General features: G+C 41.5%; 51 protein-coding genes, 2 tRNA genes and 2 pseudogenes (1 of these 55 running past the window's edge). 24 read left to right on the top strand and 31 right to left on the bottom strand.

All coding sequences use genetic code 11. The annotated features are described in order from the left end of the window. The 6 genes from nudC to C2M25_RS02825 all read right to left on the bottom strand — a co-directional run. Positions 1–602, bottom strand: partial view of an NAD(+) diphosphatase gene (nudC, locus tag C2M25_RS02850; protein ID WP_063705944.1) — the 5' portion only. 316 nt of this gene lie to the left of the window's left edge; the window shows 602 of its 918 coding nt (coding positions 1–602); the start codon lies at positions 600–602; its stop codon lies beyond the left edge, outside the window. Positions 603–716: 114 nt separating this feature from the next. Further along, on the bottom strand, positions 717–1,511 hold the full coding sequence (nagB, locus tag C2M25_RS02845; RefSeq protein ID WP_063705946.1) for a glucosamine-6-phosphate deaminase: 795 nt from the start codon (positions 1,509–1,511) through the stop codon (positions 717–719). Positions 1,512–1,721: 210 nt separating this feature from the next. After that, positions 1,722–2,852, bottom strand: coding sequence for a transmembrane glucosamine N-acetyltransferase NagX (gene nagX, locus C2M25_RS02840; protein ID WP_105180357.1), 1,131 nt, complete (start codon positions 2,850–2,852; stop codon positions 1,722–1,724). Between the two features lie 63 nt (positions 2,853–2,915). Beyond that, positions 2,916–4,028: an N-acetylglucosamine-6-phosphate deacetylase gene (gene nagA, locus C2M25_RS02835; RefSeq protein ID WP_105180356.1), complete on the bottom strand. Its 1,113-nt coding sequence runs from the start codon at positions 4,026–4,028 to the stop codon at positions 2,916–2,918. Further along, the gene (gene nagK / locus C2M25_RS02830) at positions 4,028–4,942 is read right to left on the bottom strand and encodes an N-acetylglucosamine kinase (protein WP_105180355.1); all 915 of its coding nucleotides are present in this window, start codon (positions 4,940–4,942) and stop codon (positions 4,028–4,030) included. Before nagK ends, nagA begins: the two co-directional genes overlap by 1 nt. 370 nt (positions 4,943–5,312) lie before the next feature. Next, the gene (locus C2M25_RS02825) at positions 5,313–5,807 is read right to left on the bottom strand and encodes a LabA-like NYN domain-containing protein (RefSeq protein ID WP_105180354.1); all 495 of its coding nucleotides are present in this window, start codon (positions 5,805–5,807) and stop codon (positions 5,313–5,315) included. A 155-nt stretch (positions 5,808–5,962) separates the two neighbouring features. On the opposite strand from C2M25_RS02825, the gene C2M25_RS02820 reads away from it, so the two are divergent. After that, the gene (locus C2M25_RS02820; protein WP_199775142.1) at positions 5,963–6,577 is read left to right on the top strand and encodes a hypothetical protein; all 615 of its coding nucleotides are present in this window, start codon (positions 5,963–5,965) and stop codon (positions 6,575–6,577) included. Further along, positions 6,574–7,326 carry a DUF3307 domain-containing protein gene (locus tag C2M25_RS02815; protein ID WP_063705957.1) on the top strand — a complete coding sequence of 251 codons (753 nt, stop codon included), beginning with the start codon at positions 6,574–6,576 and terminating at the stop codon, positions 7,324–7,326. Before C2M25_RS02820 ends, C2M25_RS02815 begins: the two co-directional genes overlap by 4 nt. Positions 7,327–7,368: 42 nt before the next feature. Here C2M25_RS02815 and C2M25_RS02810 read toward each other — a convergent pair whose 3' ends face one another. After that, entirely contained in the window at positions 7,369–8,817 is a 1,449-nt protein-coding gene (locus C2M25_RS02810) for a DEAD/DEAH box helicase (RefSeq protein WP_105180353.1), read from the bottom strand. 172 nt (positions 8,818–8,989) lie between these two features. Beyond that, positions 8,990–9,832, bottom strand: a complete 843-nt coding sequence (locus C2M25_RS02805; protein ID WP_105180352.1) for an isopenicillin N synthase family dioxygenase — start codon at positions 9,830–9,832, stop codon at positions 8,990–8,992. 238 nt (positions 9,833–10,070) lie between these two features. On the opposite strand from C2M25_RS02805, the gene C2M25_RS02800 reads away from it, so the two are divergent. Next, positions 10,071–10,958 carry an MBL fold metallo-hydrolase gene (locus C2M25_RS02800; protein WP_158679662.1) on the top strand — a complete coding sequence of 296 codons (888 nt, stop codon included), beginning with the start codon at positions 10,071–10,073 and terminating at the stop codon, positions 10,956–10,958. Positions 10,959–10,965: 7 nt separating this feature from the next. Here C2M25_RS02800 and C2M25_RS02795 read toward each other — a convergent pair whose 3' ends face one another. The 5 genes from C2M25_RS02795 to aspS all read right to left on the bottom strand — a co-directional run bounded on the left by C2M25_RS02795 (position 10,966) and on the right by aspS (position 14,990). Further along, the gene (locus C2M25_RS02795; protein WP_442792905.1) at positions 10,966–11,670 is read right to left on the bottom strand and encodes an alpha/beta fold hydrolase; all 705 of its coding nucleotides are present in this window, start codon (positions 11,668–11,670) and stop codon (positions 10,966–10,968) included. A gap of 28 nt (positions 11,671–11,698) precedes the next feature. Then, entirely contained in the window at positions 11,699–12,286 is a 588-nt protein-coding gene (locus C2M25_RS02790) for a GNAT family N-acetyltransferase (protein WP_105180350.1), read from the bottom strand. A gap of 31 nt (positions 12,287–12,317) precedes the next feature. Beyond that, a complete protein-coding gene (locus C2M25_RS02785; protein ID WP_234003521.1) occupies positions 12,318–12,908 on the bottom strand; it encodes a pentapeptide repeat-containing protein in 591 nt (196 codons plus the stop codon). Further along, positions 12,905–13,111: a hypothetical protein gene (locus tag C2M25_RS02780; protein ID WP_105180349.1), complete on the bottom strand. Its 207-nt coding sequence runs from the start codon at positions 13,109–13,111 to the stop codon at positions 12,905–12,907. Before C2M25_RS02780 ends, C2M25_RS02785 begins: the two co-directional genes overlap by 4 nt. Positions 13,112–13,220: 109 nt before the next feature. Further along, positions 13,221–14,990 (bottom strand): aspartate--tRNA ligase, encoded by a 1,770-nt coding sequence (gene aspS / locus C2M25_RS02775; RefSeq protein WP_105180348.1) that lies wholly within the window; start codon positions 14,988–14,990, stop codon positions 13,221–13,223. A gap of 227 nt (positions 14,991–15,217) precedes the next feature. On the opposite strand from aspS, the gene C2M25_RS02770 reads away from it, so the two are divergent. Together C2M25_RS02770 and C2M25_RS02765 are read left to right on the top strand one after the other, a co-directional pair. Then, positions 15,218–16,066: a DUF72 domain-containing protein gene (locus C2M25_RS02770; RefSeq protein WP_105180347.1), complete on the top strand. Its 849-nt coding sequence runs from the start codon at positions 15,218–15,220 to the stop codon at positions 16,064–16,066. Positions 16,067–16,088: 22 nt separating this feature from the next. Beyond that, positions 16,089–16,583, top strand: coding sequence for a M48 metallopeptidase family protein (locus C2M25_RS02765; RefSeq protein ID WP_062564226.1), 495 nt, complete (start codon positions 16,089–16,091; stop codon positions 16,581–16,583). A gap of 9 nt (positions 16,584–16,592) precedes the next feature. Here the strand turns inward: C2M25_RS02765 and C2M25_RS02760 are convergent, their stop codons facing one another. Beyond that, positions 16,593–17,609, bottom strand: a complete 1,017-nt coding sequence (locus C2M25_RS02760) for a DUF5924 family protein (protein ID WP_199775141.1) — start codon at positions 17,607–17,609, stop codon at positions 16,593–16,595. A 304-nt stretch (positions 17,610–17,913) separates the two neighbouring features. Between C2M25_RS02760 and C2M25_RS02755 the strand changes: the two genes are divergently transcribed. Continuing rightward, positions 17,914–19,443 (top strand): hypothetical protein, encoded by a 1,530-nt coding sequence (locus C2M25_RS02755; protein WP_105180345.1) that lies wholly within the window; start codon positions 17,914–17,916, stop codon positions 19,441–19,443. 201 nt (positions 19,444–19,644) lie between these two features. Here C2M25_RS02755 and C2M25_RS02750 read toward each other — a convergent pair whose 3' ends face one another. Then, positions 19,645–20,325, bottom strand: coding sequence for a DUF3334 family protein (locus tag C2M25_RS02750; protein WP_054561772.1), 681 nt, complete (start codon positions 20,323–20,325; stop codon positions 19,645–19,647). 118 nt (positions 20,326–20,443) lie between these two features. Here C2M25_RS02750 and cmoA point away from each other — a divergent pair, with 118 nt between their 5' ends. The 5 genes from cmoA (at position 20,444) to C2M25_RS02725 (ending at position 24,812) form a co-directional block, all read left to right on the top strand. Beyond that, a complete protein-coding gene (cmoA, locus tag C2M25_RS02745; protein WP_063706202.1) occupies positions 20,444–21,169 on the top strand; it encodes a carboxy-S-adenosyl-L-methionine synthase CmoA in 726 nt (241 codons plus the stop codon). A 27-nt stretch (positions 21,170–21,196) separates the two neighbouring features. Further along, complete coding sequence (gene cmoB / locus C2M25_RS02740) at positions 21,197–22,165, top strand: tRNA 5-methoxyuridine(34)/uridine 5-oxyacetic acid(34) synthase CmoB (RefSeq protein ID WP_105180344.1); 969 nt, start codon at positions 21,197–21,199, stop codon at positions 22,163–22,165. Positions 22,166–22,367: 202 nt separating this feature from the next. Then, complete coding sequence (gene purM, locus C2M25_RS02735) at positions 22,368–23,420, top strand: phosphoribosylformylglycinamidine cyclo-ligase (RefSeq protein WP_063705981.1); 1,053 nt, start codon at positions 22,368–22,370, stop codon at positions 23,418–23,420. After that, positions 23,420–24,067: a phosphoribosylglycinamide formyltransferase gene (purN, locus tag C2M25_RS02730; protein ID WP_054551594.1), complete on the top strand. Its 648-nt coding sequence runs from the start codon at positions 23,420–23,422 to the stop codon at positions 24,065–24,067. Before purM ends, purN begins: the two co-directional genes overlap by 1 nt. Further along, positions 24,012–24,812 (top strand): DUF3108 domain-containing protein, encoded by an 801-nt coding sequence (locus C2M25_RS02725; protein WP_082874091.1) that lies wholly within the window; start codon positions 24,012–24,014, stop codon positions 24,810–24,812. Before purN ends, C2M25_RS02725 begins: the two co-directional genes overlap by 56 nt. A gap of 18 nt (positions 24,813–24,830) precedes the next feature. Here the strand turns inward: C2M25_RS02725 and C2M25_RS02720 are convergent. Continuing rightward, a pseudogene (locus tag C2M25_RS02720) lies at positions 24,831–25,594 on the bottom strand (class II glutamine amidotransferase). 336 nt (positions 25,595–25,930) lie between these two features. Between C2M25_RS02720 and fadE the strand changes: the two are divergent. The 4 genes from fadE to C2M25_RS02700 all read left to right on the top strand — a co-directional run bounded on the left by fadE (position 25,931) and on the right by C2M25_RS02700 (position 31,773). Then, positions 25,931–28,387: an acyl-CoA dehydrogenase FadE gene (gene fadE / locus C2M25_RS02715; protein WP_105180343.1), complete on the top strand. Its 2,457-nt coding sequence runs from the start codon at positions 25,931–25,933 to the stop codon at positions 28,385–28,387. A gap of 199 nt (positions 28,388–28,586) precedes the next feature. After that, positions 28,587–30,512 carry a S9 family peptidase gene (locus tag C2M25_RS02710; protein ID WP_105180342.1) on the top strand — a complete coding sequence of 642 codons (1,926 nt, stop codon included), beginning with the start codon at positions 28,587–28,589 and terminating at the stop codon, positions 30,510–30,512. 303 nt (positions 30,513–30,815) lie between these two features. Next, complete coding sequence (locus C2M25_RS02705; RefSeq protein WP_063706205.1) at positions 30,816–31,253, top strand: SulA-like leucine-rich domain-containing protein; 438 nt, start codon at positions 30,816–30,818, stop codon at positions 31,251–31,253. A gap of 40 nt (positions 31,254–31,293) precedes the next feature. Next, positions 31,294–31,773, top strand: a complete 480-nt coding sequence (locus tag C2M25_RS02700; RefSeq protein WP_062564233.1) for a YchJ family protein — start codon at positions 31,294–31,296, stop codon at positions 31,771–31,773. A gap of 31 nt (positions 31,774–31,804) precedes the next feature. Here the strand turns inward: C2M25_RS02700 and C2M25_RS02695 are convergent, their stop codons facing one another. Then, entirely contained in the window at positions 31,805–32,635 is an 831-nt protein-coding gene (locus C2M25_RS02695) for an alpha/beta hydrolase (RefSeq protein ID WP_105180341.1), read from the bottom strand. A gap of 2 nt (positions 32,636–32,637) precedes the next feature. Next, on the bottom strand, positions 32,638–33,282 hold the full coding sequence (locus C2M25_RS02690; RefSeq protein ID WP_234003520.1) for an alpha/beta hydrolase: 645 nt from the start codon (positions 33,280–33,282) through the stop codon (positions 32,638–32,640). Positions 33,283–33,644: 362 nt separating this feature from the next. Between C2M25_RS02690 and C2M25_RS02685 the strand changes: the two genes are divergently transcribed. Together C2M25_RS02685 and C2M25_RS02680 are read left to right on the top strand one after the other, a co-directional pair. Further along, a complete protein-coding gene (locus C2M25_RS02685; protein ID WP_054551603.1) occupies positions 33,645–34,532 on the top strand; it encodes a LysR substrate-binding domain-containing protein in 888 nt (295 codons plus the stop codon). Positions 34,533–34,587: 55 nt separating this feature from the next. Continuing rightward, positions 34,588–35,352: a YdcF family protein gene (locus C2M25_RS02680; protein WP_063705997.1), complete on the top strand. Its 765-nt coding sequence runs from the start codon at positions 34,588–34,590 to the stop codon at positions 35,350–35,352. A gap of 6 nt (positions 35,353–35,358) precedes the next feature. Here the strand turns inward: C2M25_RS02680 and C2M25_RS02675 are convergent, their stop codons facing one another. Continuing rightward, positions 35,359–36,111 carry a Nif3-like dinuclear metal center hexameric protein gene (locus C2M25_RS02675; protein WP_063705999.1) on the bottom strand — a complete coding sequence of 251 codons (753 nt, stop codon included), beginning with the start codon at positions 36,109–36,111 and terminating at the stop codon, positions 35,359–35,361. Positions 36,112–36,261: 150 nt separating this feature from the next. On the opposite strand from C2M25_RS02675, the gene C2M25_RS02670 reads away from it, so the two are divergent. After that, complete coding sequence (locus C2M25_RS02670; RefSeq protein ID WP_063706001.1) at positions 36,262–36,639, top strand: hypothetical protein; 378 nt, start codon at positions 36,262–36,264, stop codon at positions 36,637–36,639. Between the two features lie 31 nt (positions 36,640–36,670). Here C2M25_RS02670 and C2M25_RS02665 read toward each other — a convergent pair whose 3' ends face one another. Next, complete coding sequence (locus C2M25_RS02665; RefSeq protein ID WP_105173945.1) at positions 36,671–37,147, bottom strand: HPP family protein; 477 nt, start codon at positions 37,145–37,147, stop codon at positions 36,671–36,673. 99 nt (positions 37,148–37,246) lie between these two features. Here C2M25_RS02665 and C2M25_RS02660 point away from each other — a divergent pair, with 99 nt between their 5' ends. Further along, positions 37,247–37,789: a TetR/AcrR family transcriptional regulator gene (locus tag C2M25_RS02660; protein WP_105180340.1), complete on the top strand. Its 543-nt coding sequence runs from the start codon at positions 37,247–37,249 to the stop codon at positions 37,787–37,789. A gap of 55 nt (positions 37,790–37,844) precedes the next feature. Here C2M25_RS02660 and C2M25_RS02655 read toward each other — a convergent pair whose 3' ends face one another. The 6 genes and pseudogenes from C2M25_RS02655 to C2M25_RS02630 form a co-directional block, all read right to left on the bottom strand. Beyond that, positions 37,845–41,027, bottom strand: coding sequence for an amidohydrolase family protein (locus tag C2M25_RS02655; protein ID WP_105180339.1), 3,183 nt, complete (start codon positions 41,025–41,027; stop codon positions 37,845–37,847). 106 nt (positions 41,028–41,133) lie between these two features. After that, positions 41,134–41,958 (bottom strand): M90 family metallopeptidase, encoded by an 825-nt coding sequence (locus C2M25_RS02650; protein ID WP_105180338.1) that lies wholly within the window; start codon positions 41,956–41,958, stop codon positions 41,134–41,136. An 88-nt stretch (positions 41,959–42,046) separates the two neighbouring features. Next, positions 42,047–44,947 carry a ligand-binding sensor domain-containing diguanylate cyclase gene (locus C2M25_RS02645; protein ID WP_105180337.1) on the bottom strand — a complete coding sequence of 967 codons (2,901 nt, stop codon included), beginning with the start codon at positions 44,945–44,947 and terminating at the stop codon, positions 42,047–42,049. A gap of 163 nt (positions 44,948–45,110) precedes the next feature. Further along, positions 45,111–45,747, bottom strand: a pseudogene (locus C2M25_RS02640) (CatA-like O-acetyltransferase). A gap of 148 nt (positions 45,748–45,895) precedes the next feature. Continuing rightward, a complete protein-coding gene (locus C2M25_RS02635; protein ID WP_063706017.1) occupies positions 45,896–46,936 on the bottom strand; it encodes a Leu/Phe/Val dehydrogenase in 1,041 nt (346 codons plus the stop codon). A gap of 404 nt (positions 46,937–47,340) precedes the next feature. Next, the gene (locus C2M25_RS02630) at positions 47,341–48,867 is read right to left on the bottom strand and encodes a fumarate hydratase (protein ID WP_063706019.1); all 1,527 of its coding nucleotides are present in this window, start codon (positions 48,865–48,867) and stop codon (positions 47,341–47,343) included. Between the two features lie 181 nt (positions 48,868–49,048). Here C2M25_RS02630 and pabB point away from each other — a divergent pair, with 181 nt between their 5' ends. From pabB to C2M25_RS02615, 3 genes are all read left to right on the top strand, one after another. Further along, positions 49,049–50,392 (top strand): aminodeoxychorismate synthase component I, encoded by a 1,344-nt coding sequence (gene pabB / locus C2M25_RS02625; RefSeq protein ID WP_105180336.1) that lies wholly within the window; start codon positions 49,049–49,051, stop codon positions 50,390–50,392. Between the two features lie 17 nt (positions 50,393–50,409). After that, complete coding sequence (locus tag C2M25_RS02620; protein ID WP_063706023.1) at positions 50,410–50,988, top strand: NUDIX hydrolase; 579 nt, start codon at positions 50,410–50,412, stop codon at positions 50,986–50,988. 100 nt (positions 50,989–51,088) lie between these two features. Further along, entirely contained in the window at positions 51,089–52,465 is a 1,377-nt protein-coding gene (locus C2M25_RS02615; protein ID WP_105180335.1) for an L-serine ammonia-lyase, read from the top strand. Between the two features lie 47 nt (positions 52,466–52,512). Here the strand turns inward: C2M25_RS02615 and cysB are convergent, their stop codons facing one another. Continuing rightward, on the bottom strand, positions 52,513–53,490 hold the full coding sequence (cysB, locus tag C2M25_RS02610; protein ID WP_063706027.1) for an HTH-type transcriptional regulator CysB: 978 nt from the start codon (positions 53,488–53,490) through the stop codon (positions 52,513–52,515). Between the two features lie 298 nt (positions 53,491–53,788). On the opposite strand from cysB, the gene C2M25_RS02605 reads away from it, so the two are divergent. Continuing rightward, positions 53,789–54,547: a hypothetical protein gene (locus C2M25_RS02605; protein WP_063706029.1), complete on the top strand. Its 759-nt coding sequence runs from the start codon at positions 53,789–53,791 to the stop codon at positions 54,545–54,547. Positions 54,548–54,573: 26 nt separating this feature from the next. Here C2M25_RS02605 and C2M25_RS02600 read toward each other — a convergent pair whose 3' ends face one another. After that, positions 54,574–55,866, bottom strand: a complete 1,293-nt coding sequence (locus C2M25_RS02600; RefSeq protein ID WP_063706031.1) for an NCS2 family permease — start codon at positions 55,864–55,866, stop codon at positions 54,574–54,576. Between the two features lie 121 nt (positions 55,867–55,987). On the opposite strand from C2M25_RS02600, the gene C2M25_RS02595 reads away from it, so the two are divergent. Beyond that, complete coding sequence (locus C2M25_RS02595) at positions 55,988–56,452, top strand: sel1 repeat family protein (protein ID WP_105180334.1); 465 nt, start codon at positions 55,988–55,990, stop codon at positions 56,450–56,452. A gap of 23 nt (positions 56,453–56,475) precedes the next feature. On the opposite strand, the gene C2M25_RS02590 is transcribed toward C2M25_RS02595, so the two are convergent. From C2M25_RS02590 to C2M25_RS02580, 3 genes are all read right to left on the bottom strand, one after another. Further along, on the bottom strand, positions 56,476–57,198 hold the full coding sequence (locus C2M25_RS02590; protein ID WP_105180333.1) for a helix-turn-helix domain-containing protein: 723 nt from the start codon (positions 57,196–57,198) through the stop codon (positions 56,476–56,478). 265 nt (positions 57,199–57,463) lie between these two features. Continuing rightward, positions 57,464–57,540, bottom strand: a tRNA-Asp gene (locus C2M25_RS02585). A 50-nt stretch (positions 57,541–57,590) separates the two neighbouring features. Further along, positions 57,591–57,667, bottom strand: a tRNA-Asp gene (locus C2M25_RS02580). Between the last annotated feature and the right edge of the window lie 4 nt (positions 57,668–57,671).

The raw sequence follows: 57,671 nt of genomic DNA, 5'->3' as shown, positions 1-57,671 counted from the left end.
CCAGCAAGAGTTGAAAAAACACCGTCAGGCCAGCTTGCTTGACGGCCTAGCAAGCAGCGCTCAACCCCATCTGAAAAGGTTTTAGTCACGATCATTATCACGGCAGGATCGGTTCGCGGAAAAGTTTGATGCTGGCAAGTTTGGTTCTCACATAAACGTGAATGCCCTGCTTCAACCATGTTATTTTCATGACCACAACGACCACAAAAACGGTGCGTTGCGTGCCAAAAACACAAGCCCCTTGCCAGTGCGGCAATCGAGCCTTGTTTTAGCTCAACTAGTGGGCCTAACTTGCGAATATCAACAAATTCAGCGCCATTAAGCATAGGCTCAATGAGTGAGTCTGGAACATGGCTGACATCTAAAGCAAAATGAGCCACATCATCGTCGTCTAAACCCAATAAAATGCCTTTTGATAAATCGAGATGATCCACTTGAGATAAGCGTAAATAACACACTTCAGGACTGTCTTTAACAAATAAACTTTGATTGTTATTGACCAATAACCAGCGACTCTGAGAATTCATTTGAGCCTTTAACCACTTTGGATCTTTACGGCGATTTGATGCACGATCCAATGGCATTTGAGAGTAATTCAGCATGGCATTCCTTGAAAATAGTTTACTCGCTAAAACTACCATAAGCAGATGATAAACCCAATTTATTACAGGCATAAAAAAAGCCCAAACTGGGCTTTTTTATTCTCTCTCACAATTTTACAAGGTCGCTAGGTGCGCTTGTAGTTTTTGGTTCTCAGCTTCAATATGCTGATAGAACTCTAAATCTTCTAATTTACTTGCGGCAGCTTTATCAATGATGATCACCGCATCTTTATGAAGTTGCAATGCTGAAGCTGGGCATTTAGCCATTAACGGGCCTTCTACCATGGCGTGAACGGCATCCGCTTTACTTGCACCCGTAGCTAAAAGCACTACTTTCTTGGCTTCTAAAATAGTACCAATACCCATAGTGATTGATAAATGCGGTTGATATTCGCCTTCTGCAAAAAATCTCGCATTGTCTTCAATCGTCGCTTTCGTCAGTGTTTTTACACGGGTGCGTGATGTCAAACCTGATGAAGGTTCGTTAAAACCGATGTGACCATTACGGCCAATACCAAGTAGTTGTACGTCAACACCACCAGCGGCTGTGATTTTTTGCTCATATTCAGTACAAGCAACAAGCGGATTTACTGCATCACCCGGCGGTACATGGGTGTTTTGTTTGTCGATATCAACATGGTTAAACAGCTGCTCATTCATAAAGTAACGGTAACTTTGTGGATGCTCGCCAGTTAAACCTAAGTATTCGTCTAAGTTAAATGTTGTCGCTTGGCTAAACGAAATATCGCCAGCTTTATTTTTTTCGATCAGTTGTTGGTACAAAGCAACAGGTGTTGAACCTGTGGCAAGACCAAGAACCGAGGCTGGTTTTTTTAGTAATTGTTTCGCAAAGATGTTGGCACCATACGCTGCAACTTGGGCTGCATCATCAAGAATCACTATTTGCATATCGATTAGCTCTAATTATAAGTTGGAAAAAAATGGGACCTAAAACCCAACCCCACGTGCAATCGAGCTGGGTTTTAGATCAAACCACTGCCAGGATACGATGCAGTAGCTATAACCATTATGACAACGCTGTCATTATCACTTCTAGTTTTATCTTTGTAAAGTAAAAGTGAATAAAAAATTACTCTTTCTGTTAGTGTTTAATAATTATCAAACACTAACAAAGAGCTTACGGCGATACATCCAATGTAATACCAGCATTTGTACTGCTAATAACGCAATGACCGCCATCAGGGGTTGCCACGCCTCTGGCACAGCTCGAATCACCCCACCAAATACGCTTTGGCTGACATAGCCCCAATTCACAAGACTTGACGCTAAATAAATAATAATCGAGTTTGCACCTATGATCACAAATGGATACGCAGCGCGTTGCCCCGGTAAAATATCAACCAGTGCATAAAAAACGGCGAGCAATATGGCACTCCAGCCAACGGTTACAAGCACAAATGAGCTGGTCCAAAGTTCTTTATTTACTGGGAACTGTAAATCCCATAACCAGCCTAAGCATACACTTACCACACCTGCGGCGAACAATAAGGCGGTCATTTTCCACTCGCCAATTTGCTGAGCTCGAGCCACTAATTGACCTGCAAACACACCCATTAATGCATTGACTATCGCAGGGATATTCGACAACACACCTTCTGGGTCTACTACACGGTTTTGATAACTAATACCCGGCAGTAAGTGTGCATCAAACCATGCATTCCAACTCCCTGCTGCTGAAAGGTCACCAGCACTGCCACCCGGCACTGGAACAAAACAAAGTAGTAACCAATAACCCACTAAAATAGCCGCAGCGGTAATAATTTGTGTTCGTAAACTAGTATGCCAAACCAACATTGCACAGAAGAACCAGGCAATAGCGATGCGGCCAAGCACACTGGCATAACGAATTTCATCCAACGCCATTGGCATCCCTGTGCCCCAGCCGTGGTTATACAAAATACCTAATAAACACAATAGTAAAAGACGTTTACCCGCCTTGCGGTAATACACTTTGCGCTCATCAAACGGTAAATGGTCAATGCGTTTTGGGGCTAGCCCCATCGCCACACCCGATAAAAATATAAACAATGGGAAAATCAGATCGTAAAATGTGAAGCCATGCCAAACGCTGTGCACGGTGTGTGCTTCAAAAACTTTCCAGCCAGTCCAGCCAGTTAAAACGAAGAGCGCTGCGAATAGTGACTGTCCGCCTAATATCCAAAACATATCCATGCCGCGCAGTGCATCCAGCGATGCCAAACGTTTTCTTGTTGGTTGTGTTGTTGTCATTGTATTACCTTAAATAGAAAAAGCCCCGCGATACAACGGCGGGGTTTTTACCAGGGAAGCTTGTTATAGCGCTTTTCCAGCAATAAAGGTGGCTTGTACATTTTGCTGTGCGTCTAACACCACAAAGTCAGCGTCAAACCCGCTCAGTAAGCGACCTTTTTTATGTAAACCTAAATATTGTGCAGGATAAAGTGATGCCATACGTAAGCTCTCAGCAAGGCTAACATCCAATGTGTTCACTGTGTTGCGCACCGCACTTGCCATATCAAGTACGCTGCCTGCTAATTCACCGGTCGTTGAATTTAATCGATCGCCAGTACGAATAACTTTACGACCATCAAAGAAATCAAACTCCATGTTATCAGTCCCCACAGGTGGCATTGCATCTGTGACTAACATAATTTTTCCGCGCTGTTTGGTGCGAATTGCTAATTTTGCTGATGATGGGTGTACATGGTGACCATCAACAATTAAGCCGCACCAACTGTTATCATCCCAAAGTGCAGCACCAACAACACCTGGCTCTCGTGATGTAAATGCTGACATGGCATTAAATAAGTGGGTAAAACCATCAGCCCCTGCAGCAAGTGCAGCATTGGTGGTCGCAAAGTCTGCATTGGTGTGGCCAATACACACTTTTACACCACTCTCCACTAAGCGTGCGATATCATCAGCACTGACATTTTCAGGTGCTAAGGTAACCATTTTAATGCCTAAGTCTTGGCGGGCGTAAATTGCAAATTCTTGCTCTGTAATAGGGCGAATAAATTGCTCGCTGTGGGTGCCTTTTTTCCCTAATGAAAGGTGCGGGCCTTCGAAGTGCACACCCATTATGCCCGGAACACCTTCAGCAATTGCTTGTGCAGTGGCATCGGCCGCTTTTGCCATGACTTCGACTTGGTCAGTGATCAGGGTTGGCATAATCGCAGTTGAACCAAATTGACCATGTGCTTTGGCTATTCTATCTAAGCAATCTGGCGTTTGTTCAGCGTTAAAAAACGCCCCGCCACCGCCATTCACTTGTACATCAATAAAACCGGGGGCCACTAAACCCGTTAATGCAACGGCATTAGCATCTGCTTCAACACGCTTAAACACACCATTATCGACGCTAAAATACACATCAGATAAAAATTCGTCACCGGTAAACAATGAACTTGCATGATAAATCGTCATTACAAACTTACCTCTTGGTTTTGTTCAAGCACAGATTGCTGAGCAAAATACACCGCGCCCATTTCTGGTGGTTGAATAGGAGATTCAACGCGTTTCGCAATATCTTCTGCAAGCCACTTATTTAATGGCTCGGCTAAACCGCCAATCATAGATAAACGTGGCGGGTTATTCTCTAATAAGCGCTGCGCTAATTTACTAACGTAATCAGCCCCTTCTTTCACAATGGAGATAGCAACTTTGTCATTATTATTGGCTGCTTCAAATACATAACGGGCTAATTTGGCAAAACTACTCGAAGGCTGACCAGACATTTGTTCAACAATTGCCATCGCATTGTCAGCTTCAAAATGCTCGGTGATCACGTTAGTTAGGTTTGTTGCTTCGCCTAGGCCATCAAGGTCTAACAAGGTCGCTTTTATTGCTTCAAGACCCATCCAGGCACCACTGCCTTTATCTCCTAGAGCAAAGCCATGACCGCCAAAGTTAGTTGTGCGACCATTTACACAAGAAAAACCACAAGAGCCAGTGCCTGTGATGATCACCGCACCATCACTCCCTTTATGGGCGCCGATACAGGCTGTGTGTAAGTCAGTGGTGAGGAACATTTGTTTGAATGGATGCTCCCATTCCATAATCTTGTCGTACAAACTTGGTAGGTTTACACCTGCTAAACCTAAGCCGGCATAAAGCTGATGAACGGTTTCAAGCGGTAAACCCGCATCACGAAGTGCTAATTGTGTTGAGACCATAATTGATTCGAGAGTACGTTCCAAACCATGTAATGGATTTGCAGGACCACCTAGGCCAGTTCCTAATACACCTTGTTTAACAGAGTAGATAGTTGCTCGACATTTCGTTCCGCCACCATCAATACCAATAAACAATTGGTCCTCATTCACACTCTTCGCCATCATTTAACGACCCCTAGCCTTCGTTTAGTTTTTGTCTAAATCGCATTATTTTTCTTATCAGAATGCGAAATCATCTCAACCTTTGTTGATTTAATGTTACACAACAAATGACAGCGTTGTCATTATATTTTTTATAAAAATTCGTATATCTTTCATATTTATTTTTAATTAATTGAATTAAAACGTTTTATTTAACAGACAAGAAAATTAGAAACCACATCAACAATGTCCTATTACACCTTTATTTATGCTTTTTTGCATAATTTAGTGCGTTGTGCGTGACTATTCCTTTATTTATCATAAAGTGTAGCTAATGTTAGCTTAGCTGAAATAATACTTTAGTTAAACATTTTATTTTTATAGGAATATTTTTTCACCTTGATAGTAGCAGTGAATCGTCAATACAATGAAATTCAGCGGCGGCTTGCTTTAAAATATCAGCGGTAAGCTGCTCTGCTCCATAGACATCACACGGTAGCTGATACTTATTCGCTAAGTGACCAAGTAATAAGGCAAAATCACCATCACCCGAAAGCAATACCATTTTATCGAGCTGCTTGGCATGCTCTAGCATATCAATGGTAATGCCAACATCCCAATCCCCTTTTGCACTGCCATCTTTGCGCTGAATAAAAGGTTTCAGTTTTACCTCAAAACCAATTGCGCGCAGAATATTTTGAAACTGCGATTGCTTTTCATCGCCACGATATATTGCATATGCAATGGCGCAATCAATTTGATAGCGTTCGCTCATTTGTGCCCAAAAGGCATTGTAGTCAAAGTTTTTCTTGTAGCTTTCTCTACAGGTGTAATAAATGTTTTGTACATCTACAAAAATACCGACTTTTGGCTTATCAACTGCTGACATAGTTTTCTGTTCTTTAGTGATTTGTGTTCACTGTAGCATATCTAGGTTGATATTTACGAAAAAGTAACCTAAATTGGTTACATAAAAAAAAGTAACCAAATTTGGTTACTTATCGCGATGTAACTAAATTAAGTTACTTAATCTAAGGGATCATAATGATTGCGGTGATCAGCGGTGATTTAATTAAATCACAAAAAATTCCACAACAAGAATACGACGCTATGCTTTATCAGCTTGATCAAAGCTTACGCTTTGTTGCCAAGCGTTTTAATGCAAGCTTTACCATTTACCGTGGCGATGCATTACAAGTACAGCTAACAGAGCCAGAACTGGTGTGTCATGCAGCAATCTTGTTGTATTTGCAAATGAAAGCAGCCAATTACGAACTGCGACAAAGCTTGGCCATTGGCTCACTCGACAACCCCCGCGCCGATATAAAAACAGCCACAGGCAGTGCTTATACCTTATCTGGTCGTGGTTTAGATAACATCGGCCAGCAACGCTTACTGTTAAATATTGAAAATAACGCCCTTGAAGAAGGCTTTGCGCTTAATATTGCGCTTGTCGAAGTCCTGCTTGAAAAAATGAGTCAAAAGCAGGCCAATGCCCTGTTTTATTATTTAACCGCCGAGAACAACAGCCATGCAGAGCTTGCTAAAGAGCTTAATACTAGCCGAGAGAATGTCACGAAGTTACTCAACCTGGCGCATTATCAACTTATCGAGCGCTTTATAAATTACAGCCAAACCACACTCAAAGGATTGTTATGACCAGTTTTGCTCTATTACTCACCGCATTAGTATTGGGCCACTTACTTGCAGACTTTTATTGGCAACCAATGAGCTGGGTACACGACAGAAACAACCGTCACTTTCGTGCCAGTAAACTCTATTTGCACGTATTAACACACGGCGTGACCTCTTTAGCTGTGCTCACACTATGGGAATACACTTATGGCTGGCAAGAGTTCTCTCGTGTATTGTTAGCAACGGTTGCGATTATGCTAAGCCACTATGTCATTGACTTGGCAAAGTCATATTCAAATAAAGGCGTGGTGCCGTTTTTACTCGACCAGTTGGCGCATCTTGTTGTGATTGTAATGCTAAGCATTTGGCTTAGTGATAAGAATGAATTTTATAGCTTAGCGTGGCAAAAGCTGATTGCCCTCGATACTTTGTTTGTTATTGCAGCTTATTTATTGGTGCTTAACCCAAGCTCTGTGTTTATTCGCATGATGCTAGAGAAAATCAATATTCAGATAAACAATGAAGGCAGCATTCCTGCCGCGGGGCATTTTATTGGCTTGCTCGAGCGAGTGTTAATGTTGAGCTTTATCTTGTTAGGTGAATACGGCGGCGTGGGCTTTCTACTGGCGGCCAAATCTATCTTTCGATTCGGTGATTTAAAAGAAAGTAGCGAAAAACAACTTACTGAGTATGTCATGCTGGGCACTTTGTTAAGTGTCACCGTGACACTCTTTATTGGTGTCGCCACCTTATATTGCATTAAACTCATTTAAAACAAAAAACGCGCAATTGCGCGTTTTTTGTTTTTACTGCTATTAACTATCCGCAGCGGGCTTACGTCTTGGGCGAGATGGCCCCGATACACGCTGACGATTACCCGCAGGTTTATTACCTGCTGGTTTAGTGTTATTTGATTTATTCCCGTTGTTAGCGCCTTTTGGGTTTTGGCCCTGCTCTTTACCCTTACCCTGCCACTTACCTTGTGAAGGTCGCTTTTGCGATTTAGGTTTTGGCTTTTGTGCAGGTTTTGCTGCACCTTGACCATCTTGAGCTGGTGCTTTTGGCTTTTTCGGTTTCTTTGGTTTTTTCGGCTTGATTGGACGCGTATCTAGTGGCTTTTCAGCAACTGGTTTGCTTGGCTCAAAACCTGCTTCGGTTGCACGCGGAATAAGCTCACCAATAAAGCGCTCAATACCATATAAATCGTCGGCATCATCTACTGTTACAAACGAAATAGCATGACCTGATGCACCCGCTCGGCCTGTACGGCCAATACGGTGTACGTAATCTTCATAAATATTCGGTAGATCGTAGTTAACAACGTGAGGTAGCTCAACAATATCAAGACCACGGGCAACGATATCGGTTGCAACTAGTACGCGCACTTCACCCGATTTAAAGCCTTCGAGTGCTTTAACACGAGCGCCTTGCGATTTATTCCCGTGAATGGCAGCGCCGACAATATCATCGCGTTCAAGCTGCTTAACTAAACGATTCGCACCATGCTTAGTACGGCAAAAGACTAAGACTTGCTGCCAATCGTTAGTACGGATCAGGTGGCTAAGCAATGCTGTTTTACGTGATTTATCTAGCGCATAAACAGATTGAGTAACCGTTTTAGCTGTGGTGTTTTTAGCCGCAACTGAAATTTCAACGGGGTCATTTATGAGCCCTTTTGCAAGTTCACGAATTTCATCAGAGAACGTCGCTGAGAACATCAGGTTCTGACGTTTAGCAGGCAATTTAGCAATGATACGTTTGATGTCATGAATAAAGCCCATATCAAGCATACGGTCTGCTTCATCAAGGATCAGCACTTCTAAATCATCAAACTTAACAGCATTTTGATTGTGTAGATCTAATAAACGACCAGGTGTGGCCACTAAAATATCAACACCTTTACGAAGGCGCATCATTTGCGGATTAATTTTAACGCCACCATAAACAACAAATGAGCTAACATTTGAATGCTTAGCATATTGCTCAACATTTTCGCTTACTTGTAGAGCCAGCTCACGGGTTGGTGCCAATACTAATGCGCGTACTTTATTGCCACCCGCTTTAGGGCCCTTTGACAAACGCTCAATTAACGGCAGTGTAAAACCTGCTGTTTTACCTGTACCAGTTTGCGCTGCGGCCATAACATCACGGCCTTCAATGATCGCAGGGATAGCTTGTGATTGAATAGGCGTAGGTGCTTCATAGCCCTTTTCTAAAACTGCATTTACTAAAGCTGGTGATAAACCTAACCCATCAAAACTCATACTATCTCTCTTTAAAAAATTCAGCCGATTCGGCGAAGTGCGCGCATTATACCTAGGATAGTCAATAATGCATGGAATTATTTGCAAACTAACACTTAATGCTGAACTTAGCAGACAAATTTCAGGCATAAAAAAAGCGGCTCTAATGCCGCTTTGTTCTCATACTCAATCTTTACTTAACACCAAGTTCGCGTAAACGCTCTTGTAAGTAGCTGTCTGCTGTGTAGCGCTCAGAAAGCACAACATCAGGACGCGGGCGTAAGAATAATGGTAACGAAATACGTGATTTCGTTGACGCTTTACCCGTTGGGTTGATCACACGGTGAATCGTTGATGGGAAGTAACCACCTGACGCTTCTTGTAGCATGTCACCAATATTGATGATCAGGTTACCAAAATCACATGGTACGTCTAACCAACCGCCATCTGTTTTTTGTACTTGTAAACCTGGCTCATTTGCCGCAGGTAATACAGTTAATAAGTTGATGTCGCCATGCGCTGCCGCACGGATTGCACCTGGCTCTTCATCACCTGTCATTGGTGGGTAGTGAAGAATACGCAGAAGTGTTTGCTCAGAGTTAGCAATCATATCTTTAAGGTCAATAGAGAACTTAGCACGCACCTCTTCTGGTGCTTCAGCTTGAACCCAACTTAATAATGTCGCTGCAAACTCATTTGCTAAACGGTAGTACTCACGAATTTCTTCTTCTAGCTGTGCTGGAACACGGCCTTTTGGATAAACGTGGTAGTACTCTTTAATATCTTTAACGGTAAAGCCTTTTGCAACTTCTGACACTGATGGTGGGAAGTAACCATCTTGTGTTTCTTTTGAAAATAAAAACTCGTGCTTTTGCTCAGAATTAAAGAATTCTTGCCAATTTTTGTAAATAGACTCAACTAATGACTGAGGAATTGGGTGATTTTTTAATACACCGAAACCTGTGTTTCTTAGTGACTCAACAAATTGAGCGGCCGCATCGCTCGCTTTATAATCAACGGTAGGTAAATGTTGCATTTGTCTTTTCCAGTGAATAAGGTTCTAGAAGTCTGTGCTAAGCATAGCATTTCTTCATTATAGCGCTTCGCGAGGATAGAGAAACACAGGCAAAAACATAAGGACTTATGTCCGCCCCACCTTGCTTAGCTCCTTAACTTTGATGCAGATCAACTAAGCCTTTAAGTAGTATAATATGTACTATTAGCTAAACTTTGATATGGTTAGTTAGACACATTTCAACGCAAAAGGATCGCTAATGTTCAAAAGTCTGCAAATCTTACTTTTCTGTGCGCTCATATTCGTTACCAATCAGGCCATCTGTGCAGAACCAGCAAACTATAAAGTCGAAAACATTAAAGACAATGTATATCGCTTTAGTGCTGGCCATTACCACAGCGCTTTTATGATTGTTGATAACCTTGCCTTGGTGACTGATCCTATTAATAGCGATGCCGCAAAATATTTAAAAAGCTATATCAAAAAAACCTTTAACGCCGATATCAAGTACATGTTGTACAGCCATAGCCATGTTGACCATGCAATGGGCGGTCATGAGCTAATCGATAACAACACAACGGTCGTCGCTCATCAATTTGCAGCTGAGGACCTTAAATTAAATAAAGTGCCTACTGCCCTGCCTGATCTTACATTTACCGATACACTCAAAGTCAATTTAGGTGATAGCTACGTGCAACTGAAATACTATGGGCCCAATAATGGCCGAGGTAATGTCAGTATGCGTTTTATGCCTGCCAATGTACTTTATGTTGTTGATTGGATTGTACTTGGCCGCATGCCATATAAAAATCTGATTGGTTACGATATTAACGGCATGCTGCATTCAACTAAAGCAGTGTTAAATGAACCGGCATTTGCTGCATTTATAGGTGGCCATGCAGATACTGGCAACCGCGATGATGTTGTCTCTTATTTACACTATATTCAAGACTTACACACTGCAGTGCGCGATGGCATGTTAAAAGGTAAGAACCTTGCGACCTTACAAAAAGAAATAAGCTTGCCTCAATACAGCCATTTAAAAATGTACCAGCAATGGCTACCACTAAATATTGAGGGTGTGTATAACAACCTTGTCGAGATGGGCTATTTTAATTTTCGCAGCGATATTAATGCTCAGTTTTAGCTGAGCATTAAAAGCGAGATAAAAACGCGTTAAGTTCTTTACTCATACGTGCTACAAGCGCTTTTGGGCCACCATCATACATGTCGTTATGGCGCGAATCTTTAAGCTTAATTTGCGTCACTGGGTATACTGCGAGCTCTTGCGGCGTTAGCAATACGTTGTCATCTGCTGGGTAATCGCTACCGCGTAGTGTCAGTACAGCAATATTTTTGTTTCGCGGGATCAGCATACGGCGATGATCAAGGGTGATCAGCTTAGCTACTTTAGAGGGATAAATAGCGGCATATAATGCTGCAATATCCCCCCCATTTGAGTGCCCAAATAAAGTGAGCTGATTAAAGTCATACGCAGGATAACGCTTTGCAAGTTCTACGGCTAAAAACTCAAGGGTTTGTACACCACGGTGCCAGTTTTCCATGCGTGTGGTCATGTAGGGTGGCTCAGGGTTTAAACTCGGATCGCCTTTTAATTCATGAGCCACTTCAACCGTTAAATAACCATGCTGATGAAAGGCCTGCTGGGCAAATTGATACTCTGTATGCGCCATACCATAGCCTGCCCCAATAAACGCCACGGGGCATTTTTTCTTTATCGTGCATTTGCTATCTGCTGCGGTAATGGTCAGCGGAATATGGCGGGTGCGCTGTGTATCAAACAGTGTCTCTGTTTGATTTGCATAGGCTGTTTGCCCGCTTAGAGTTAAAGCGAGCATTAGCGCAACCTTTTTAATATCTAACATTTTATGACTGCGCTAATTTGAATTCTAGGCTACGTTTAACCATCGGCCACTCACCATCAATAATTGAAAACACCACAGTATCGCGGACGCATCCATCGGCCATGATTTGATGATTACGAAGAACCCCATCTTGTTTCGCCCCTAAGCGAGCAATGGCATTGCGCGAAGCTTGATTATGCCAATGGGTACGAAACTCAACAGCAATCACATTAAGTGTTTCAAATGCATAACTCAGTAGCAGTTTTTTACTCTCAGTATTAACCCCAGTTCGCTGAAAGCGCTTGGCATACCAGGTGTAACCAATTTCTAAACGGCGGTTTTTACTGTCGATATTACAAAAGCGAGTTGAGCCTATCACCTCATCGGTGTGTTTATCGATAACAGCAAATGGTAATGCGCGACCAAGTGACTGTTGTTCAAACGCCATGTTTAAATAATCGTCAACACGTGCTTCATTGGGCACCGAGGTAAACCATAATTCCCAAAGCTTTCCATCCGTAGCGGCGTTTACTAAAGCATCGCGATGCTCAAGCGTTAACGGCACTAATTTAACAAATTGACCTTCCAAGGTGATGGGACTTAAATCCATAACTTTCCTTAACCTTAATTAGCAAAAATATTTAATCCACCAGCTCTATATCGAGCCCTGCGAGCAAGTCCAAAGCGGCATAACGTTCAAATTTGGCTTTACTGATATTGTTAGCAGTTATATCAATGGCAAAGTGACTAGCACCTATAAAATTAGCTTTGCTGAGATTAGTTTGTTGAAACAAGCTGTCACGAAAATCCGTATCAGTAAAATCAGCAGATGTTAAATCTGCATGTCTAAAATCAACATCTTTGGCAAAGCAGCTGCGCATTTTTAAAGCCTTTAAACTAAGCTCAAAAAAGCTGCTGTGGCTAAGTTCACAGCCAACAAAACTCACTGGGGCACGGCTGGCGAGTAGCGGCCAATCAACATCAGTAAAGCGTACACTGGTTAATTTACACTCTTTAAAGCTCACTTCTTCAAGTGAGGTGTATCTAAGACCAAGCGCAGCTAAATTACAGTTTTTAAACTCACATTCTATAAACCGGCAGTTTTCAAACTGGCTATTGCTAAAGTCACAGTCGACAAATTCACATTGCTCAAATTCGCAATGTGAAAATGTTTGCCCTGCAAGATTTGCTTCAAAGGTATGTTCAAAATAGAGGGAATGGCTTGCGATCACGCGGTGGTCTCAATATCTTGTTTAAATGCAAGTACTGCAATAAAAATAAGACCAAATAAGGGAACTAACGCAAGTAACCCACCAATAATGGCCATTCTGATAGGTGTGGAGGTTTTGCGCTTACCCAAGAAATAACTGATAACAGCAAACACAGGGATCAAAATAACAATTATTTGGCCCATTAAAGTTAGATTGACATTCATACTCTTTCCTTGAAGAACATACTAAAAATTCATTTAAACACAAAAAAACCCTAAGGCATACACCTTAGGGTTATTATTAATTAAGTCTTATAATTCAAGTTATTATGAATTATTCAGCGTCTTTCGCTACAACATTAATTGCAAGCTCAGTTAATGCATCTGCATTAGCTTTGCTTGGTGCATCTGTTAATAAACATGATGCTTGCGTTGTTTTAGGGAAAGCAATAACGTCACGAATGTTATCAGTACCACATAGCAACATAACTAAACGGTCAAGACCAAACGCAAGACCCGCATGCGGTGGTGTACCGTATTTAAGTGCGTCAAGTAAGAATCCAAACTTGTCTTGTTGCTCTTGCGCTTCGATACCTAAGATTCTGAATGCAGTTTCTTGCATGTCAGCATTGTGAATACGTACCGAACCACCACCAACTTCGTAGCCGTTTAATACCATGTCGTATGCATCTGATAATGCACCAGCTGGATTTGCTTCAAGCTCTTGAGCAGAAATAGCTTTCGGTGCAGTGAATGGGTGGTGAACCGCATGCAATGTACCTTCGTCGTCTTCTTCGAACATCGGGAAGTCAACAACCCATAAAGGTTTCCAGCTATCAAGATTAGTAATGCCTAAATCAACACCAATCTTAAGACGTAGTGCACCCATCGCTTCGTTTACAACGTTGCGCTTATCAGCACCAAATAAAATGATATCGCCAGATTGTGCGTTAGTACGCTCAAGTAACTGGTTGATCACCTCTTCGTTTAAGAACTTAGCGATTGGTGATTGTACACCTTCAACGCCCGCAGCACGGTCGTTCACTTTCATCCATGCTAGGCCTTTCGCGCCATAGATACCGATGAATTTAGTGTAATCGTCGATTTGTTTACGAGAAAGCTCAGCACCGCCTGGTACAGTTAATACAGCAACACGGCCTTTTTCGTCATTAGCAGGACCAGAGAATACTTTAAACTCAACGTCTTTTACTAAATCAGCAACGTCAACAAGCTGCATTGGGTTACGAAGGTCTGGTTTATCAGAACCATATAAACGCATTGCTTCGCTGTAAGGCATAACTGGGAAGTCGCCTAAGTCAACGTCTAATAATGATTGCCACATTTCACGGATCATTTTCTCAGTCATTGCACGCACTTGATCAGAGCTCATGAATGACGTCTCTAAATCGATTTGTGTGAATTCTGGCTGACGGTCAGCACGTAAGTCTTCGTCACGGAAACATTTAACAATTTGATAGTAACGGTCAAAACCCGACATCATTAATAATTGTTTAAATAACTGTGGTGACTGAGGTAAAGCGTAGAAGCTACCTTTGTGAACACGGCTAGGTACTAAGTAGTCACGCGCACCTTCTGGTGTTGCTTTTGTTAGTACCGGTGTTTCGATATCTAAGAAACCGTTGTCATCTAAGAAACGACGCACAAAGCTGCTCGCTTTTGCACGAAGTTTGATACGGTCGCTCATTTCAAGACGACGTAAATCTAGGTAACGGTATTTTAAGCGGCGCTCTTCAGAGTTTTGCTGATTAAAATCAAGTGGTAATGGCTCTGAACGGTTGATGATAGTTAAGCTTGTGCCTAAAATTTCAACTTCACCTGTTGCCATGTCTTTATTTACTTGGCTTTCAGGGCGTGCGCGAACAACACCTTTTAACTGCACACAAAACTCTTGACGTAGTTTATTCGCAGTATCCATTAATCCTTCTACTTCAGGATCAAAAACAACTTGTACTAAACCTTCTCTGTCACGTAAATCGACGAAGATAAGGCCACCAAGGTCACGGCGTTTGTTGATCCAACCACATAGTTCAACTTCTTGATCTACGTGAGATTTATTTAGCTGTCCGCAATATATAGAGCGCATAGTATTCCTGTCAGTTAAAGACTTATAGCCGCCTGCTCTTAAGAGTTCGCTATTTTGAGAGCAAAAGCCACTATACAAAGTAATCATTTAAGGCAGAGCATTATACCCAAACCATCTCAAAATGCGAGTGCCAGCAGTGCCTGTCGGGGGCTAAATATACACCCCGACTTCTGAGCAAACATTTCTTTTGTTACACTAAGCACAGTTTCAATTTATTGGTTGATTTAATGCTGTATTTAGGTTGTCCGCAGTGGTCTAGCACCGCATGGAAAGGAAATTTGCTCTCTAGCCACTGTAAAAGCGCAGACATGCTCAGTGAGTATGCGCAAAGCTTTAATTCAGTCGAGGGCAACACCAGTTTTTATGCTGACCCAAGTCATGAGTCATTATTGCGCTGGCATGATGCGGTACCCGAAGACTTTAAATTTACTTTTAAGTTTCATCGGCGTTTTAGTCACGAATTACAACTGACGAATATAACTAGTGAGCTTAATGCATGGCTAAACTTATTTGAGCCAATTTTTGCTAAAACGGGGCAAATCATGTTACAGCTACCCCGCGCCTTTGGACCAGATGCCCTACCCCTTCTTGCTAATTTTATTGCACAACTCCCCAAACAACTTAGTTACGGTGTAGAAGTACGTCACCCCGGCTTCTTTAATAAAGATGATGCTGAAATTCGCTTAAATCAGCTGTTAATTGAAAATAATATAGATCGTATCAGTATGGATACCCGCGCTTTATTTGCTGTACCCGCCGATACCGATGCACTCATTGATGCGCAAAAGAAAAAGCCTTATTTACCTGTGCATGCCATTGCAACAGGAAATCAGCCTATGCTGCGCTTTGTGATTGCCAGTCTTGAACATGAATACAAGTCGTATTACCAGCCATGGCTGAAAAAAGTAAAGCAATGGCTTGATGAAGGAAAATCACCCTATTTGTTTTTTCATACCGCAGATAATCGCCAATCACCACTTTTAGCAAGACAGTTTTGCCAAGATTTAGGTTACAATCACCCCGTGCTTGCACCTTTTATAGGTGAACGCGAAGCAAGCCAAAGCAGTTTATTTTAGCGCCCGATTTATCAGAGAAAACATGAAAGATTACAGCCGTTATTTTCAAGGTTACCCGCCTCACATCATTGAGCAAGTTTTACAGCTTTTTAATGGCGACAGGGCCGCAAAATACCTAAAGGGCAAATACCCTGATGCGCATAGCATTACCAGCGATAAAGCTTTATACAGTTACGCCACTGAGCTGAAAAAGCGCTACCTTAAAAATGCCCTGCCTTTTGGCCGTGCTGCATTCAAAAAACAAGGCGATATGGTCACAAATGCCTTAGGCACCCATACTTTTCGTATGCAAGGTAAAACCCGAAAACACGATCTTGCCATTAATAGCGACCTGCTTCGCGCACCTGAACCACTTCTCAAAGCACTCGTCGTACACGAGCTGGCTCATTTTAAAGAAAAAGACCACAACAAAGCCTTCTATCAACTTTGCTGCCACATGGAGCCGCAATACCATCAACTAGAACTGGATTTAAGAATATTCAGTGTGTTGGTAGGTGAAGGGAAAAATCCGTATTAAAGCTATCAGCTAGACTTCTGAAACCTCAAACCTTCTTTGCCCTATCAGCTGCCCAGACTCGGTAACCACTTTAACGACCCATTTCCCTGCTGCATTAGCAGGGAAATTCGTTTTATGGCTCCACGCTCGATAGCCCTCTTTACGACCACCAGAAATATCCAAGGCTATGCGGTCAACTTCTTTTCGATTATGCACCCAAACATGGAAGATTTTTTCATTTAACCCTCGCGGTGCTTTTACCGCACTAAAACTATATAGACCGTTTTCATGCAAGCTCTTCTCAGTGAGTTCTGTTATTGACGAAAGCGGTTTACGAGCCTGTGCATCTAACTGATATGACATACTCATATCCGTTAAACGCAGTGCCGCAGGTGGCACAAAGCTACGTAATTGCCAAAGCCCGGCACCTAATGTACAAAGCAATAACACTAACAACGGGAAACGCCACCATCTCGCATTGGGCATCAAATTACCAAGACTGGGGACAGTTAAAATAACCGCTGTTATTAGTGCAATTTCAAAACTTTGGCTGGTCGTTAACTTTAATAAAATAGGCAAGGTAACCGACAGCACGACAAACAAAGAAAAGCTATGAAACACACTAAACCAGACACTGTGCCTTGCAAGCTTTTTATAATAGAGGGGGTCAACAACAGAAACGAACGCGCAAAGAATAATTAAAGCGGTAAACGCGGCCTGACCATGGTCCCAAGTAGTCACCGCCAAGAAGAATGGTAAAGCAAAAAACAAACTTTCTTGCTGCACAACTTGCAGCGCAAAGCGCATCACGTTGGGCGACACCGCCACACCAAAACGCTCCTCTACTTTATTTCTTAGCCAGTTATCTATTAACAACCACAACCAAGTGACTAATAACAAAATAGAGATAAGCTGCGAAAACGATTCTTTTCTTTCAACAAAGACATAGCTTGCCACACCACTACAAAAAGCCAACACCGCCATCAACCCCGGCCGCTTCTGCATCATGAAAACAAATTTAGTTATAAAGTTTTTTAAGTAATTCATGCAATCATCAAATCCATTTAAGGCTTTATGAGTAAAGCATAAATTGGATGAATGTAAGCTTTAAACGAGCTTTAAGTTCTAAGTTTTAAGCCTCTATCATAAGGCTAGGTTCACTATCAATGTAATTATTGACAGGTTATTTAAATTTATTTTCATACAACGGAGTAAATTGTCTTTAAATGGAAACACTGATAGATTCATTAATTATATGTAAATTCACACAGTCAATTTTTATCTCTAAGCTAATTTTAATTAGCAAATATTGAAATTAATAAGCTGCAAAATAGATAAGGAATATCCTCCAATGAACATTGAAGTTGAGTTAATTGATTTTCTAGAAAAGAACATCAAGGAAACTACAAACAAGTCTAGAAATATTAACATAATAGCTTATTATTATGGATTCAGAGGTTCTGATTGGCCTACATATGAAGAAACAGCCAAAAGATTTGATGTAGGTACACGAGAAAGAATTAGACAACTTTTAAATGAAAACTTTAGAGATTTTGTAGAACCGAATGATTTTCCTTCAATCAAAGAATTTCAAAAGATACTTAACAGTAAGAACTACTGGAAAGCCTCGGATTTAGAGGAAGAAATAAGTTCTAGTAGGCTAGTTAGAGAACGTTTTAGTGTTAAAGGTATACTCAATTTACTCGATGATCTTGGTGTCGTTTGTGGCTTTGAGATTTATACACCAGAGCTGAATAGAACATCTAGGAATAGCCTAGCTCTATACGAAAATAATTTCATTATTAAAGCTTCTGAGCTAAAGAAAATAAAGTCCTTTTTGAAAAAAGCTCAGGGACTTCCTGGTCGGTGTGGTATAGCGAACCTTAACTATTTAAAGGGTGAAGTAAATGAATATTATGATTTAGTTTCTCAGTTAATTATTAATTCCTACTCTAGCTGGACAAAAAAAGACGAAGAAGGATTTTGGTATATTTATGAGAACCGTGATAATACTATTATTAATTATAGTGAAAAACTATTTTCTATTATAAGTGAATGTAACGCAGATCGATTAGCTTTAGTATATAGAAATGCGTTAGATGGCAGATCTTACAAATATCCTTATCCACCCGAAAAGATAATTAAGGAATATCTTAAAAGTTCTGTATTCTTTGAAAATGATGAGGGGAACCTAAAATTTATCGGGGAAACTAAAGAATTAAATGATATAGAAAAAGACGTTGCGCATTATCTTGGTGGTAAAAAATCTGTAAGCTTTCCAGACTTTAGGTCACACCTAAGATCTAAAGGTTACGGCGACCCTCATATACAAAAAGCTACCAGCTCATCTCCGCTTGTATATGTTGATAAAAGTGGAGGAAGAACGCATTACACATACAGTTTAACAAATTCAAAAGTTTATCAAAATCAGTCTCCTCCTGCCCACGGTCGCTACCAAGAATTTTTAATTAAACTTAGAAAATTACTTGCTATAGGTACAGATGAGACCTTAGAGCAAAAAATTAGAAGGGAACAAAGAATACTCCAAGATTGGTTATTTAAAGACAAAAAACAAGAAAAGTGCGCCATCTGCAATAAAACCTATAGTGTAAATACTCTTGTTACAGCCCATAAAAAGAAACGCTCTGAATGTAATGATGCAGAGAGAACTGATCCTTATATTGTTATGCCAATTTGTTTAATGGGCTGTGATTATTTTTATGAAAAAAATTATGTAATCATCGAGCATGGTTTTATTAGAAAAGGCGTTGAAGTTGAAGACGGTGCTGAAGAACTAAAAATTATTCAGGAGCTGATAGGTAATAAAATTGATAGTAGGTGGCTTAAGGGTAGTAGCTCATACTTTAAGACTTCACGCTAAGCATTGGAGTACAAATGGCTAATAAAGCTATTTGACTTCACTCATTAACTACCAAGCTATAAAATTGAACTGAAGTTTATAGCTTCTTTCACAACAAAAAAGCGCGGTCTAGACCGCGCCTCTATTTTATCTGACGGCTGAAAGCTGATAGCTGACAGCTCATACCGTTGGGTTTCGCTGCGCTCTACCCAACGTAAACTGTTACAAACCAAGTTCTGCCATAAAATCATCATCTGCATCGTCTGCTTGTGATGATGCTTTTTGCTTTTCAGCTTTTTGTTTAGCTTCATTTTCGATGATGTCATCTGGGTCAACAGCTTCTGAAATATCAAAATCATGTAGTTTGATAAATTCAGTTTTATCCATTGCCAGTTCAAGATAGAAGATATTTTGCTTCGCTGTAGTGAAAGTCACACGGCGCGCTTGTGGTCTATCCATGGTGGTATCAACAGAGATTTGCACCTGCTTGTTAATCGCCATCATCTTAGGTTGGTTTTGCGTGATAGAAGTATGCAGCTGGTCGCGTACTTTTGACGTAAAGTCACCAACGATTTGGTTCATCAGCTCTCCGAGTACGTTTGCCACATCATCTGATAAATGGCTTTGTGCAATTTCGTCCTCAGGCATACCCATGTTACGCATATAGTCATGGTAAATTTCCATGGCTGCTTGCGCTGTGAAGTTTGTTACCACAAGACCGGTAAAGCCACCATCGAACAATACAAAACAGCCAATATCTGGGCGCATACAGGTGCGGGTGATTTTTTGAACCATAGCAGAATAACTAATACTGTTACCGCTTGCTGAAGACAGAACTCCAGTCACTGAATGACACAGAGTTGATAAGATATCTTCTGTACTGATCACTTTGCTTTTTGTCATTAAACTTCTCTTTTTTGTACTTGTTATTGATAATTCTAGCCAAGCTACTGAATTTATCACTGACTATCCAGTTAAAAATGCTAAAATAGCGGTATTATTTTTTAAAGAGACTGTTCACGTGACGCAAAAAGACAGTATTTATGCCACTGAGCAAGCGGTTAAAGACTTTAGCTTTGACCAACATGTAGTAGAAGTTTTCCCTGATATGATCCAGCGCTCGGTGCCGGGTTACGCAACCATTGTTAGCACCATAGGTAAACTGGCTGGTGAGTACGCGCAAAGTAATTCAAACCTATACGACTTAGGTTGTTCACTTGGTGCTGTAACGTTAAGTATGCGCCGTAATATTCGCACCGATAACTGTAATATTATTGCCGTCGATAACTCAGAAGCGATGGTTGAGCGCTGTAAATTACATTTACAGGGTTTTCGCTCTGACGTGCCGGTCACAGTTACGCTAGGTGATATCAACGATTTAGCCATCGAGAATGCTTCTGTGGTAGCGATGAACTTTACACTTCAGTTTATTCCACCTGAAAAGCGCCAAGCGGTGCTTGAAAAGATTTACGCAAATTTAAAACCTGGCGGCGTTTTGCTGCTGAGCGAAAAAATTAGAGGTGAAAATGAGCAATGCGATAATTTGCTCATTGATTTACACCATGATTTCAAACGTCACAACGGCTATTCAGAGCTTGAGATCAGCCAAAAGCGTACGGCTATCGAAAATGTCATGCGCCCTGATCATTTATCTACCCACTTAAACCGATTAAGTGAAATTGGTTTTAGCCAAACGCAAGTGTGGTATCAATGTTTTAACTTCTGCTCGATGATTGCAATCAAGTAGTCATCACAACGATATAAAGAGTATTTCATGTCTCAATGGTTTAACCAATTTTACGCTGCGATTGCACAAAGCCCGCTAAGTCACTGGCTCGAAACTTTGCCAGGTCAATTAAAGCACTGGGAACTCGAAGCCAGCCACGGCGATTTACCGAAATGGCAAAAAGTGCTGAAAAACTTACCTGAAATAAGCACAAACCATGTGAACCTTCAGGATAAAGTACAAATTGGCACCGGTGATGAGCTATCTGAAGGTCAGCAAAAACAGTTAACGCATTTATTAAAGCGCATGATGCCATGGCGTAAAGGACCCTTTAGCTTACACGGTATCGAGATTGATACTGAGTGGCGCAGTGATTGGAAATGGGATCGTTTACTGCCTCATATCGAACCGTTAAAAGGCCGCACTGTGCTTGATATTGGCTGTGGCTCGGGTTATCACTTGTGGCGTATGCGCGGCGAAGGCGCAAATTTTGTGGTGGGTATCGATCCATCTGATTTATTCTTATGCCAATTCCAAGCGATAAAGCATTATCACCAAGATGAAAACGTGCATTTATTACCGTTAGGTGTTGAAGCTCTGCCTGAGCTAAAAGCATTCGATACAGTATTTTCAATGGGTGTTTTATATCATCGTCGTTCACCTATCGACTTTTTAGCGCAATTAAAAGCACAGCTTCGCCCAGGGGGTGAGTTAGTCCTTGAAACACTGGTTGTTGAAGGTGATGAGCACACAGTTTTAGTGCCAACCGACCGCTATGCAAAAATGCGTAATGTGTGGTTTATCCCAAGCACCGCGGCATTAAAACTATGGATGGAACGTGTTGGCTTTAAAGATGTACAAGTTAAAGACTGTGCAATCACAACGCTTGAAGAACAGCGTAAAACCCAGTGGATGGAAAACGAATCACTGGTCGACTTTTTAGATCCAAATGACACCAGCAAAACCATTGAAGGTTACCCTGCCCCTCTTCGCGCTATTTTAACCGCGAAAGCTTAACAAATAGTGAGAAGTTTCGAGTTTCAAGGTTAAAAGTTCATTTGCTTGATACTTTTGCCTTGTAACTTGAAAGCAAAAAAAACCGGACAACTGTCCTTGTCAAGTCGGTTAAAGTGATTTTTCAACTAGCCGCGCCAGTGCAATTGTTGTAAAATACGCGCGTTTCTAAGCAACCCACATGCAACTTTTTTGAGGAAAACCTGTGAGCGAACAAAAACAGTCTCTTAGCTATAAAGACGCGGGCGTAGATATCGATGCCGGTAATGCACTTGTTGAGCGTATTAAAGGCGTAGTTAAAAAAACCAGACGTCCTGAAGTAATGGGCGGTATCGGTGGTTTTGGCGCACTTTGCGAACTACCAACTGGCTATAAAGAGCCTGTACTGGTTGCTGGCACAGACGGTGTTGGTACAAAACTACGTTTAGCAATCGATCTTAAAAAGCACGACACAGTGGGTATCGACCTTGTTGCTATGTGTGTAAACGACCTTATTGTACAAGGTGCAGAGCCACTATTTTTCCTTGATTACTATGCAACGGGTAAATTAGACGTAGATACTGCGGCTGATGTTGTAACAGGTATTGGTAAAGGCTGTGAGCTTTCTGGCTGTGCATTAATCGGTGGTGAAACTGCTGAAATGCCAGGTATGTACGACGGCGAAGACTACGACATGGCTGGTTTCTGTACTGGTGTTGTAGAAAAATCAAAAATTATCGACGGTACTAAAGTTGCTGCAGGCGACCAATTAATCGCCCTTGCATCAAGTGGTCCTCATTCAAACGGCTTCTCATTAATTCGTAAAGTTCTTGAAGTATCTGGCGCAGACACGAGCGCTGAGCTTGAAGGCAAAACACTTGGCGATCACCTATTAGAGCCAACTCGTATCTACGTTAAACAACTACTTGAGCTATTCAAGCAGGTTGATGTACACGCCTTATCTCACATCACGGGTGGTGGTTTCTGGGAAAACATCCCGCGCGTACTTCCTGAGTCTGCAAAAGCAGTTATCAAAGGTGACAGCTGGGAATGGCCTGTAGTTTTCAACTGGTTACAAGAAAACGGCAACATCACAACACACGAAATGTACCGTACATTCAACTGTGGTGTTGGTATGATTTTAGTTGTTCCAGCAGACAAACTTGAGCAAAGCTTAACAATTCTTAAAGATCTTGGCGAAAATGCATGGCATATCGGTGAGATCCAAGATGCGAAAGCAGGCGAAGAGCAAGTAGAAATTTTAGGTGGTCGTGACTAATGACCCCTTGTCGTCTTGTTGTATTAATTTCTGGTAGCGGTTCTAACCTTCAAGCCATCATCGACGCGTGTGCGCGTGGAGAGATAAAGGCCGAAATCGCCGCTGTAATTAGTAATAAAGCCGACGCCTATGGCCTTGAGCGAGCAAAAAATGCAGGTATACAAACACGTGTACTTAGCCATAAAGATTTTGACTCGCGCGAGGCCTATGATGCTGAGTTAATGGACATTATTGACAATTTTGAACCAAATCTAGTTGTATTAGCTGGTTTTATGCGTATTCTTACACCTAGCTTAGTGCAAAAATTTAAGGGAAAAATGTTGAACATTCACCCTTCTTTGTTGCCTAAGTACCAAGGGCTGAATACCCACCAACGAGCGATAGATGCAAAAGATGACGTTCATGGTGTTAGTGTTCACTTTGTCACAGAAGAACTAGACGGCGGTCCCGTTGTTCTTCAAGCCAAAGTGCCGGTACTCGAAAACGATACCGCAGAGACACTCGCACAACGTGTTCATCAGCAAGAACATATAATCTATCCATTGGTGGTCAAGTGGTTCAGTGAACAACGACTCAAGATGGAAGCAGATTATGCAGTTTTTGACGAAAAGAAACTTCCTGCACACGGCGCGCACTACCCAGAATAAAAATCTAAGTGCCCTACTCGCTTGTGTGGGCACTTTATTACTTCCTACCAGTGTTTTAGCTGGCGACCTCACTCAATATGAAGCCAAATACGATGTACTTCGTAAAGGCGAAACCCATGGTAAAGCAGTACGCGAGCTGAAAAAAGCCGCAGACGGTAACTACGTGATCACTTATCACAGTGAAATCGAATGGATGATTTTTTCAGACTCACGAAAAGAAACATCTAAATTTACGTACCATGATCAAAAAATTTCTCCGCTAAGTTACACCATGGAACGTTCGGGCACCGGGCCTGATAAAGAATACAGCTTAAAATTTGATGCAGCGCAAAAGCAAGTTCAAAGCAGCGAAAGTAAATACCCATTGAAGCTGGATTGGTCAGATGATTTTCAAGATTCTCTATCTTACCAAGTGCAAGTACGCGAAGAGCTAAAGCAAGGTAAAACACAATTATCGTATCCATTGATTGATAAAAAAGGCAACCTTCGCAATTACGACTTTGAAGTTATCGGCACAGAAATGATTTCGCTACCTGTTGGTAATGTAGAAGCAATTAAAGTTAAACGTTTATACGATAACGATAAACGTCAAGCACTTGCTTGGTTTGCCCCAGAAATGGACTACATGCTAGTTCGTATGTGGAAAGGTGAAAAAGGCGTTGAGCAATTTGAAGTGCAGCTTAATTCATTCACCGTGACCACGCCAGTGGCCGTAACAAATGAAGTGAGTAACGAAGCGCCTTAATAGCGCTTCATCTTTTATTTAGATTTTTTCACCCATTTTAAACAGGGCAAACTCACCGGGTTCCATTTTCTGCCAGCGTTCATCATTGGTGAGTGGCCGTTTGCAATCACAGTAACCACATCGTTCGGTGTGGTTTCTTTTTGAAAATCAATCACCATGTCTGCATCAATTAATGTCGCTTTGCCAAACGGTGCACGGCGAGTGATCCAATGTAAGTTATTGGTGCAATAGGCTAAAACATAAACCCCATCAGTAAGCAGCATATTAAATACGCCTTTTTCACGCAGTGTGTGGGCAAGCTTGGCAGCATAACGAAATACAGACGCCATATTTGATGGGCGTTTAGGGTATTTTTCGCGAATTTTATCGAGCAGCCAACAAAACGCCAGCTCACTGTCGGTATTACCGACAGGTCGATAGTAATCTGGTTTTAAATCATGATAATTCGATAGTTGCCCGTTGTGAGCATACGTAATTTCACGGCCCCATAACTCGCGAGTAAATGGGTGGGTATTTTCAAGGCACACTCGACCACGGTTTCCTTGGCGAATATGGCTTATCACTGAAATACTTTTTATTGGATACGCTTTAACCAACTTGGCAATTTCTGATTGGCAACTTGGCTCTGGATCTTTAAATGTACGACAGCCTTTACCTTCGTAAAAAGTGATGCCCCAGCCATCTTTATGCGGGCCAGTATTACCACCGCGTTCTAATAATCCTGAAAAACTGAAACAAATATCCGTTGGTACATTGGCCGACATGCCAAGCAACTCACACATAGAACTCTTAACCTATAAAACTAATCGAAGGAAGGCATGATGGGCTGATCCCTGCCTGCGCTCATTGTTAAACATAGCATTAAAGATGGCAACTGCTATGCTGAGATTTTCAGAACTATCTGAGCAATTCACAACTAATTGCCAGTATAACGGCGCTGATTATAAGTAATTACTCAACAATCCCTCACTGGCTGTAAATGTTTTTGCACTGATAGCCATTTTTAAATGAATAAAACTCGTTGCACAGACTGTTTTAATCCCTGTTCCCCTCTTGATAATTCGCTTTTCAAGCGCTACTCTAAAAGAGGTGGTCTGACCTCTATTAAGGAACAATCAATGACTCTCATATTTTTACTTGGTTTACTCGTGCTGCTTAGTATTGCGAGTTACCACAGAGCAAGCTGGAATACCTGCTTAGGTATTGCCGTTGCGACTTTACTTGTTGGCACATTTGCTGGCGCGTTTGGCGCAATTAGTTGGCTACTATTCTTACTTATCGCTGTGCCACTTTCTGTGACTGGCGTTCGTCAACAATACATCATCAAACCTATCTTCGCTGCTTTCAAAAAAGTAACCCCGACGATGTCGGAAACTGAAAAATCAGCAATCGATGCCGGTACTACGTGGTGGGAAGCGGATCTATTTTGCGGTCGTCCTGACTGGAACAAATTACACCAATACCCAGCACCTAAACTGACTATCGAAGAGCAAGCGTTTATTGATGGTCCAGTTGAAGAAGTGTGTAGCATGTTAGATGACTGGTACGCAACTCACGAACTAACTGATTTACCGCAAGATGTTTGGCAATATCTAAAAGATAATAAATTCTTTGCCATGATCATCAAAAAAGAATACGGCGGTTTAGAGTTTTCTGCTTATGCACAATCGTGTGTACTACAAAAACTAACAAGTAAATCAACGTTACTTTCATCTATCGTAGGTGTACCTAACTCATTAGGTCCGGGCGAATTACTTCAGCACTATGGTACTAAAGAGCAAAAAGATCATTACTTACCGCGCTTAGCAAGTGGTCAAGAAATTCCATGTTTTGCTTTAACATCACCAGAAGCCGGTTCTGACGCAAGTGCAATTCCTGATTACGGTGTTGTTTGTAAAGGTCAGTGGAATGGTGAAGAAGTTGTCGGTATTAGCCTAACATGGAACAAGCGTTACATTACTCTAGCTCCAGTTGCGACTGTACTTGGTCTTGCATTTAAACTACAAGATCCTGACGGTTTATTAGGTGATGATAAAGAACCTGGTATTACCTGTGCGCTGATCCCAACAGATACCCCAGGGGTCGAAATTGGCCGTCGTCACTTCCCGCTAAATGTACCATTCCAAAATGGTCCTACTCGCGGCAAAGACATCTTCGTACCACTTGAATACATCATTGGTGGCCCGAAAATGGCTGGTCAAGGCTGGCGTATGCTTGTTGAATGTTTATCTGTTGGTCGTGCAATCACCTTGCCGTCTAACTCTACAGGTGGCATTAAAACAATTGCGCTTGCAACGGGTTCATACAGCCGTATTCGTCGTCAATTCCGTTTGCCAATTGGTCAAATGGAAGGTGTTGAAGAATCACTCGCTAAACTTGCAGGTTACGCATATAGCTCTGATGCTGCAGTAAGCATGTCTACAGGTGCTGTTGACCTTGGCGAAAAACCATCGGTTGTATCTGCAATTATTAAATACCACTTAACTGAGCAAATGCGTGAAGCAACAATTCACGGCATGGATGTTCATGGTGGTAAAGGCATTATGCTTGGTCCAAACAACTACCTAGGTCGCGGTTACCAAGGTGCGCCAATTGCGATTACCGTTGAAGGTGCAAATATCTTAACACGTAACATGATCATCTATGGTCAAGGTGCAATTCGTTGTCATCCATTCGTGTTAACTGAACTAGGTGCTTGTGCAATTGAAGACCGTGAAGAAGCGCTTGCAGTATTCGATAAAGCGTTAATGGGCCACATTGGCTTTACTATTTCGAACCTTGTTCGCACTAAGTGGTTAGCATTCACAAATGCCCGTTTTACAAGTACGCCGTACAAAGACGAAACCGCTGAGTTTTATCGTGTTGCGTCACGTTTCAGTGCATCATTAGCATTAATGTCAGATATTAGCATGGCGGTATTTGGTGGTTCATTAAAACGTAAAGAGCGTATCTCTGCACGTTTAGGTGACTTACTAAGCTACTTATACCTTGTATCTGCAACACTTAAACGTTACAACGACGAAGGCCGTAAAAAAGAAGATTTTGCGCTTGTTCAATGGAGCTGCCAAGATCACCTTTACCACTGCCAACGTGCACTTGCTGACTTAATCAATAACATGCCATCTGCACCACTACGTGCAATGCTAAAAATTATGTTATTCCCATTCGGTCGTCCAGTACGTAAGCCTACTGATAAGCTTGAGCACAAACTTGCACACTTATTACAAGTACCAAGCGAAACTCGTAACCGTTTAGCTAACTACATCTACCTTAAAAACGAGCCACTTAACCTTGTTGGTCGTCAAGAGCAAACGCTTAAAGACGTACTAGAAGTTGAGCCTCTGTTTGACAAGGTATGCCGTGAAAAAGGCGTGAAACTGCCTTTCTTCCAACTTGATAAAGTAGCGCAAATGGGCCTAGAAGCAGGTATTTTAAGCCAAGCTGAAGCCGACAAATTAGCTGCTGTTGAAAAAGCCCGTCTTGACGTTATTAACGTTGACGACTTTGACCCAGCAGACTTAGTTGCAGGTAAAGTAGCCCGCGGCGAGAGCGATAAAAAAGCTGACGCTGCTTAAGCTAGCAAAACAATTCCAATTGTTATGAAAAACCAAACCAGCGCAAATTGCGCTGGTTTTTTTGTTTATAAACCCTCTAGCGCATTCCTTGTTCCTAATTAGTTACATGATTTGTAACAAATATCGAACTGGTAAAACTTGCGTTTATATAATGAACAGGCAAGACTCTATAGCGAAAAATAGATAAGGAATAATTACAATGAAACCGAGTTTTCAACTAGCAGCTGTTGCATGCGCACTTAGCCTTGCACTTGCAGGATGTTCACAATCAACCCAATCAACAAGCAGCACCGAAAGCGTGCAACAAAACCAAACTGTAAAACAGTATGATGCTGAAACCTTTTTTGACACAACGTCAATTATGGGCAGCAGCTTTTCACCAAAAGGCGACAAAATACTCGTTAGTAGTGACGAAAGCGGCATTTATAGTCTTTATGAAGTAGATATAAAAAGCGCCAAGAAAACCCGTTTAACTGACTTTGAAGACAGTACTTATGCAGTTGCTTATTTCCCTAATGATGAGCGCGTATTATTTACCAAAGACTCTGGCGGTAACGAGCGTTATCACATCTATGTTCGCGAAACAGACGGCACAGTTAAAGATCTTACGCCAGGTGAAGAAACCCGCGCGGGTTTTGCAGGCTTCACTGAAGATGCGAAACAATTTTTTATAACCAGCAATCAACGTGATGCTAAGTTTATGGATCTTTATCGCGTCGATGCTAGCAGTTATGAAGTAACCCTTGTTTATCAAAACACCATGGGACTGGATGTCGGTGCGATCAGCCCTGATGGCCGTTTTATTGCTTTATCGAAAAATAATTCGAACAAAGACAGCGATGTGTTCATTCTCGATACGCGTAAAAAAACACTGAAGCCAGAGCTCATTACCCGCCATGACGACGACGCCAAATACGGCCCTGAAACCTTCTCAACAGACAGTAAATCACTGTATTACTCAACCGATGCTAAAGGTGAGTTTGCAGAAATTTGGCGCTATGACTTAACGACCGGCAAGCACAGCCCTGCCCTCAAAGATGAGTGGGATGTGAGCTTTATTTACTTCTCTGAATCTGGTCGTTATCAAGTAAGCGGTGTTAATGCCGACGCAAGCACTAAGGTGTCAATAACCGATACCACCACAGGTAAAAGCATAGCCATGCCATCGCTGCCTGCTGGTAACTTACGTGGTGTTAATTTTTCAGCTGATGAAAAGACCATGGCGTTTTATTTAAATTCAGATACCTCGCCAAGTAACCTATTTGTGTGGCAACTCGGTGAATCAAAAGCGAAACAGTTAACCAACACATTAAGTGATGCAATTAATCAAAATGACTTGGTTGAAAGCACAATTGTGCGCTTTAAAAGTTTTGATGGTTTAGAAATCCCTGGGGTTTTATATAAGCCTAAGCAAGCTAACAGCAACAACAAAGTACCAGCTTTAGTGTGGGTGCACGGCGGCCCTGGCGGCCAAAGCCGCACAGGCTATAGTGCAATGCAGCAGCATCTAGTCAATCACGGTTATGCCATTTTTGCGGTCAATAACCGTGGCAGCTCAGGCTATGGTAAAACCTTCTTCCATTTAGATGACAAAAAGCATGGCACTGATGATTTACAAGATATCGTATACGGCAAAAAGCATCTACAAAGCCTCGATTGGGTCGATGCTGACAAAATTGGCATCATAGGAGGAAGTTACGGTGGCTTTATGACCGCCGCCGCACTTGCCTTTGAACCTGAAGAGTTCAAAGTAGGTATCAACATCTTTGGTGTAACAAACTGGGTTAGAACCTTAAACTCGATTCCACCATGGTGGGAAAGCTTTAAAAAGGCGCTGTATGACGAAATGGGCGATCCAGCTACAGACGGTGAACGTCACCGTGCAATTTCGCCACTATTTCATGCTAAAAACATCACCAAGCCATTAATGGTGATCCAAGGTGCTAACGACCCTCGCGTTTTACAAGTTGAAAGCGATGAACTCGTTGCCGCTGTTAAGGCAAATGGTGTGCCTGTCGAATATGTATTATTTGATGATGAAGGCCATGGTTTTACTAAAAAGGAAAACCGCATAAAAGCCTCAAATGCATATCTTGAGTTTTTGAATACTTATTTAGATAAGTAGCAAGATTGCAAAGATAAAGAGCCGGTATTTATACCGGCTTTTTTATGCAAAACACCTGTATAAAAGAAAAATGTTACGTCTTACACAGTACTGTACAAAACACTGTATGAGTTAAATGCTAAATTTTTTAGCTTTTTAACTCTGCAAACCAAAATTATAACTACATGTTTAATAAGAACTAAATCATTTTAATTAACATAAAACTGAATCATTGGTTAAAAAATAGCAAAAAAGTACTTGCGCAAAAACACTGTATAAACTACTGTATACACATACTGTATAAACAACCAGTGAGTGAAAGTTATGTTACAGCCAATTACCTTAAGAACAGTTAAAAGCTACCAACAAGATAACGACAAAGCGTCTGTTAATTTAATTCAAATTGAAGACGAAATATCAGCAACCTTTGAGCTATTAAAAGTATTACATCATTACAATAGCCAAAATGCATGGACACTATTAATTGCACCTGATCATGTTCCTAGCAAAGCATTATTAGATTCGTGTTCAATTGATACCAGCAAACTACTTGTGATCAGACAAAAGCATTTAGTAAACCTTGAATACGTACTTAGCTCAGCATTACATAACGGTAACTTTGCTGCTGTGATCACATGGACAGATATTGTAAACAATCATCAACTTGATTCGATGAACTTAAACCTAGATCAGGCATCAGCTAAGTTTTATTGCTTTACAAAAAGCGCTCAATTAAACAATTTAGTACCGCAGCCACAATAGGCTTGTTAAAATAACAATTTACATTTTTAGGTAAGTTGTTATGACATCACTCACACACTCCCTTTGTCCTTGTGGCAGCGAATCGACTTACGAGCTTTGCTGCCAGCCTTTTCATACCGGTGCAAGCCAAGCTGATACCCCAGAGCAACTTATGCGTTCTCGTTTTAGTGCATACGCGCTAAAAGATGCAAAATATGTATTTAGTACTTATGCACAAAGCCAGCAAGCCGCGAACCCGGTTCGCGAAATTAAAGATTTTGCTAATAGCTGCCGTTTTACCAAACTCAGTGTTTTAGAGACTGAACATAACGAGCAAGAAGGCTTTGTAGAATTTAAAGCAAATTACTTTTACCAAAACTTGTATTGTGAGTTACACGAAAAGTCGCGTTTTATTAAAGAAGATGGCCTATGGCGTTACCTAGATGGTGATATAACGCCAGTTGCAGATATTAAAATTGGCCGTAACGACGAGTGCCCTTGTGGTAGCGGCAAAAAATATAAAAAGTGTCACGCTCTTTAATTGCTCTTATACCAATCCGCTTAATTAAGTATTATTGCGGGTTGGTATTAGTCTGGTAAATCCAGTCTAGGGCTTGGGTAATCGTTGTTGGGAATGCGGTTGCATGGCGTGCCTGAGGAATAACAAATAAATTTGTTGTAACAAGCGCGCCACTTTGTTTATTAATTTTAGCTGCTAATTGCCTCGCACCCGACACCATTTTTTCACCTTCGCTTTCTTCAAGTTCACCCACTGCGATGTAAACTTTTGTTGTGTTGGCAGCTGGTTTTACAGCCATAGCTAATATTGAGTTTTCTTTAAACCACACTGAAGGACTGCCGATAATGTAACTTGAAAAAAGCGAAGGCTCGGTAAATAAGGTAAAGGAAGCAAATAAACCACCCAGCGAGTTACCGACTAATGTACTTTTTTGGTTTGTTCTGTAGTGAGCCTTAATATATGGCAATAGAGATTGTTTTAGAAAGTTTAGATACTGGCTTGCTCCGCCAGTTTTACGTTGCCAATTTTTATCTTCAAAAGGCGTATAGTCATAAATACGGCTATTAAGCCCCGGCACACCTATTTGATACCCTACTGCGACGATAATCACCTCTTCCATCGCCCCCGAATTCATCATGAAGCGACTAGCACCAGAGGCAATTGGCAAACTGTAGTTTGCATCTAACAGGTAAACAACGGGGTAGCGCTTCTGGTTTTGTTTTTGGTAGCTGCGTGGCAGTTTAATTGTAATAGGGTATTCGTTTTCGATATGTTTATCTTTAACTAAAACAGTATTAGTGCGCGGCAAAGTAAATGGCTCAGCATGGCTTACTGAGCTCACGCCGAAAACACTGATCACAAAAACGAGCAATAAATAAGGCATAGTTAATCCTTTAGCCACTTCTTAATTGGTAACAGCCACTCATCTTTTGGCCTATAAAATGCACCATGGGAGAGGCCTGTGTTGATGCTTATTTCTTCGAACTTAGTTACGTCACTTCTATCAACTAAAAATTGGCAAGAGCCAACCTGATCTGAGCGCTCAAAGATAGAATACACCTTGCCGTAGGCCTTAACTGATGTGTGATTTTTTATAAGGCCTGCACACCCTGCCAATATAATTAAGTTGATATGTGTGCGTTTAAGTTCATTGGCTGCCAGTATCGATAATGCCCCGCCCCGTGAAAAACCAACCAAACTAATGTTCGACTCAGCAACACCGGCACTGATCAATGCTTCTACATCTGCAGCGAGCTTTTTCGCAAACACAAAAGGTTCAGTGTCTTTTGGCCTGTGATAGGCTATTAAATGATAGCTCTCATCTGCCAATGCTTCTTTTACAGCAATAAAATCATACACCCCAAAGGTTTTGTGAACAGGCTTAGGGTTTGTCCCTTCGACAATAAAACCATGTGAATAAAAAACATAGTGACCATGTGGGTCAATTTCTGTCGGAAACTGACTGTAAATAGTGCCCGCAAAAGCAGGCAAAACCCAACAAGCCCAGAGTAAAAGTACAGTTCGTAACACAAGCATCCCTTTAAAAAATCACAATACACTCATTAGAAGATACTAACATGTTAAAAAATAATACCTTAGTGAAAAGTCAGCCCTATTTTTAGTCATTAGAATCCAGGATTAAATTAATGACCAGATGCTTAAAAACATTTAAAACTGCAAGTTTCAACTTGAGGTAAATTCATGGAATTTCAGAATCAACCTGCAAATAATTTTATGACAACGCTGTCAATTAATTATAAAAGCGCGTATTGTAAAAAAGAAGATAAAATAACCATCACTTTTAGACGTCTAGACGTTGAAAAAACAAATTCTAAGGCGTAGTATGTTCGTAATCTGAGTTGGACTCACATTTTTCATGAGATTTTTTAAAGATGATTGATATAAAGCACCTAAAAACCATAGCGACCCTCAAAGAAACAGGCTCTTTGGTCAATACCGCCCGTGAGTTATTTTTAACTCAATCGGCTTTATCGCATCAAATTAAAGATCTTGAGAATAAGTTAGATTGCCAACTATTCGAGCGTAAGACACAGCCTGTGCGTTTTACTCCACAAGGTATGCTACTTCTTGAGCTCGCCAATGAGGTGTTGCCACGAGTTGAAGCGACAAAGTGTCGTTTAAAAGAAAGCCTTAATCAGCCAATTTCAAATTTACGTTTAAGTGTTGAGTGTCATGCCTGCTTTCATTGGTTGCTCCCAACCATCAAAGAATTTAATAACTTTTGGCCAGATATTAAAATTGATTATGAGCGCGGCTTTAGTTATGACGCCATTCCAGATTTAATTAATGATGAGTTAGATCTTGTGCTGACTTCTGACATTCGTGAACCCGATCAGCTTGAATATGCTCACCTATTTGATTTTAAATTAAAGCTGATAGTCGCACCGGATCATGAATTGGCAAAAAAAGCCTATGTCACCGCCCTTGATTTAAAGAACGAAACAATTATTTCGTACCCTATTCCGCGTGAGCGCCAAGATATCTTTAAACATTTTATTCAAAATGCACGCTTTGATGGCACGCTTAAAACAGTTGACCAAGGCTTATTGATATTCCAATTAGTGAGCGCAGGTATGGGGGTTGCAGCATTACCAGACTGGCTAGTCACTCCTTATGAAAGCCAAGGACTCATTAAGTCTATTCCGTTAGGTGCACTAGGCCTTACTCGCCCTATGTATTTAGCGATGAAAAAGAATATGAAAGATAACCCTGTTTATCGCCACTTTTTAAATACGTGTAAGCAAAATAACGGTCGCTAAAGCAAGGCAAAATAACTAACATAGCTGCATCTGTTACAGACAATAATGTTGATACATGTTTGAAATTAAAAAGATCATTGGCTCTTTATTAATGCCCCTGCCGTTGCTCGGGCTGCTTACTTTAGTGATGGTATTTTTAGCCATTGCCCATAAACGCAAAGCACTCTATTTTGGCTTTGTTAGCATTTTAACTTTAATGCTGATAAGCACACCATATATTGGCCAGTCACTGATAGCTGCAAGCAATAACCCTGCATGGCAATTTAACCAAGCAAAACACCCTAAACTTGATAATATAGTGGTACTTGGCTGCTCTATAATGCCCAACTCGCGCCTTCAAGCAAACCACCAGTTAGGCGATTGTGCGCTTGCTCGATTACTTGAAGGTGTTAAACTTGCCCACCACTACCCAAATGCCACCCTCTATGTATCAGGAGGCGGCTTTGCTAATGCTACCAATAGCCAGCTCATGTTTGAGACAGCAAAAGCGCTTGGTATCTCAGCATCGAGAATTAAACAAAATCCTCTCGCCATGGACACCGCAGAAGAGGCGCAGCGACTTGCCATTTATTTAGTCGATAGAAAAACAGCGCTTGTCACCTCAGCGAGCCACATGCCGCGAGCGAAAGACTTATTTAATGCACAAGGTGTTGACGTGATCCCAGCGGCAACCGACTTTCAAGATTTTAGTCAGTATCCAACATATAAGCAGTTTATACCTGATGACGATGTACTTGTTGCAGTGACCAGAGTAGCGCATGAGAAAATTGGCAGTGCTTGGGTGAGTGTGCGCCGCTGGATTGATCCAGAGGCGCTGTAGACTTAATCAGACTGGATTGTCGATATCGATAAACGTTACATCAAAACCATGCTGCTCAGCTAAAAGCTCGCCTAAGGCTTTAATGCCATACCGCTCAGTCGCATGGTGCCCTGCTGCAAAAAAATCGATACCTTGCTCGCGTGAACTATGAATTGTTTGTTCAGAAGCCTCACCAGTGAGATAAGCATCAATCCCTTGGGCTGCCGCTAAATCAATATACCCTTGTCCGCCACCGGTGCACCAAGCGATGGTGTCGATTTTCTCTTTTCTTACCAAGCTTGTTAATGGTGCACGATTAAGTACTTGGGTAATTTTGTCGGCAAACTCTTCACCACTTAATGGGGTTTTTAAGCGCCCTTTTACCGGCACACTATTTGGACCAGATTCAAGCCCAGCAGTGAATTCAATATCAAGTAACTTTGCCAGTTGCGCGTTATTACCAATTTCAGGGTGTATATCTAACGGTAAATGATAGCCATATAAGTTAATATCATTATTTAAAAGCGCAGCAATACGGCGCTTTTTCATCCCCGTGATTGGCTGCGACTCGCCTTTCCAGAAATAGCCATGATGCACCAGAATCGTATCTGCATTTTCTGCAATCGCAGCATCAATCAATGCTTGGCTTGCTGTGACACCTGTCACTATTTTTTTTACTTCACTCGCCCCTTCAACTTGTAAGCCATTTGGACAAAAATCAGCGATTGAATCAGGTTTAAGAATGTCGTTTAATAATTGAGTAAATTGTTTGCGTTGCATATGGAAATCGTCCTTCAACCCTTTATTTTGTGCAAATTTTGGCGTTTATGGGTGAAAAATGGAAGGAAAATCGCAAAAAATTGAAAAGTAAGCTGAAAATAGGTATAAATATATATTCTTAATCTGTGTTTACAACGTATAGGGTCTCTGATGAGCAAACTAGACAAAACAGAAGTGTTAAATGCCTTCGAAGCAGCATACGAAGCAGCGAATGGTAAGAAACCTGAAATCACTACAAAACCTGGTTGGTATAGCATCGATGGTGGCAAAAACTTGCGCCTTGCTGATGTTGCAGCGCTGACTGAAGAGCTCACTTCTGGTAAAACAGCTGAGCCTAAAGCAGAAGAAGCACCAAAAGCACCAGCGAAAAAAACCAAAACTAAAACCGCTGCACCAGCTAAAACAGCTAAGAAAGCACCGTTTACTGTTGTTACAGCAAACGATGATGGTTACAAAGCTGAAGAGCTTTGGATTGTTAACCTAGCTGAAAAAGACCACGATTGTCGTTTACCGCGTGGTGTTGTGTAATTTAATTGCACTCATTCATTTTAAAAAACCGCTACTCGTTAGCGGTTTTTTTATGGGTATTCACTTGGCTCGTTATAATCCATTGACTAAAGCAGCCAAACAACACAATAAATACCGTACCGATTAATACGGGCATCACTAAAAAATCCCAGCTTTGCATAGATTGCATTATCAAAATCGGGTTTGCGCCTGCCGCTGGATGTACGGTATCTGTCCACATCATTAGGCTAATTGCCAGTCCTGTTGCTATAGCAATTTCAACAGGCCCTACACCGACATAATTTACAAATACAACACCGATTAATGCAGTCAAAAGATGCCCACCAATAACATTTTTCGCTTTCGCAAGCGGACTGTGTGGCACACCAAATACCAACACGGCAGTTGCACCAAACGGTGCCATCAACCACACACCGTAATGTCCTAGTTGCTGTAAATAGGCCAACACAAAAATTGCCATACAAGCAAACACACCCGCGATTGCCGCTTTAGTTACTTTATTATCCATTACACCTCCCAAAGTAGACCGAATTGTCTACCTCGCAAATGGTAGACAACTCGGTCTACTTCTGTCAAGCTATCATTAATCGCCAATTGAGATCTTGTTATGGATAAACGAACACATATTATTTTGACCGCCCTGTCACTTTTTTATCAAAAAGGCATTCATAGTGTGGGAATAAACGAAATTATTAGTGTGGCCGGTGTCGCCAAAAAAACCATGTACCACCATTTCGCAAGTAAGGATGAATTGATACTCGCGTGCCTTAGTGAGCGTCATACCCGATTTTTAAATTGGTTAACGCATGCCACCAGCAAGGTAACAAGGCTTGAAGAGTTAAAAGTAGCGTTGATCAGCTGCCATGAAGCTTGGTTTAACTCTGAAGTAACTGAATTAGGTGATTTCAATGGCTGTTTATTTATCAATACTGCCGCTGAGTTTGCTAATCCTGCCAGCTCGATTAATCAAGCCTGCAAAGAGCATAAATTGGCAGTCCAGCAGTTAATAATACGGCGCTTATCAGCGTGTGAAAACATGGAAAGCTCGCAGCTCGACTCACAGAGCCACTATTTGATGACGCTTGTAGAAGGCATGATCTGCCAAGCAAAACTAGTAGGAATTAAACAGTTTCCTCATTTAAAGCAATAAATAAATTATAAAAAAAGCGGCACTATGGCCGCTTTCAGTTTATATTTCCGCTATGTTAAATTTCTTCAAAATATAACTTTTCGCGTTTTTTCTCACCCACCTCGTTCATGGTGGCAGCATCAAATAAACGACCATTGATCATGGTGTAATCTATTTTATCTGTATCACGAATGTTAGTTAGCGGGTTACCGTCAATAACGATTAAATCGGCAAGTTTACCCGGCTCAAGAGAACCGATGTTGTTATCAAGACCAATGTATTTAGCAGGATCTAACGTTGCTGCACGAATTGCTTGAAGTGGTGTCATACCACCTTGTGCAAACATCCAAATTTCCCAATGTGCCGCTAAACCTTCACGTTGACCATGAGCACCTAGGTTTACTAAAACACCTAAGTCTTGCAGCTCTTTGGCAACACGCGCATTGTTAAAGTGGTTATAGTGATGATCGGGAGCCTTAACACGACGCATTGAACGAGGTAAAAGCTGATTCTTTGGTACAAACTTACTTAAGCGTGGGTGATTCCACACATCCGTCTTGTCGTACCAATAATTTTCACCCCAAATACCACCGTATGCAACACCCAGAGTTGGCGTGTAACCTACGTCACTTTGAGACCAAAGCTGGCGAATATCATCGTAAATATTGGCAACAGGAATTGAGTGTTCAATACCCGTATGACCATCAACGACCATAGTTAAGTTGTGCTGCAGTAATGAACCGCCTTCTGGCACAACCATCATTTCAAGTTCACGACCTGCTTCAATAACTTGCTGGCGCTGTTCACGGCGTGGTTGGTTATAGGATTTAACGCTAAACGCGCCCACTTTCTTTAAGCGCTCAAGATGGAACTTAGCATCTTCTAACGAGTCAATATGCGATGTATAACCTGGCATATTCGCACCATATAAAATGGTACCCGTTGAGAAAATACGAGGAGCGACAATCATGCCCGCTTTTTGCATTTCGCTTGCAGCAAAAATCTCAGTGGTGTCGTTTGATGGATCGTGAATCGTTGTCACGCCTAACGCTAAGCCCGCTAAGTTCTTCCAGTTTTGCTGTGGAATAATCTCATCGCTACCTTGCGAGCCGTGAGCATGCGCATCAACAATACCCGGCATAATCGTCTTACCAGTTACATCAATTACTTCTGCGCCTTTAGGAATAGCAACACTGTCTTTACTACCAACCGCTTTAATATGCTTACCATCAGTAACAATAACGCCGTTTTCAATAACCTGCTCACCGTTCATGGTGATAATGCGTGCGCCAGTTAATGCAAATACTGATTTAGGCTCCGCCATGGTTTTTGTAAAACCAATGTTATCGCCACTTTTAACTTTAAAATCAGTCTCAGCATTTTGGTTAATATCAAATAAACCCGCTAGGCTTGCATGATATAACTCAGGGCCTAAGCTCCAATAAAGTTTATCGCTTGTGCCACTCCAGCTGATGTTTTCACCTGCACGAACAGAAAGCTGCTCAATTGGGAATTGGCTATCTTTCGGACCAATATTAATGGTTTTACCACGCTCAACAAATGGCGTAACAAATACTTTAAAACGCTCTGCAAACGCTAAGTACTCACCATCTGGTGATACTCTAAACTCTGTTGCATGCTCTGACTCATAAAGTTTGCGAACTTGTTTTGATTCAAGCTCAACAACGCTCAATGTTGGTTTTGGCCAAGGGCTCATTACATAAATACGGTCGTTTGCTGCACCAAATTGCGGCTGATAACCTGATTTAGTGATAAGTGTTGAATCACCGCCTTTGGCACTTACTGAGTAAATACCTGGCTCTAATGACCATGTTGGGTTAAGGATACTGCCGCCGGATGCTTTACGATAAACAACTGTTTTACCATCTGGGCTAAATGTTGGCTCTACGTATTTACCTGGCTCTTTGGTAAGGGTATCGCCACGGCCACCGCGTGCAGACACAACACGTACCGAGCCCTGCTCGTTATCATCCCATGTGGTGTAAACAATCTTCTTACCATCACGAGAGAACTGCGGGAATAATTCAAAGTGGTCGTCTTGCTTAGTCAGACGCTTTACTTTGCCAGACTCTAAATCACGCTTATAGATATGACCAAGCGCTTCAAAAATAGCCGTTTCACCATCTGGTGAAATTTGTACATTACGCAGCATTTTCACATCAAAATTATCGCTATCAATGTTTTGTGTAAAACGCACGGCTTTTTGAATTTGCTTATTAGTTTCAACTTTAAATGGAATAGTCGAGACAGACTTATCATCCACATCTAGCTTATGAATGGTACCACCCGCCCAAAAGACCAGTTGTTCGTTATCTGGTGTCCAAGCAATTGTTGGGTATACACCATGGATAGCCCATGTTTCTTGCATGTCACGCTCAAGCTCGCCATACAGCTTGGTATGCTCACCAGTGTGAAGATCATATAAGTACAAGCTTGTTTGGAAGTCATCGCGCTTGATATACGCAAGTTTTTTACCATCTGGTGAAGGTGTCGGTCGAATAGCCCCACCCATGCCATCAATGATAGTTTCAATCTCGCCGGTTTCACGGTCGTAGCGTTTAATTTTATAAATGCCCGCTACAGAATCTTTAGAGTAATGGAATGTTTTACCCGGCGTTGCATCATGCGAGAAATAAACATAACGACCATCAGGTGAGAACATCGGCTCGCCCAAGTCTTTTTGGTCGTTTTCACGTGCAGTTAGCTGTACACCTTTACCACCCGCTTTGTGGTAAAGCCATACTTCACCAGCGCCTAAAGAGCGGCTTGCAGTAAAGTGCTTACGTGCTACTAAGTAGTCGCCATCAGGACTCCAAGCAGGACTATTTAACAAACGAAATGTTTCATTCGTGACTGCTTTTTGGTTTTCGCCATTTAAATCCATAACCCAAATGTTGTCGCCGCCACCTTGGTCTGAAGTGAATGCAATGTGCTTACCATCAGGGCTAAAGCGTGGTTGCATTTGCCATGCAATATCACTGGTTAATTGCGTTGCAGTGCCACCTGACATTGGCATTGTATAAATATCGCCGAGTAGGTCAAACACCACTGTTTTACCATCAGGGCTAATATCTACGTTCATCCACGTGCCCTGCTCAACACTAATTTTAGCGTCTAGGAATTGCCCTTTAGGTGCGTCCACCTGCCATTTGTCATCATTTGCTTGCTCTGCTGCTACTTGCCCTGTAAGAGCAAGTGAAATCGATACAGCCAGCACTGTATGAAGCATTTTCTTCATTGAAATCTCACTTATTATTGTTTTGCTTGTATGCACACTTTTAGGATTGCACCAAATAGCATAGCAAGATTCCAGCAATTCGTGTTAAACAAACGTAAATAGTCGACTAATGCCACGCAATCGGATCAAACTGATAAAAGCCAACCAGTAAATGATAAATTTCAGGGTCAAACTGCCTGAGTTCGGCGGGTTTTTCTAAAAAGGTTTCTGTAATAACAGCAAAAAATTCTGCCTCGTTGGTCGCGCCATAACTATGAATAACATGCGGCATGCCATAAGCTAAATGGGTTTTGAGTTGATTAAAGGCGCGGCTAAATACTTTTGCCCACTTTTGATAATCTTCATTACTCGCAAGCATCGGCGTGCCTGTGGTTTTGCCTGTTTCTTGGTCGAGCTGATGGGCGAATTCATGAAACACTAAATTATGACCATCGCTTGGCAAGCGGTTCCCCTCAAGTACATCATGCCAGCTCAATACCAAGGTTCCACCCGGCCATGATTCACCTTGGCGAACGGTATTGTGATAGCTGACCAGCCCGGCATTATCGCGGGAGGTTTGCGGCGCATAATAAGCGCTTGGATATAAAAGGATCTCTTTTACATTGCGATACAGGGGCCAAGGTTTATTAAGCACTAAAACACAGGCATCGGCCGCTACAATCAGCTTCATTGCATCATTAAGTTTAAGGCCATCACAGCCAATAAAGCGCTTTTCATTTAAAAACCAGACAATGTGACGCTCCAGCTTTTCGCGATCTGCATCCGTCATCTTTTGGTAGATGGGCATATAGTTTAATAGCAGTTTTTTTTGCTGAGCATTGAGGGAGTAATTAAGGTATTTTTTCTGCCAAAAGTGGTTACGGATGTCATCCCAGCGCCAGTAACAGACAATAAATATAATTAAAAAAACTAACAACAACAGGTTTAGCATTACTAACGCCTAAAAAACAGTCTTGTTACTTTAATGTGTGCAAACCAAAAAAGATCAATTGTTTGCACACTTTTTATTTTCAAAAACCTTAACTTGGTGTCATACAACCCTTATTATGCATGAAAACCCTGTTGCGGCCGCTATTTTTAGCACTGTATAAGGCATTGTCTGCATTAGATAGTAATCGATCATAGTCAGTGACTTTTGAATTATCTGCAACACCAAAGCTCACCGTAACACATAGTCCTGTTGCGATATCAGCAAAATCATAGTCAGCTATCTGTAAACGTATGTTTTCACACAACAGTGCTGCTTGTTCAGCATTTTTGTGCGGGAATAGTAAGGTAAACTCTTCACCTCCCCATCGTGCAGCATAGCCTTCATCTGGAAAACTCATTTGTAATAATCGTGCGATTTCACAAATCACCTTATCACCGATTAAATGAGAGAAATCATCATTAATCTGTTTAAAGTGATCAATATCCATAATCGCAATACTGAGCGCTTTATCCTCATTTTGAAACTGGTTAAAGTTATTTGCTAACCAACTATCAAAGGCGCGTCTATTCGGTAATTGTGTTAATTGGTCATGGTTTGCTAAGTGGGCAAATGCATCAGCTTGTGTTTTTAGTTCATGCATTTGCTGTTCAACTTTTTCCGTTAATTCAATTTCAATTCGCTTGTAGTGATATAGTCGATATTTATAAATGACATACGCGGTAAGAAGAACGGCAATTAAGATAAATAACTTAAAGCTGGTTTTTTGCCAAAAATAAGGAGCAATTTTAAAATGCAATACTTGCTCATTATTTTGCCAATCACTATTTGGGTAGCCTGCGCGCACTTTAAAGGTATATTCACCTGGCGGTAAATTTGTGTACTCGGTAATGGTCAGACGCCCCCGGTCTACCCATTGTTGATTGTACCCACTTAATTGAGTTTGATAGTTAAGCCGAGCAGGCATAATAAAACTAAGCCCTGCGTAATTAAAAGACACACGTGAGACACCTGCCGGCAAACTAATAAAATCAGTATCAGAAGTTAAAGGGATTGATTTACCATCTACCTCAAAACTTTCTATTACAGTCGACAAACGGCGTTTACTGGCCTCTTTTAAGCGCTCTGGTGCTGCAATAGCAACGCCCTTAGCGGTCGCAACCCATATTTGACCATCAGAATGTATTACCGCAGCGGGGTTTGAGCCACCATTCGCTTGCGCACTTAGCATGCCATCGCCTTCGTCATAAAGCTGCATGGAAACGTCCATTGGTTTAGCTGGGTTATCTAATAACGTATTGAGTTGTGCTTTGTTAACCTGAATGACACCGCGATTACTGGTAAGCCAAAGTGAATCACCTTGTTCAATCACTTGGAACAGTTTATCAACTGGTAAACCTTGCTCTCGGCCAAACAAACTCATTTGATCTGTGCTGAGGTTGTAGCGAACTAGCCCTCGGTCTGTGGCGAGCCACATTATATCGCCATCCAAATAAAAGCCGAATGCATACTCAGTGCTAAACTGATCAGGAAATTTTAATGAGCTGATTTGTCCAGAAGCTGAATCTAAGATAGATACGCCAACGCCTGTGCCAATCCAGATCTTGCCATAAGCATCTTCAGCAAGGGCCATGATAAAGTCGCCAGCTAAACCATCGACTGTTGTATATGAATATGTTTGCCCTGAGGTATCTATTTTAGTTAACCCACCTGCAGTCCCAACCCACAAGTTATCAGACGAATCAAATAACACCGCGCGAACTTCGTTACTAATAAGACCATTACTTCGATTTTTAACGGGATAAATTTTGTTATCTGCAACTTTCATTAAACCCGCAGTATAAGTACCAAGCCAAACACCTCCCTGTTTATCTTCGGTAAGGCTTAAAACTGATAAAGGGTCTTTGTCGTTAGCTTGCTCAAGCGTTGTTAACTCACCATTTTCAATACGATTTAAGCCGTTACTACTGCCCACCCACAAGCTGCCATCTGAGTGAGAGAGCACTGTACGAACATAATTTGATGCCAGGCCTCTACTCTTGTTCCAATTTGTAAAAGGGGCTTCTCTTAATCGAAATAAGCCCGCGTTAGTTCCGACCCAAATGCTTTTTTCACGATCTTGCATTAGCGATAAGATACGATTATTTGGTAAACCATCGTCAGCGGCTAAATTTTCTAAACCCAATTCACTTAACCTAAACACCCCTTTATTAATGGTACCAAACCATAAATCACCATGTGCATCTTCAAGTAAGCTAGAGATAGATTCTTTTTTAAGGACGGGGTCAACAGAAGTGAACTTGTCTTGTTGCTTTTTCCATACACCTTTTTCGGTGCCTACAATTAAGGTACCCGAATTCGTTAGTAGTAAAGTAAACACGGAGGCGTCGGGCAACCCTGAATCTCGGCTAACCTTACTAACCTTGCTATCTATAATTTGATACAAGCCATCACTGGTTGCCGCCCAAATAACGCCCTCTTGGTCTTGTAACAAGCGATAAACACTCAATTTATCAAGTAGTTTTTGTTCAGGTGCATGCTCTGCGGCCCGATAAGCAACCCCCTCTCCTTCGAGGGCAAGCCAAATCTCACCTTGTTCAGTTATAAGTGCATGATTTATCATAGCTGACGATGTTGCTAAAGCGCGCCATTGCCCGTGAGTTCGCTGTGCAATACCACCTCGTGCACCAACTATATATAAATCACCATTATCCATCGGAATAAGGCTACGCAATCCAGAGTCAGGTAAGCCGGGAATTTCTGTACGGGTAAAAAGTTTAAATTCACGACCATTGAAACGAGCGAGCCCTTCCCAAGTTGCTATCCAAATATAACCGTCATTTGTTTGTGTAACTGAATTTATGCTGTTATGTGGAAGGCCTGCCGGTGTACTCCAAGTCTCGGTAAAATAATCACTGAGAGAGAGGCGTGCAGAATCTGCAAAAGCATTGAAACACAAGAAAAGTAAAATACAGCTAACTACCCGCACCATAAACTAAGACCCTGATATTTATTATCATTCTTTTCAGTGATGTAGTTTTATAGGTTCAGGGTTAAGCAAAACCCTGAATGGAACCAACTTACTTAATTAAGCGAATTGCTAAAATACTACATTAGTTGCAATTTTTACTTACTTTAATCACATTTAGCAACAATCAATTACAAAAATTTGTAATTTTTTCTTGTAGTACCTTTAAAAACTGCGCTACATGAAGTCCATCCATCAAGGCATGATGAACATCAATTGAAAGCGGCATTTTTCCAGTTTTTGAATCAAACTGGCCGAATACAAACTTAGGAATACCAAGTCCGTGACCTTCACTGACCGCATGCGAAAAACCAGTAAAGTTTAACCATGGTAGCACTGAGATATGAATTAGGTCTGGCTGCCCTTCTGTTGCAGCAAATGCATCAGAGAAAAAAGCTTGTACTTTACTGTTTTTTCCCACTTCAATAGCATGTTTAGAAAACGCTTCAATCGACGCCTGTTTTTCAAAATAACTAAATCGGAAACGTATCATCATCAGCAAGCTCAACCACACTCCCTCGTACCGATGACAGTTGTACCGGTAGAGAATCTATAATACGTTGCCGCATTGGGGCGTAGTCATGACACGCTTCCAAAGTAAGGTATACATATGTATGAAAAAATGAATACGGCGATTTTTTACATTTTTCATAAAGCGCAGCCATATCAAGTGAAACACAGACATTAAAATAAGGTAAAGAAAACTCACTGAAAAAAGCAAAATGTTGCTTTCGAGGCCAAGAATCTAAATCAATCGGTGTGATTTCACAAAGTGCTGTATCCATAAGAGACCCTCGAAGATTAAAAATCGAGTTTAACGAGTTAAAATGGCTTCGTCACTTAGTTGCGACAAATTACGAGCACAAAAAAAGGTGCGACCTGCGCACCTTTTCGAACAACTAATTTAATTAATTATAAGCCGTTTTCGATGATTTCTAACGCAAGTTCATCGGCAATTAAATGCGTCGATTTTTGTTCTTTTTCAGAACGTGCGAAGATTTCAGTTAACGTATCGTAGATACCTTCAACGTGCTTAGTTGATGCTTCTGCACTATAACCTTCTGGTGCTGTTTCGTAGTAAACGTTGATGATACCACCTGCGTTAATAACGTAATCTGGTGCGTATAAGATACCTTTTTCGCGGATGATCTCACCGTGACGAGACTCTGCTAATTGGTTATTCGCACAACCAGCGATAATTGTTGCTTTTAAACGCGGGATAGTCGTGTCGTTTACCGTTGCGCCAAGTGCACAAGGTGCATACACATCAACGTCTAAGTCGTAGATTTCATCAATACCCACAGCCGTTGCATTGAAATCATTTACAACGCGCTCAACAGCTTGCTCGTTGATATCTGTTACAAATAATGTTGCGCCCGCTTCATGTAGGTGTTTACAAAGGCCGTATGCCACTGCACCTAAACCTTGCACAGCTACTTTGATACCAGCAAGGTCTTGATGACCACGTTGATGTTGTAAAGCTGCTTTAATACCTAAAAATGTACCATATGCTGTAAATGGTGAAGGGTTACCACTTTTACCTTCAAGACCTAGCACATAGTTCGTTTCTTTATTCATGATAGCAACATCATCACAGGTGATGTTTACGTCTTCAGCTGAATAGTAGCTACCGCTTAAACGCTCTAATTGACGACCAAATGCACGGAAAAGTTGCTCTGATTTAATTTCTTTTGCATTACCGATGATCACTGACTTACCACCACCAAATGGTAAACGTGCCACAGCATTTTTGTAGGTCATACCTTTTGATAAACGAAGTGCGTCAGTAACCGCGTCTTCATCAGTTGTGTAGTCCCACATTCTGCAACCACCAACCGCTGGACCTAACTTGGTATTGTGAACCGCGATAATAGCTTTTAGGCCTGATTCTTTATCTGAACAAAACACCACTTGCTCGTGGTTATCAAAGTCGACTTTATTAAATACAGCCACAGTTAAATACTCCGAAATTTTCTTACCCTAAGGGGTGTGAGCGCTGAAAGTGCCGAGACTTTATCACTTCGCATGCTCGCTTGCTACTAAATGAGATGATAAAACTAAGCAAAGTTCCCAAGCCGAAATATCAACTCAAAAACTAACACTTTATAGAAAAATTATACCAACCAAAGTACGCATTAAGCATTGTTAATTCAAAACAAAATATTAACTTAACAAACTTTATTACGTGAACGTAAAGGTAAAGTATAGCGTAAAGAAAAAGTGACAAGAAAAATATGCCGATAAAGCCAAGTAGTATCTGCTTTATGAAGGTATGCTAAGAAAATAATTGAGACTGGTCAGATCAGAAAAAAACGGCGCAGTTGCGCCGTTTTTTTAATAAAAGACTTACAAGATGGTTATTTTAATTTGCCATCAAGTTCTTCGATTTTTGCTTTCCAAATAGCTGGGCCTTGCGTATGTGCATTTGCACCTTCACTATCAACAGCAACCGTTACTGGCATATCTTCTACTTCAAACTCGTAGATTGCTTCCATACCTAAATCTTCGAATGCAACAACGCGTGCTTTCTTGATTGCTTTAGATACAAGGTAAGCTGCACCACCTACCGCCATTAAGTAAATAGACTTATTGTTCTTGATTGATTCTACTGTAGCAGGCCCACGCTCAGCCTTACCAATCATACCGATGATGCCTGTTTTTTCTAACATCATATCAGTGAATTTATCCATACGCGTTGCAGTTGTAGGTCCTGCAGGACCTACCGCTTCATCACCCACTGCATCTACAGGGCCAACGTAGTAGATAAACTTGTTATCAAAATCAACGCCTTCAGGTAAACCTTCACCTGATTGGATCATATCTTGTAAACGTTTATGCGCTGCATCACGACCCGTTAAAATAGTACCAGACAGAAGAACCGTTTCACCCATCTTCCACTCTTGTGTGTCTTCTTTTGTCAGAGTGTTTAAATCAACGCGACGTGTACCTTCGCCTACTTCAAATGTAACTTCTGGCCAATCTTCTAGTTTAGGCGCTTTAAGATCAGCTGGGCCTGAACCATCTAACGTGAAGTGTACGTGACGAGTTGCTGCACAGTTCGGGATCATTACCACTGGTTTTGATGCTGCGTGAGTTGGTGCCGTTTTGATTTTCACATCAACTACGGTTGTTAAACCACCAAGACCTTGAGCACCAATACCTAACTTATTAGCACGTTCGAAGATATCGATACGCATTTTTTCTTCAGTTGTTTCAGCGCCGCGCTCAATCAGCTCGTGAATATCAACCGGATCCATTAATGATTCTTTCGCTAGTACCGCGGCTTTTTCTGCAGTACCACCAATACCTATACCTAGCATGCCAGGTGGACACCAGCCCGCACCCATCGTTGGTAATGTTTTCTCAACCCATGCAGCCACATCATCAGATGGGTTAAGCATAACCATTTTCGTTTTATTTTCTGAGCCGCCGCCCTTCGCTGCAACCATTACCTCAACTTCGCCACCTGGCACTAAGTCGATATGAACAACTGAAGGTGTATTGTCTTTGGTGTTTTTACGCGTACCAGCTGGGTCTGCAACAATTGATGCGCGTAACGGGTTATCTGGGTTTAAGTATGCGCGACGTGTACCTTCATCAACCATTTGCTGTACAGTCATGTCTGTTTTATCCCACTTAACATCCATACCTACTTTTACGAAACAGGTAATGATACCTGTATCTTGACATAGCGGACGTTTACCTTCAGCAGACATACGAGAGTTAATTAAAATTTGCGCAATGGCATCTTTTGCCGCTTTGCTTTGCTCTTTGTTGTAAGCTTTTTCTAAGGCTTGTACGAAATCGAGAGGGTGATAAAAAGAAATGTATTGCAATGCATCTTCAATGCTATCAATGAAGTCTTGCTGACGAATTGTACTCATTACGGGTTCCTTAAGTTTTTATCGCGTAGCGCTGTACGTGATCCTGAGTAAACCGGTGACGAAGATTTACTCTACGGGTTAGTCATGGCATCACTATAAAGGAAATCATAACGCTGCCAATCAAATTTAACTTATGATACCCTCCTCGCCCGTTTCGGGCTAGTTATTCAGGGCAATGTAGATGATAAACGATGAAAATTTGTGCATTAAATTAGATTTAAGCGGTGATTGTATCGCGCTATTTAGTCATTTTGCTCATTTGCCCCATGCTGTGTTGCTCGATTCAGCCAATAGCGAGCATGTAAATAGCCGCTTCGATATCATTGCCATTGCGCCATTAAAGCGATTAGAAGTGCGTGAAAATACATGCTTTGTCGACGGCAAGGCGCAATCAAGTGATTGTTTTAGCTTGATGAAAGCAGGTCTTCAGGAATTTAATCACACAGCAAACCCTAACAATCTGCCTTTTACAGGTGGTTGGCTTGGCTATTTTGGTTATGACTTAGGTCGTGTGATTGAAACTATGCCAAATCATGCCGAAAACGACATTAACATGCCGCAAATGGCTGTTGGACTTTATCCTGATGCTCTTATTTTTGATAAGCAACAGCAAAGCTGGTTTTACGTTTGTCAGCCAAATCAAAATCGCTTAGCGCTATACCAGCAGCACCTAAACGAAACGCCAGCAAGTGCAGAGTTCGCGCTAAAAAGCGACTGGCAGTCAAATATGAGCAAAGCCAGCTACAGCGAAAAATTCGAGAAAATTCAAACTTATTTAAAAAGTGGTGACTGTTACCAGATCAACCTTGCGCAGCGTTTTAAAGCTGAGTTTTCAGGTTCAACATGGCAAGCCTATAAACAACTTCGAGAAGCGAATAAAGCCCCATTTTCAAGCTATATAAATCACCCAGATGGCGCTATTTTATCTATCTCCCCTGAGCGCTTTATCTCTATAAATCAAGGTCAAATAGAAACCAAGCCCATTAAAGGAACGCTCCCTCGTTTGGCTGACCCTGAACAAGACCAAGCACAAGCAACCCGTTTACAACAATCTGAAAAAGACCGCGCAGAAAATGTCATGATTGTTGATCTGCTACGCAACGATTTAGGCAAAGTGGCTCGTCCAGGTAGTGTCACCGTACCCTCGCTATTTGCCATTGAAAGCTTTCCAGCTGTACATCATTTAGTAAGTACTGTGCGCGCAGAATTAGCGGATGGCAAAGATGCCGTTGACCAAATTCATGCCGCTTTCCCGGGTGGTTCAATTACCGGAGCACCGAAAATTCGTGCTATGGAAATTATTGAAGAGCTCGAACCACATCGACGTAGTGTGTACTGTGGCTCAATTGGCTATTTGAGTGCCTGTGGCAACATGGATACCAGTATCACAATTCGTACTTTAGTGTGTCATCAAGGTGCAATTTATTGCTGGGCTGGCGGTGGCATTGTGGCTGATTCAAAGGTCGACTTGGAGTACCAAGAAACTTACGATAAAGTAAATAAAATACTGCCTTTATTAAAGTAAACGTTGAAGTAACAACCTTGAATAGTCAGCAAATAATTGCCCGTTTTAGTTTAAGTCAAACCACAGAGCGTCCAGCTACCATTCGCTTTAATGCCGAAAAGCGTGCCAGTGCCGTGATGTTACCTTTGCTAGATATTAATGACGAAGCGCATTTGTTGCTGTGCAAACGACCAAGTTATTTACTGCATCACCCTGGGGAGATTTGCTTACCAGGTGGAAAGTATGAAGAGCAAGATGACACGTTAATGCACACAGCTCTTCGAGAGCTCAATGAAGAGCTTAATATTGGCACACATCAAGTGACTGTCCACGGTAAATTACACCAGTACGCGACCCTGACCGGTTTCACTATTGAGCCTTTTGTGTGTACCCTCAGCGAAGGGACAACATGGCAAGCAGATCCCAACGAAGTTGCTGCCAGCTTTTTACTGCCTTTATCTTATTTGAGTAACCAACAAAATTGGCAGCCCCTCCCCTTTGAGCGAAATGGTAAAACCATTACTTTGCAAGGTTTGATGACCCCCCATGGCCTGCTTTGGGGAGCAACAGCGAGCATTATTAATAACTTTATCAAACAGCTCGCCCTACCAGTTTAATTATCCTGCTTTTAGGGTTACACAGACACGTTTAAACGTTATTATGTGGCACCGTTCAAAGGCAGGTAGTATGCCGTTAAAGGAAAATGAGTAGCAAATTATGATCAGTGCATTCGATATGTTTAGTATTGGTATTGGCCCATCGTCATCTCACACTGTTGGCCCAATGCGCGCTTCGCGTTTATTTGTAAACGAATTAGAAGAAAAAAACTTACTTGCAAACGTCACCGATATTAAAGTTGAGCTGTTTGGCTCACTCGGTCAAACAGGTATTGGTCACGGCTCAGGTAAAGCCGTGATCTTAGGCCTTGCCGGCTATGATCCAGAAACCATTGATGCTGATTTAGTTGACGATATTCTGGCAAAAATCGAAAAAGAACAGGTTATTTACTTAAACCAAAGCCATAAAGCCAATTTCCCTAAGCAAGGTGCGATTGTATTCCATCGTCGTAAAACACTACCAAAGCACTCAAATGCGATGGAAATCATTGCGAGTCAAAATAGCGAAAAGCTATTCAGTAAAGTGTATTACTCAATCGGCGGCGGATTTATCGTAACTGACGAAGAATTCGAGAACGAAAAACAAAAAGCACTCGAAATTCGCGAGGAAAACCCTGCACCTTATCCGTTTAACACGGCTAAAGAGTTGTTAGAGCTATGCCGTGAATCAGGTTTTAGTGTATCAACACTTATGATGCATAACGAAAAAACCTTACGCAGCGAAAAAGACATCAAAGATGAGCTGTTTAATATTTGGCAAGTAATGAAAGCCTGTATTGAACGTGGCATGCGCACAGAAGGGATTTTACCTGGTGGTTTAAAAGTAAAACGCCGTGCACCTAGCCTCCACCTTAAATTAAATATTGAGGTAAACAATGACCCACTACGTGCGATGGACTGGGTTGATTTGTTTGCACTTGCAGTAAACGAAGAGAACGCTGCCGGTGGCCGTGTAGTTACCGCACCAACCAATGGTGCTGCGGGCATTTTACCTGCGGTATTAATGTATTATCACACTTTCATTAAAGAAGTAGACCGTGATATTGCGACCCGTTACTTATTAACAGCAGCAGCCATTGGTATTTTATATAAAAAGAATGCGTCAATTTCTGGTGCTGAAGTAGGTTGCCAAGGTGAAGTGGGCGTTGCTTGCTCAATGGCAGCGGGCGCCCTAACCGAAATCATGGGTGGTAATGTTGTGCAGGTTGAAAACGCCGCTGAGATTGGTATGGAGCACAATCTAGGTCTAACCTGTGACCCAGTAGGAGGCCTTGTGCAAGTACCATGTATTGAACGTAATGCGATGGGCGCTATCAAAGCAATCAATGCATCACGCCTTGCAATGCGTGGTTCTGGCGAGCAAAAAGTGACCCTTGATAAGGTAATTAAAACCATGCTCGACACAGGTAATGATATGAAAACAAAATACAAAGAAACCGCTCGCGGTGGCTTAGCAGTTAATATCATCGAGTGTTAATTTTCAGCACAATAAAAAAAGCCGCTTTAAAGCGGCTTTTTTTATTTCTATTTTACTGGTAACTCTATATTTTCGAAGAGCTTATCAACATCTTCTTGGTTACGTAATAAGCTTGCTCGCTCAACCAATTCTTTGGTTAAGTGTGGTGCAAATCGTTCAATAAAATCATACATATAGCTGCGTAAAAAGCTGCCTTTTCTAAAGCCAATCTTAGTAGTACTCGCTTCAAATAAATGGCTTGCATCAATACACACTAAATCAGTGTCTGTTACTTGGTCTATTGCCATCGATGCGACAACGCCCACACCTAGCCCTAAACGCACATAGGTTTTGATTACATCAGCATCCGTTGCAGTAAATACGATATGTGGCTCAAGTCCATGAGCATTGAAAGCTTTATCTAATTCAGAGCGACCAGTAAAACCAAACACATATGTTATCAGCGGGTATTTAGCCACATCGGCAACCGTTAAGTTATCAGCCTTTTGCGCAAGTGGGTGTGTTTTTGCCACGACGATACTGCGATTCCAGTGATAGCACGGCAACATAACTAAATCAGAGTATAAATGCAGTGCCTCAGTCGCAATGGCAAAATCAGCGTCGCCTCGTGCTGCTGCATCAGAAATCTGCTGTGGCGTACCTTGGTGCATATGCAAAGACACTGCCGGGTACTTTTTCATAAAGCCTTGAATAACATTAGGTAATGCATAGCGTGCTTGTGTGTGCGTGGTCGCGATATTTAGTTTACCTTGATCCGGTAAGGTATGTTCATTGGCAACCGCTTTGATACCCTCAACCTTTGATAGTATCTCACGTGAAATATTAATGATTTCGTTACCGGCACTAGTTACATGCGTTAAGTGTTTGCCACTACGACCAAAGATCTGCACACCAAGTTCATCTTCAAGCATACGAACTTGTTTCGAGATCCCCGGTTGCGAGGTAAATAAACTTTCTGCTGTTGCAGAGACATTCAGTTTATGATTTTGGACTTCGACTATATATCTGAGTTGTTGTAGTTTCATGGCTGCATTGTAAACGTTGTTATTGTTTATTTATAAAGGCTGCAAAGCACAATGCCAAGTGATATTTCATCGCGCTATACATTTATATCGATTGTTTCTAAGGCTAACACATTAAATTACGGCTCGGTAGCCGTGTTTACACGCAAAATATTCAATAAAGGTGCTAGTTTAGCGCTATACTCATTATAAAGTAGTAATCATCGGAAGTTTATTCTAGATAACTAACCGCAAAGCTGTTCAGATCTGATCTTTTTAATGTAATATAAAAAAATTAGATAGTTAAAACTGAGATTTAGTAATGATTGTTTCTATCATCATCATGCTCATTGTTGCATTAATCGTCATTGCACTGTGGGTAAGTGCGGTGCAACAACATAAAGAAAAGCAAGAAGCAGAGCGCCGTAAAGAGTTAACAAAGTTAAAGAAAATCATTGAAGAAGCAGAAGATGTTTTGCTTAACAGTGCTAATATTCCCATGTCTGAAAACATCCTGCGTATTCTCCAGCGTCGTATTTATGATGCTCTAGCAGGTATGGTCGAACTGTCTCCAAGCTCAAAAGAGTTAAAAAATCGCTTAAAAGAATCTAAAGAGCGTTTAAGCTCGCCAATAGAAGCAAATAACAGTGACGCACTGGTGTTACCTGATAACGACAAACAACTAATCGCATTAATCCAAGGTATTAAAAAATTACGTGCGGTACTGCGCTCAGAGCATGGTAAAGGTAAAGTTGATAGCCAAGTATTTGTTGCAGAAGATAAACGCCTTGAAAAATTGCAGTTAAGGATCAATGTAGAAAGCCAAATCAAACGTGGTTTATCTGCTCGCTCAGCAAACATGGTGGGATCAGCCAGACAATATTTTGAAAAGGCACTTGCTACCCTATCGGGAGTGAGCTACAGCGATGAATATGTGAGTGCAAAACGACAAGAAGTTGAAAATTACTTAGAAGCGATTAGCTCTGAATTGAAAGCATCAAATGCAACATCAAGAAAGAAAAAAGCAGAACAAGAGCAAGACGATTTAGACGTGTTATTCGCACCAAAGAAAAAGTGGTAAACCACTTTTTCTTTGCTTTGAGCTGATTAAGATAAAAACGCAAACTTAACGATAAATAATGCTGTTAATACCCACACACTGATACTGATTTCATCTTTTTTACCACATACCAACTTCACCGCAGTATACGAAATAAAACCCAGTGCAATACCGTGCGCAATCGAGAACGTTAACGGTGTCATCAATAATACCACGCTCACTGGAATGGCATCTGTCATATCATCCCAATTGACCAGCTTTAAGTTTTGCATCATTAAAACAGCAACATACAAAATCGCACCTGCCGTTGCATAAGCTGGGATCATACCGGCTAGTGGTGCAAAGAACATCATTAACAAGAAACAAATGCCTACAACCACCGCGGTAAGACCAGTACGGCCGCCCACAGATACGCCTGCTACTGATTCAATGTACGACGTCGTTGTTGACGTACCAAGCATTGAACCGGCAATGGTTGCTGTGCTGTCTGCACTTAATGCACGACCTAAGCGAGGCATTTTACCTTGCTCATCAGCAAGCCCTGCTTTTTGCGTAACAGCAACTAAAGTGCCTGAGGTATCAAACAAATCAACAAATAAGAAAGCAAAAATCACTGTTAGCATTGAGATTTCTAATGCTGATGCAAAATCTAATTGCATAAAGGTTGGCGCAATTGAAGGTGGCATTGACACAATACCTTGGTATTGCACAAGGTCTAAACCAAGGGCGATAGCCGTTACTAATAAAATACTAATTAGCACGCCACTTTTCATGTCGCGATATAAAAGAGCCGCAATCACAAAAAAGCTAAAAATGGCGAGTAAAGGACCCGGCGCTGTGATGTCGCCTAACTGCACTAGCGTTGCAGGGCTTGCTACGATAATACCGGCGTTTTTCAGTGCAATAAGCGCTAAGAAAGCACCGATACCTGTAGCAATGGCACGCTTTAATACCAGTGGAATGGCATCAATGATCCACTCTCGCACCTTAAATAGGCTTAAACACAAAAAGATACAGCCAGACATAAATACTGCGCCAAGGGCAGCTTGCCAAGTGTGGCCCATGCCAAGCACTACACCATAGGTAAAGAAAGCGTTTAAGCCCATACCTGGCGCCAATGCTAATGGGTAGTTAGCCCATAAACCCATGATAAAACAGCCGATTGCAGCTGCAATACAGGTTGCAACAAATGCCGCACCTTGGTCCATTCCTGCTTCGGCTAACATGGCTGGGTTAACAAATACAATGTAAACCATGGTAATGAATGTTGTTATACCAGCAATAGTTTCGCGGCGCACAGAGGTGTTGTTTTCAGTGATTTTGAAAAGTCTTTCGAACATGTTGAACTTTAAGTTGAGATTAATTGGCTAATTTTATCATATTTTATCTCAATAAGAGGACATTTTACCTTGCAATGTTCTAAACTAATAAGGTCTTTTATTTCAAGAAAATAACTAAACTATGTCTGATAATTCGCCAGTAGGCTTAGATTTAGAGCAACAGCTTGATAATGTACTTGCCTTTATTACCCAACCCGATAAAGGGTCGGCGCCAGATAAAAGTACTCAATCTGTTGAAAACGTACTAAACAAAGCTTTATATTATTTAAAAAATGAACAGCCTCCCCTTGCTGCGAAATGGATGCGCCTCGCTGCTATGGCAGGTAACCATAGAGCACAATTTTATATAGGACTGTTTTTCATCAAAGGGCAAGGTGTTCCACACAGTGTTTTTCATGGCGCGGTGTGGCTAAGTCTGGCAAGTAGCCAAGGTTATGAACCTGCAACCGCTGCACTTGATGACCTGAGAAAACACATCAGTACGCGCAGATTACATGATGCGCAAAGCTACGCAGCGACCTTATACGAACAAATCCACCAGCAACAGTTTGCGCATTTAATTCCTCGCGATCCTGACGCCAGCTAACACGCGTCAGGTTCTACAACTCATTAATGCTGTCTTGTCAGTTTAATCTCAAATGTGATGAGACCTGCACCAACTACAAGCAATAAGATACCGATAAACTCAAGCCATACATGGCCTTTATGAGGCTTGATAACGGGTGTTTTTGAAGTCAGGCTATACAAACGCCTACCTTGCTCGCCAGATTCTACAAACGAAAAACCTTTATAATCCGCTGAGATAATAAATTTAAAATCATGCCTGCTAATCATTTCTCGACGTTTTGCATCTATTTTCTCGCTGCTTTGTTCTACGAGTAGCGTTCGCCAATCATGAAAAATGCCATCTGGTTCATTATCTTTCACTACACCATATGATTTGTACTCATAGAACTTTGTATTGAATAGCTTTTCTTGATGCCCTAAATAAAACATGGCACAGCCTAGCGCACTTAATAGTATGGCAATATAGATCAATGAGCGCTGTTTAATGAATTGCTTATTACTTTGTTGCTTATACCAAGCTTCAATGTCAGGCACATTAATCAATCTCGCTTTATCTACAGAATGTTTTAATGGTTCCATAAAGTCGCAAATTGTTAGATTGAGCGCCGTTAATATTGAACGAAATGTGTCATTAGAAGGCACTGATTTATCGTTCTCAAGTTTTGAAAGGTAACTTTGCTCTATTCCAACTTGCTCTGCAAATTCTGGTTGGCTTAATTTCAGCTCACTGCGATAGTGTCTTAGTTGTGTTCCGAATGTACTCATAACGCATTTCCTTTTTGTTGTGGAGCCGCCATTCTTTGCTATTCATGCAGATATAAAAAGCTGAATAAATAGGAATAATGAAGAATATTAGCAAGATAGGATGAAAGATACGAGATACGAGATACGAGATACGAGATACGAGATACGAGATACGAGATACGAGATACGAGATACGAGATACGAGATACGAGATACGTTGTCAGTATAAGGAAATAGTAAGGTGTAAAGTAAAGAATTATCTAATCATTTGCTTGAGGAAAACAAATGGCGGAGTGGACGGGACTCGAACCCGCGACCCCCGGCGTGACAGGCCGGTATTCTAACCAACTGAACTACCACTCCGCAGTGGTATGTGCATGAGGTAATGCACTTAATTTGTTTATGATATCAAATGGCGGAGTGGACGGGACTCGAACCCGCGACCCCCGGCGTGACAGGCCGGTATTCTAACCAACTGAACTACCACTCCGCAG

Source organism: Pseudoalteromonas sp. T1lg21 (assembly GCF_002964625.1).
Taxonomy (GTDB): domain Bacteria; phylum Pseudomonadota; class Gammaproteobacteria; order Enterobacterales; family Alteromonadaceae; genus Pseudoalteromonas; species Pseudoalteromonas gelatinilytica.
This window is presented reverse-complemented; position numbering and strand designations above follow the sequence as displayed.

Excerpts from the sequence above, each read along its gene's own strand:
- nagB (WP_063705946.1), bottom strand. The coding sequence starts at position 1,511 with ATGCAAATAGTGATTCTTGATGATGCAGCCCAAGTTGCAGCGTATGGT.
- nagX (WP_105180357.1), bottom strand. The coding sequence starts at position 2,852 with ATGACAACAACACAACCAACAAGAAAACGTTTGGCATCGCTGGATGCA.
- nagA (WP_105180356.1), bottom strand. The coding sequence starts at position 4,028 with ATGACGATTTATCATGCAAGTTCATTGTTTACCGGTGACGAATTTTTA.
- nagK (WP_105180355.1), bottom strand. The coding sequence starts at position 4,942 with ATGATGGCGAAGAGTGTGAATGAGGACCAATTGTTTATTGGTATTGAT.
- C2M25_RS02825 (WP_105180354.1), bottom strand. The coding sequence starts at position 5,807 with ATGTCAGCAGTTGATAAGCCAAAAGTCGGTATTTTTGTAGATGTACAA.
- C2M25_RS02820 (WP_199775142.1), top strand. The coding sequence starts at position 5,963 with ATGATTGCGGTGATCAGCGGTGATTTAATTAAATCACAAAAAATTCCA.
- C2M25_RS02815 (WP_063705957.1), top strand. The coding sequence starts at position 6,574 with ATGACCAGTTTTGCTCTATTACTCACCGCATTAGTATTGGGCCACTTA.
- C2M25_RS02810 (WP_105180353.1), bottom strand. The coding sequence starts at position 8,817 with ATGAGTTTTGATGGGTTAGGTTTATCACCAGCTTTAGTAAATGCAGTT.
- C2M25_RS02805 (WP_105180352.1), bottom strand. The coding sequence starts at position 9,832 with ATGCAACATTTACCTACCGTTGATTATAAAGCGAGCGATGCGGCCGCT.
- C2M25_RS02800 (WP_158679662.1), top strand. The coding sequence starts at position 10,071 with ATGTTCAAAAGTCTGCAAATCTTACTTTTCTGTGCGCTCATATTCGTT.
- C2M25_RS02795 (WP_442792905.1), bottom strand. The coding sequence starts at position 11,670 with ATGCTCGCTTTAACTCTAAGCGGGCAAACAGCCTATGCAAATCAAACA.
- C2M25_RS02790 (WP_105180350.1), bottom strand. The coding sequence starts at position 12,286 with ATGGATTTAAGTCCCATCACCTTGGAAGGTCAATTTGTTAAATTAGTG.
- C2M25_RS02780 (WP_105180349.1), bottom strand. The coding sequence starts at position 13,111 with ATGAATGTCAATCTAACTTTAATGGGCCAAATAATTGTTATTTTGATC.
- aspS (WP_105180348.1), bottom strand. The coding sequence starts at position 14,990 with ATGCGCTCTATATATTGCGGACAGCTAAATAAATCTCACGTAGATCAA.
- C2M25_RS02770 (WP_105180347.1), top strand. The coding sequence starts at position 15,218 with ATGCTGTATTTAGGTTGTCCGCAGTGGTCTAGCACCGCATGGAAAGGA.
- C2M25_RS02765 (WP_062564226.1), top strand. The coding sequence starts at position 16,089 with ATGAAAGATTACAGCCGTTATTTTCAAGGTTACCCGCCTCACATCATT.
- C2M25_RS02760 (WP_199775141.1), bottom strand. The coding sequence starts at position 17,609 with ATGAATTACTTAAAAAACTTTATAACTAAATTTGTTTTCATGATGCAG.
- C2M25_RS02755 (WP_105180345.1), top strand. The coding sequence starts at position 17,914 with ATGAACATTGAAGTTGAGTTAATTGATTTTCTAGAAAAGAACATCAAG.
- C2M25_RS02750 (WP_054561772.1), bottom strand. The coding sequence starts at position 20,325 with ATGACAAAAAGCAAAGTGATCAGTACAGAAGATATCTTATCAACTCTG.
- cmoB (WP_105180344.1), top strand. The coding sequence starts at position 21,197 with ATGTCTCAATGGTTTAACCAATTTTACGCTGCGATTGCACAAAGCCCG.
- purN (WP_054551594.1), top strand. The coding sequence starts at position 23,420 with ATGACCCCTTGTCGTCTTGTTGTATTAATTTCTGGTAGCGGTTCTAAC.
- C2M25_RS02725 (WP_082874091.1), top strand. The coding sequence starts at position 24,012 with ATGCAGTTTTTGACGAAAAGAAACTTCCTGCACACGGCGCGCACTACC.
- fadE (WP_105180343.1), top strand. The coding sequence starts at position 25,931 with ATGACTCTCATATTTTTACTTGGTTTACTCGTGCTGCTTAGTATTGCG.
- C2M25_RS02710 (WP_105180342.1), top strand. The coding sequence starts at position 28,587 with ATGAAACCGAGTTTTCAACTAGCAGCTGTTGCATGCGCACTTAGCCTT.
- C2M25_RS02705 (WP_063706205.1), top strand. The coding sequence starts at position 30,816 with ATGTTACAGCCAATTACCTTAAGAACAGTTAAAAGCTACCAACAAGAT.
- C2M25_RS02700 (WP_062564233.1), top strand. The coding sequence starts at position 31,294 with ATGACATCACTCACACACTCCCTTTGTCCTTGTGGCAGCGAATCGACT.
- C2M25_RS02695 (WP_105180341.1), bottom strand. The coding sequence starts at position 32,635 with ATGCCTTATTTATTGCTCGTTTTTGTGATCAGTGTTTTCGGCGTGAGC.
- C2M25_RS02685 (WP_054551603.1), top strand. The coding sequence starts at position 33,645 with ATGATTGATATAAAGCACCTAAAAACCATAGCGACCCTCAAAGAAACA.
- C2M25_RS02680 (WP_063705997.1), top strand. The coding sequence starts at position 34,588 with ATGTTTGAAATTAAAAAGATCATTGGCTCTTTATTAATGCCCCTGCCG.
- C2M25_RS02675 (WP_063705999.1), bottom strand. The coding sequence starts at position 36,111 with ATGCAACGCAAACAATTTACTCAATTATTAAACGACATTCTTAAACCT.
- C2M25_RS02670 (WP_063706001.1), top strand. The coding sequence starts at position 36,262 with ATGAGCAAACTAGACAAAACAGAAGTGTTAAATGCCTTCGAAGCAGCA.
- C2M25_RS02665 (WP_105173945.1), bottom strand. The coding sequence starts at position 37,147 with ATGGATAATAAAGTAACTAAAGCGGCAATCGCGGGTGTGTTTGCTTGT.
- C2M25_RS02660 (WP_105180340.1), top strand. The coding sequence starts at position 37,247 with ATGGATAAACGAACACATATTATTTTGACCGCCCTGTCACTTTTTTAT.
- C2M25_RS02655 (WP_105180339.1), bottom strand. The coding sequence starts at position 41,027 with ATGAAGAAAATGCTTCATACAGTGCTGGCTGTATCGATTTCACTTGCT.
- C2M25_RS02650 (WP_105180338.1), bottom strand. The coding sequence starts at position 41,958 with ATGCTAAACCTGTTGTTGTTAGTTTTTTTAATTATATTTATTGTCTGT.
- C2M25_RS02645 (WP_105180337.1), bottom strand. The coding sequence starts at position 44,947 with ATGGTGCGGGTAGTTAGCTGTATTTTACTTTTCTTGTGTTTCAATGCT.
- C2M25_RS02630 (WP_063706019.1), bottom strand. The coding sequence starts at position 48,867 with ATGAGTACAATTCGTCAGCAAGACTTCATTGATAGCATTGAAGATGCA.
- pabB (WP_105180336.1), top strand. The coding sequence starts at position 49,049 with ATGATAAACGATGAAAATTTGTGCATTAAATTAGATTTAAGCGGTGAT.
- C2M25_RS02615 (WP_105180335.1), top strand. The coding sequence starts at position 51,089 with ATGATCAGTGCATTCGATATGTTTAGTATTGGTATTGGCCCATCGTCA.
- cysB (WP_063706027.1), bottom strand. The coding sequence starts at position 53,490 with ATGAAACTACAACAACTCAGATATATAGTCGAAGTCCAAAATCATAAA.
- C2M25_RS02605 (WP_063706029.1), top strand. The coding sequence starts at position 53,789 with ATGATTGTTTCTATCATCATCATGCTCATTGTTGCATTAATCGTCATT.
- C2M25_RS02600 (WP_063706031.1), bottom strand. The coding sequence starts at position 55,866 with ATGTTCGAAAGACTTTTCAAAATCACTGAAAACAACACCTCTGTGCGC.
- C2M25_RS02595 (WP_105180334.1), top strand. The coding sequence starts at position 55,988 with ATGTCTGATAATTCGCCAGTAGGCTTAGATTTAGAGCAACAGCTTGAT.
- C2M25_RS02590 (WP_105180333.1), bottom strand. The coding sequence starts at position 57,198 with ATGAGTACATTCGGAACACAACTAAGACACTATCGCAGTGAGCTGAAA.